Origin of the sequence: Ancylobacter crimeensis (assembly GCF_023016805.1) — a bacterium.
GTDB classification, from domain to species: Bacteria; Pseudomonadota; Alphaproteobacteria; order Rhizobiales; family Xanthobacteraceae; genus Ancylobacter; species Ancylobacter crimeensis.
Map to the genome: position 1 here is coordinate 220,365 of NZ_JALKCH010000007.1, position 56,542 is coordinate 276,906.

General features: G+C 66.3%; 52 protein-coding genes and 2 tRNA genes (2 of these 54 only partly in view). 29 read left to right on the forward strand and 25 right to left on the reverse strand.

The features are described from left to right. Both queA and tgt read left to right on the forward strand, forming a co-directional pair. Positions 1–257, forward strand: the end of a protein-coding gene (gene queA, locus MWN34_RS12720) for a tRNA preQ1(34) S-adenosylmethionine ribosyltransferase-isomerase QueA (protein ID WP_247029663.1). Its footprint begins 826 nt before the window's first position; only the last 257 of its 1,083 coding nucleotides appear in the window; its start codon lies off the left edge, out of view; its stop codon occupies positions 255–257. 44 nt (positions 258–301) lie between these two features. Then, positions 302–1,450 carry a tRNA guanosine(34) transglycosylase Tgt gene (gene tgt, locus MWN34_RS12725; RefSeq protein WP_247029664.1) on the forward strand — a complete coding sequence of 383 codons (1,149 nt, stop codon included), beginning with the start codon at positions 302–304 and terminating at the stop codon, positions 1,448–1,450. Between the two features lie 152 nt (positions 1,451–1,602). Here tgt and wrbA read toward each other — a convergent pair whose 3' ends face one another. Further along, positions 1,603–2,202 (reverse strand): NAD(P)H:quinone oxidoreductase, encoded by a 600-nt coding sequence (gene wrbA, locus MWN34_RS12730; protein WP_247029665.1) that lies wholly within the window; start codon positions 2,200–2,202, stop codon positions 1,603–1,605. A 325-nt stretch (positions 2,203–2,527) separates the two neighbouring features. Here wrbA and MWN34_RS12735 point away from each other — a divergent pair. From MWN34_RS12735 to MWN34_RS12745, 3 genes are all read left to right on the forward strand, one after another. Beyond that, positions 2,528–2,603, forward strand: a tRNA-Lys gene (locus MWN34_RS12735). 46 nt (positions 2,604–2,649) lie between these two features. Then, on the forward strand, positions 2,650–2,958 hold the full coding sequence (locus tag MWN34_RS12740; RefSeq protein WP_247029666.1) for a hypothetical protein: 309 nt from the start codon (positions 2,650–2,652) through the stop codon (positions 2,956–2,958). Between the two features lie 87 nt (positions 2,959–3,045). Beyond that, positions 3,046–3,300, forward strand: coding sequence for a hypothetical protein (locus MWN34_RS12745; RefSeq protein WP_247029667.1), 255 nt, complete (start codon positions 3,046–3,048; stop codon positions 3,298–3,300). On the opposite strand, the gene MWN34_RS12750 is transcribed toward MWN34_RS12745, so the two are convergent. Next, complete coding sequence (locus MWN34_RS12750) at positions 3,287–3,547, reverse strand: sulfurtransferase TusA family protein (protein WP_247029668.1); 261 nt, start codon at positions 3,545–3,547, stop codon at positions 3,287–3,289. The genes MWN34_RS12745 and MWN34_RS12750 overlap by 14 nt on opposite strands. Positions 3,548–3,645: 98 nt before the next feature. Here MWN34_RS12750 and mobB point away from each other — a divergent pair, with 98 nt between their 5' ends. Next, the gene (mobB, locus tag MWN34_RS12755; protein WP_247029669.1) at positions 3,646–4,197 is read left to right on the forward strand and encodes a molybdopterin-guanine dinucleotide biosynthesis protein B; all 552 of its coding nucleotides are present in this window, start codon (positions 3,646–3,648) and stop codon (positions 4,195–4,197) included. Here the strand turns inward: mobB and mobA are convergent. Genes mobA through recG form a run of 3 tightly spaced genes read right to left on the reverse strand, consistent with a single transcriptional unit; the run spans position 4,182 to position 7,354 of the window. After that, the gene (mobA, locus tag MWN34_RS12760; RefSeq protein ID WP_247029670.1) at positions 4,182–4,793 is read right to left on the reverse strand and encodes a molybdenum cofactor guanylyltransferase MobA; all 612 of its coding nucleotides are present in this window, start codon (positions 4,791–4,793) and stop codon (positions 4,182–4,184) included. The two genes, mobB and mobA, sit on opposite strands and share 16 nt — an antisense overlap. 3 nt (positions 4,794–4,796) lie before the next feature. Continuing rightward, a complete protein-coding gene (locus MWN34_RS12765; RefSeq protein WP_247029671.1) occupies positions 4,797–5,225 on the reverse strand; it encodes a YbaN family protein in 429 nt (142 codons plus the stop codon). Between the two features lie 35 nt (positions 5,226–5,260). Continuing rightward, positions 5,261–7,354, reverse strand: a complete 2,094-nt coding sequence (gene recG / locus MWN34_RS12770; protein ID WP_247029672.1) for an ATP-dependent DNA helicase RecG — start codon at positions 7,352–7,354, stop codon at positions 5,261–5,263. Between the two features lie 185 nt (positions 7,355–7,539). On the opposite strand from recG, the gene MWN34_RS12775 reads away from it, so the two are divergent. Next, complete coding sequence (locus MWN34_RS12775) at positions 7,540–7,836, forward strand: FAD assembly factor SdhE (protein ID WP_247029673.1); 297 nt, start codon at positions 7,540–7,542, stop codon at positions 7,834–7,836. Between the two features lie 71 nt (positions 7,837–7,907). Beyond that, positions 7,908–11,426, forward strand: a complete 3,519-nt coding sequence (gene mfd, locus MWN34_RS12780) for a transcription-repair coupling factor (RefSeq protein ID WP_247029674.1) — start codon at positions 7,908–7,910, stop codon at positions 11,424–11,426. 80 nt (positions 11,427–11,506) lie between these two features. Here mfd and MWN34_RS12785 read toward each other — a convergent pair whose 3' ends face one another. Both MWN34_RS12785 and MWN34_RS12790 read right to left on the reverse strand, forming a co-directional pair. Further along, positions 11,507–11,851, reverse strand: coding sequence for a hypothetical protein (locus MWN34_RS12785; RefSeq protein WP_247029675.1), 345 nt, complete (start codon positions 11,849–11,851; stop codon positions 11,507–11,509). Between the two features lie 155 nt (positions 11,852–12,006). Then, the gene (locus MWN34_RS12790) at positions 12,007–13,704 is read right to left on the reverse strand and encodes an extracellular solute-binding protein (protein ID WP_425532107.1); all 1,698 of its coding nucleotides are present in this window, start codon (positions 13,702–13,704) and stop codon (positions 12,007–12,009) included. 359 nt (positions 13,705–14,063) lie between these two features. Here MWN34_RS12790 and MWN34_RS12795 point away from each other — a divergent pair, with 359 nt between their 5' ends. The 3 genes from MWN34_RS12795 to MWN34_RS12805 all read left to right on the forward strand — a co-directional run bounded on the left by MWN34_RS12795 (position 14,064) and on the right by MWN34_RS12805 (position 16,533). Continuing rightward, positions 14,064–14,849, forward strand: coding sequence for an invasion associated locus B family protein (locus tag MWN34_RS12795; RefSeq protein WP_247029677.1), 786 nt, complete (start codon positions 14,064–14,066; stop codon positions 14,847–14,849). 183 nt (positions 14,850–15,032) lie between these two features. Further along, positions 15,033–16,043 (forward strand): lipoyl synthase, encoded by a 1,011-nt coding sequence (lipA, locus tag MWN34_RS12800; protein WP_247029678.1) that lies wholly within the window; start codon positions 15,033–15,035, stop codon positions 16,041–16,043. A 4-nt stretch (positions 16,044–16,047) separates the two neighbouring features. Then, positions 16,048–16,533, forward strand: a complete 486-nt coding sequence (locus MWN34_RS12805) for a type II toxin-antitoxin system RatA family toxin (RefSeq protein WP_247029679.1) — start codon at positions 16,048–16,050, stop codon at positions 16,531–16,533. A 2-nt stretch (positions 16,534–16,535) separates the two neighbouring features. On the opposite strand, the gene MWN34_RS12810 is transcribed toward MWN34_RS12805, so the two are convergent. Both MWN34_RS12810 and MWN34_RS12815 read right to left on the reverse strand, forming a co-directional pair. Next, a complete protein-coding gene (locus tag MWN34_RS12810; RefSeq protein WP_247029680.1) occupies positions 16,536–17,024 on the reverse strand; it encodes a CinA family protein in 489 nt (162 codons plus the stop codon). Positions 17,025–17,033: 9 nt separating this feature from the next. Then, positions 17,034–18,200, reverse strand: coding sequence for a bifunctional 2-C-methyl-D-erythritol 4-phosphate cytidylyltransferase/2-C-methyl-D-erythritol 2,4-cyclodiphosphate synthase (locus MWN34_RS12815; protein ID WP_425532108.1), 1,167 nt, complete (start codon positions 18,198–18,200; stop codon positions 17,034–17,036). Between the two features lie 318 nt (positions 18,201–18,518). Here MWN34_RS12815 and dusB point away from each other — a divergent pair, with 318 nt between their 5' ends. The 6 genes from dusB to ntrX all read left to right on the forward strand — a co-directional run bounded on the left by dusB (position 18,519) and on the right by ntrX (position 27,154). Then, entirely contained in the window at positions 18,519–19,547 is a 1,029-nt protein-coding gene (dusB, locus tag MWN34_RS12820) for a tRNA dihydrouridine synthase DusB (protein WP_281502993.1), read from the forward strand. After that, positions 19,544–20,677: a two-component system sensor histidine kinase NtrB gene (locus tag MWN34_RS12825; protein ID WP_247029682.1), complete on the forward strand. Its 1,134-nt coding sequence runs from the start codon at positions 19,544–19,546 to the stop codon at positions 20,675–20,677. The genes dusB and MWN34_RS12825 overlap by 4 nt, the downstream gene beginning before the upstream one ends. A gap of 8 nt (positions 20,678–20,685) precedes the next feature. Beyond that, positions 20,686–22,131: a nitrogen regulation protein NR(I) gene (ntrC, locus tag MWN34_RS12830; protein WP_247029683.1), complete on the forward strand. Its 1,446-nt coding sequence runs from the start codon at positions 20,686–20,688 to the stop codon at positions 22,129–22,131. A gap of 49 nt (positions 22,132–22,180) precedes the next feature. Continuing rightward, on the forward strand, positions 22,181–23,314 hold the full coding sequence (locus MWN34_RS12835; protein ID WP_247029684.1) for an acyltransferase family protein: 1,134 nt from the start codon (positions 22,181–22,183) through the stop codon (positions 23,312–23,314). 173 nt (positions 23,315–23,487) lie between these two features. Then, positions 23,488–25,773 carry a sensor histidine kinase NtrY-like gene (locus MWN34_RS12840; RefSeq protein ID WP_247029685.1) on the forward strand — a complete coding sequence of 762 codons (2,286 nt, stop codon included), beginning with the start codon at positions 23,488–23,490 and terminating at the stop codon, positions 25,771–25,773. 13 nt (positions 25,774–25,786) lie between these two features. Further along, positions 25,787–27,154: a nitrogen assimilation response regulator NtrX gene (gene ntrX, locus MWN34_RS12845; protein ID WP_247029686.1), complete on the forward strand. Its 1,368-nt coding sequence runs from the start codon at positions 25,787–25,789 to the stop codon at positions 27,152–27,154. 18 nt (positions 27,155–27,172) lie between these two features. Here the strand turns inward: ntrX and bla are convergent, their stop codons facing one another. Next, positions 27,173–28,069, reverse strand: coding sequence for a class A beta-lactamase (gene bla, locus MWN34_RS12850; protein ID WP_247029687.1), 897 nt, complete (start codon positions 28,067–28,069; stop codon positions 27,173–27,175). A gap of 399 nt (positions 28,070–28,468) precedes the next feature. On the opposite strand from bla, the gene MWN34_RS12855 reads away from it, so the two are divergent. From MWN34_RS12855 to hflX, 5 genes are all read left to right on the forward strand, one after another. Then, positions 28,469–29,899: a glycosyltransferase gene (locus MWN34_RS12855; RefSeq protein WP_247029688.1), complete on the forward strand. Its 1,431-nt coding sequence runs from the start codon at positions 28,469–28,471 to the stop codon at positions 29,897–29,899. Between the two features lie 92 nt (positions 29,900–29,991). Beyond that, entirely contained in the window at positions 29,992–31,368 is a 1,377-nt protein-coding gene (trkA, locus tag MWN34_RS12860) for a Trk system potassium transporter TrkA (RefSeq protein ID WP_247029689.1), read from the forward strand. A gap of 6 nt (positions 31,369–31,374) precedes the next feature. Further along, the gene (locus MWN34_RS12865; RefSeq protein WP_247029690.1) at positions 31,375–32,826 is read left to right on the forward strand and encodes a TrkH family potassium uptake protein; all 1,452 of its coding nucleotides are present in this window, start codon (positions 31,375–31,377) and stop codon (positions 32,824–32,826) included. A 281-nt stretch (positions 32,827–33,107) separates the two neighbouring features. Next, a complete protein-coding gene (gene hfq, locus MWN34_RS12870) occupies positions 33,108–33,362 on the forward strand; it encodes an RNA chaperone Hfq (protein ID WP_247029691.1) in 255 nt (84 codons plus the stop codon). A gap of 119 nt (positions 33,363–33,481) precedes the next feature. Then, positions 33,482–34,822 carry a GTPase HflX gene (hflX, locus tag MWN34_RS12875; RefSeq protein ID WP_247029692.1) on the forward strand — a complete coding sequence of 447 codons (1,341 nt, stop codon included), beginning with the start codon at positions 33,482–33,484 and terminating at the stop codon, positions 34,820–34,822. Positions 34,823–34,825: 3 nt separating this feature from the next. On the opposite strand, the gene mazG is transcribed toward hflX, so the two are convergent. From mazG to MWN34_RS19810, 8 genes are all read right to left on the reverse strand, one after another. Beyond that, complete coding sequence (gene mazG / locus MWN34_RS12880; protein WP_247029693.1) at positions 34,826–35,647, reverse strand: nucleoside triphosphate pyrophosphohydrolase; 822 nt, start codon at positions 35,645–35,647, stop codon at positions 34,826–34,828. Between the two features lie 147 nt (positions 35,648–35,794). Further along, on the reverse strand, positions 35,795–36,592 hold the full coding sequence (locus MWN34_RS12885; protein WP_247029694.1) for an MBL fold metallo-hydrolase: 798 nt from the start codon (positions 36,590–36,592) through the stop codon (positions 35,795–35,797). 16 nt (positions 36,593–36,608) lie between these two features. Next, positions 36,609–37,382, reverse strand: coding sequence for a TatD family hydrolase (locus MWN34_RS12890; RefSeq protein ID WP_247029738.1), 774 nt, complete (start codon positions 37,380–37,382; stop codon positions 36,609–36,611). A gap of 25 nt (positions 37,383–37,407) precedes the next feature. Then, on the reverse strand, positions 37,408–38,955 hold the full coding sequence (metG, locus tag MWN34_RS12895; protein ID WP_247029695.1) for a methionine--tRNA ligase: 1,548 nt from the start codon (positions 38,953–38,955) through the stop codon (positions 37,408–37,410). Between the two features lie 44 nt (positions 38,956–38,999). Beyond that, on the reverse strand, positions 39,000–40,037 hold the full coding sequence (locus MWN34_RS12900; protein WP_247029696.1) for a DNA polymerase III subunit delta': 1,038 nt from the start codon (positions 40,035–40,037) through the stop codon (positions 39,000–39,002). Then, positions 40,034–40,771: a dTMP kinase gene (gene tmk, locus MWN34_RS12905; RefSeq protein ID WP_247029697.1), complete on the reverse strand. Its 738-nt coding sequence runs from the start codon at positions 40,769–40,771 to the stop codon at positions 40,034–40,036. Before tmk ends, MWN34_RS12900 begins: the two co-directional genes overlap by 4 nt. A gap of 13 nt (positions 40,772–40,784) precedes the next feature. Next, on the reverse strand, positions 40,785–42,101 hold the full coding sequence (locus MWN34_RS12910; RefSeq protein ID WP_247029698.1) for a D-alanyl-D-alanine carboxypeptidase family protein: 1,317 nt from the start codon (positions 42,099–42,101) through the stop codon (positions 40,785–40,787). A gap of 104 nt (positions 42,102–42,205) precedes the next feature. Continuing rightward, positions 42,206–43,483: a septal ring lytic transglycosylase RlpA family protein gene (locus tag MWN34_RS19810; protein WP_425532109.1), complete on the reverse strand. Its 1,278-nt coding sequence runs from the start codon at positions 43,481–43,483 to the stop codon at positions 42,206–42,208. 443 nt (positions 43,484–43,926) lie between these two features. Here MWN34_RS19810 and MWN34_RS12920 point away from each other — a divergent pair. Further along, positions 43,927–44,016: transfer RNA gene (locus MWN34_RS12920), tRNA-Ser, on the forward strand. Positions 44,017–44,100: 84 nt separating this feature from the next. Here MWN34_RS12920 and MWN34_RS12925 read toward each other — a convergent pair. The 7 genes from MWN34_RS12925 to MWN34_RS12955 all read right to left on the reverse strand — a co-directional run bounded on the left by MWN34_RS12925 (position 44,101) and on the right by MWN34_RS12955 (position 51,505). Beyond that, complete coding sequence (locus MWN34_RS12925; RefSeq protein WP_247029699.1) at positions 44,101–45,438, reverse strand: aspartate aminotransferase family protein; 1,338 nt, start codon at positions 45,436–45,438, stop codon at positions 44,101–44,103. Continuing rightward, entirely contained in the window at positions 45,435–46,442 is a 1,008-nt protein-coding gene (locus MWN34_RS12930; RefSeq protein WP_247029700.1) for a phosphotransferase enzyme family protein, read from the reverse strand. Before MWN34_RS12930 ends, MWN34_RS12925 begins: the two co-directional genes overlap by 4 nt. Positions 46,443–46,494: 52 nt before the next feature. Beyond that, entirely contained in the window at positions 46,495–47,328 is an 834-nt protein-coding gene (locus tag MWN34_RS12935) for a DeoR/GlpR family DNA-binding transcription regulator (protein ID WP_247029701.1), read from the reverse strand. Further along, complete coding sequence (locus MWN34_RS12940) at positions 47,325–48,137, reverse strand: ABC transporter permease (protein ID WP_247029702.1); 813 nt, start codon at positions 48,135–48,137, stop codon at positions 47,325–47,327. The genes MWN34_RS12935 and MWN34_RS12940 overlap by 4 nt, the downstream gene beginning before the upstream one ends. A gap of 3 nt (positions 48,138–48,140) precedes the next feature. Next, a complete protein-coding gene (locus MWN34_RS12945) occupies positions 48,141–49,070 on the reverse strand; it encodes an ABC transporter permease (protein ID WP_247029703.1) in 930 nt (309 codons plus the stop codon). Between the two features lie 10 nt (positions 49,071–49,080). Then, the gene (locus MWN34_RS12950; RefSeq protein ID WP_247029704.1) at positions 49,081–50,181 is read right to left on the reverse strand and encodes an ABC transporter ATP-binding protein; all 1,101 of its coding nucleotides are present in this window, start codon (positions 50,179–50,181) and stop codon (positions 49,081–49,083) included. Between the two features lie 160 nt (positions 50,182–50,341). Continuing rightward, on the reverse strand, positions 50,342–51,505 hold the full coding sequence (locus tag MWN34_RS12955) for an ABC transporter substrate-binding protein (protein ID WP_247029705.1): 1,164 nt from the start codon (positions 51,503–51,505) through the stop codon (positions 50,342–50,344). Positions 51,506–51,778: 273 nt separating this feature from the next. Here MWN34_RS12955 and fabG point away from each other — a divergent pair, with 273 nt between their 5' ends. The 6 genes from fabG to kdpA form a co-directional block, all read left to right on the forward strand. Further along, positions 51,779–52,558: a 3-oxoacyl-ACP reductase FabG gene (gene fabG / locus MWN34_RS12960; protein WP_247029706.1), complete on the forward strand. Its 780-nt coding sequence runs from the start codon at positions 51,779–51,781 to the stop codon at positions 52,556–52,558. Between the two features lie 152 nt (positions 52,559–52,710). Then, positions 52,711–53,892 (forward strand): GGDEF domain-containing protein, encoded by a 1,182-nt coding sequence (locus tag MWN34_RS12965; RefSeq protein WP_247029707.1) that lies wholly within the window; start codon positions 52,711–52,713, stop codon positions 53,890–53,892. Between the two features lie 105 nt (positions 53,893–53,997). Then, positions 53,998–54,237 carry a 30S ribosomal protein S21 gene (gene rpsU / locus MWN34_RS12970; protein WP_247029708.1) on the forward strand — a complete coding sequence of 80 codons (240 nt, stop codon included), beginning with the start codon at positions 53,998–54,000 and terminating at the stop codon, positions 54,235–54,237. Between the two features lie 235 nt (positions 54,238–54,472). Beyond that, on the forward strand, positions 54,473–54,706 hold the full coding sequence (locus MWN34_RS12975; protein WP_247029709.1) for a hypothetical protein: 234 nt from the start codon (positions 54,473–54,475) through the stop codon (positions 54,704–54,706). A gap of 525 nt (positions 54,707–55,231) precedes the next feature. Continuing rightward, entirely contained in the window at positions 55,232–55,357 is a 126-nt protein-coding gene (kdpF, locus tag MWN34_RS12980) for a K(+)-transporting ATPase subunit F (protein WP_247029710.1), read from the forward strand. A 15-nt stretch (positions 55,358–55,372) separates the two neighbouring features. After that, positions 55,373–56,542 carry the 5' portion of a potassium-transporting ATPase subunit KdpA gene (kdpA, locus tag MWN34_RS12985; protein WP_247029711.1) on the forward strand. The gene runs 540 nt beyond the window's last position, so the window shows 1,170 of its 1,710 coding nt (coding positions 1–1,170); it begins with the start codon at positions 55,373–55,375; its stop codon lies off the right edge, out of view.

Sequence of the window (56,542 nt, forward strand, 5' to 3'; positions counted from 1 at the left end):
GGCTCATCGAGAGCGCCGCCGGCCCGGACGGCACGCTGAAGGCGTGGCGCGGGGAGACGGACATCTTCATCACGCCGGGCGTGCGGTTCCGCGCGGTCGGCGGCATGCTGACCAATTTCCATCTGCCGCGCTCGACGCTGGTGATGCTGGTGGCCGCCTTTATCGGCCATGAGAGCCAGAAGCGGGCCTATGCCCACGCCATCGCCGAGGGTTACCGCTTCTATTCCTATGGCGATGCGAGCCTGCTGCTGCCGTGAACGCCCGCCGCTGCCCTGAACGTCTTGCCTGAAAGCCTCTCCCCATGACCGAGCTGTCCCGCTCCGACCAGTTCCGCTTCGACCTGAAGGCCACCGACGGCGGCGCCCGCCTCGGCGAGATCTCGACGCCGCGCGGCGCCATCCGCACCCCGGCCTTCATGCCGGTCGGCACCGCCGGCACGGTGAAGGGCATGTATCCAAAACAGGTGCGCGAGCTGGGCGCCGACATCATCCTCGGCAACACCTATCATCTGATGCTGCGCCCCGGTGCGGAGCGGGTGGCGAAGCTCGGCGGGCTGCACGCCTTCGCCCGCTGGCCGCACCCCATCCTCACCGATTCCGGCGGCTTCCAGGTGATGTCGCTGGCGAGCCTGCGCAAGATGAGCGAGACGGGCGTCACCTTCCGCTCCCATGTCGACGGCGCCTATTTCGAGCTGACGCCGGAGCGTTCGGTCGAAATCCAGGGCCTGCTCGGTGCCGACATCCAGATGCAGCTCGACGAATGCGTGCGCCTGCCGGCGACCCGCGAGGAGATCGCCCGCGCGCTGCGGCTCTCGCTGCGCTGGGCGGAGCGTTCGAAGGTGGCCTTCGAGAGCCAGCCCAAGGGCCGGGCGCTGTTCGGCATCGTGCAGGGGGGCGATGATCCCGAATTGCGGGTGGAATCAGCGCGCGGGCTTGTCGATATCGGCTTCCCCGGCTATTCCATCGGCGGCCTTGCGGTCGGCGAGCCGCAAGAGGTCATGCTGCGCATGATCGAGACGGTGAACCCGATCCTGCCGGCCGACCGGCCGCGTTACCTCATGGGGGTGGGCACGCCGGACGACATCATCGAGAGCGTGGCGCGGGGCGTCGACATGTTCGACTGCGTGATGCCGACCCGCGCCGGCCGCCACGCGCTGGCCTTCACCCGTTTCGGCAAGATCAACCTGAAGAACGCCCGCCACGCCGAAGATCCGCGCCCCCTCGACGAGGAAAGCGACTGCCCGGCGGCGCGGGACTATTCGCGTGCTTATCTCCACCACCTCATCCGCTGCGACGAGATGCTGGGCTCGATGCTGCTGACCTGGGTGAACCTCGCCTATTACCAGACCCTGATGGCCGGCGCCCGCGCCGCGATCGGGCAGGGCCGGTTCGACGACTATCGCGCCGCGGTCAAGGAAGGCTGGGCGAGGGGCGATATTCCGGCGCGGTGAGGGGCCGGGGGCGAGCGGCCCTGCGGCTGTGCCGCTGGCCTGCGGCTCATCCCACATGGAAACGGCCGGGATCGCCCCGGCCGTCATCCTCATGAAAGGCCGACGGCGCGGCCCGGTGGTCCGGGCCGGGCTGCGCCGTCCTGCCTGTCCGCTCAGCCGTGCAGCTTGCCGGCGATGCCCGCGACGTGCTTGCCCTGGTAGCGGGCGGCGTCCAGCTCGACCTCGGACGGCATGCGGCTGCCATCGCCATCGGTGATGGTCGACGCGCCATAGGGTGAGCCGCCCTTCACCGCCTCGACCCCCATCTGCCCCTGGAAGGCATAGGGAAGGCCGACCACCACCATGCCGTGATGGAGCAGGGTGGGAATGAAGGAGAGGATGGTGGATTCCTGGCCGCCATGCTGGGTGGCCGACGACGTAAACACCGAGCCGACCTTGCCGACCAGAGCGCCGGAGAACCACAGGCCGCCCGTCTGGTCGACGAAGCTGCGCATCTGGGACGCCACCGTGCCGAAGCGGGTGCCGGCGCCGAAGATGATGGCGTCGTAATTCTTGAGGTCGTCCACCGTCGCGATCGGCGCCGCCTGGTCGAGCTTGAAGTGGTGCGCCTTCGCCACCTCCTCCGGCACCGTTTCCGGCACGCGCTTCACGTCCACCGTGGCGCCGGCCTCGCGCGCGCCCTCGGCGACTGCGTTCGCCATCGCCTCGATGTGCCCGTAGGCGGAATAATAGAGAACCAGAACCTTGGCCATGTGCGTCGCTCCGCTGGCAGCGGGCGCCGCCCATGCGGCCGCCCGGTTGATGTCGACGCAGAACCTAGCGGCGCCCGATGCGCGCCGAAAGCGGTGAGTTCAACAGAGGATGTTTGCAATTTTGCAAAATGGACGTCTCCACATGCGGGTGTGCGCCGTTCCCCGATGGCACGGCGACGCGGCCGGGCAGGCTGGAACCATTGGTCTCATCATCCACCTCACGCGACTGATCGGCCTGCCTCATGTGCACATGCACGCCTCGATCGCCTCGCCTCCTCTCACGGCCCTTGCCATGAGCGCCGGAAGCCTTTAACCCCCGCTGCGGGAGCCCGTAGCTCAGCCGGTAGAGCACGTGACTTTTAATCATGGGGTCTCGGGTTCGAATCCCGACGGGCTCACCACCTCATCATCCGCCGCAACGCCGTGAAACGGCAGGACAGGGATGCCATGACGCAGCGGCGCACCTCTCCTGCCACCATCGCCGGTGTCGTGTTCGCGCTGCTCCTTCCCAACCTGCCGGCACAAGCGGAAAGCCTTTGGCAGCAAGGGTCGGGGCGTGCGACGAGCCCATCCTACGGCGCCACGCTGCGCGGCCTCGGCCAGCGTGCCTTGCCCGGCGGGCCGCCTTCCGATTCGCTAGAGCGGCGGCTGAACCTGCCCGGTTCGCGCGCCAACCCGCCGGTGCGCGGCACCAATCTCGACGATCCGGCCTGTCCGCCCGCCCGCCCGAACTGTATTCCGACCATGCAGCGCTAGACGATCGGGAACCCGGACCCCTGCGATCCGGTTGACGGTGCGGCGCTACATCCGGCGCCGCGGCCTGATCGACGCGAGGAGGATTCCATGGACGGCAACCGCGACATGAAGCGCCTGAAGGCGGACGCCAGCGGCAATACCGGGCTGAGCGCCGTGCTCGCCGAGGCCGTTCGCACCTTCGCCTCGCCCGAGGATGCGGTGAACTTCCTCACGGCACGCGGCTTCGACGTAAGCGCGCGCGATCTGGTCGAGGCGGCAGCCGAGGAAGCGCGGGAAGAGGTGCCGGTCGGCGAAGGCGAGGGCGGCTACGGCATGCTCATGCGCTACATCATCGACCACTGACGGGATGTTCCGCCACACGAATGCGGAACAGCAGCAGCGGTCGCGATTCGACCGGCGTAAGCCGTTGCTGCGCCTCGATTTCGGCACCCATCTGGCGAACCAGATGGGGAATGTCGATGGCGGCTATCGGATCGGTACATACGACCTCGATGAGGTCGCCGGGAGCCGCGCGTTCCAGCGCCCGTCGTGTGCGCAGCGCCGGCAGCGGGCACTTCAAACCCTTGAGATCGAGGTGGATCACGTCCATCCGGCTGGCTTAGGCCAGTGATCGAATGGCGACAAGGCACTTGACGCCACGCGCCGCTGCGGGCACCTGCGGAACAGGTTCGGGCAGGAGTGCGCGGCATGAAGGTCATCGGTTTTGCCGGGTGGAGCGGGGCGGGTAAGACGACGCTGCTGTCCCGTCTCATTCCCGTGCTCATCGCCCGCGGGCTCACCGTCTCCACCATCAAGCACGCGCACCACGCCTTCGATGTCGATACGCCCGGCAAGGATTCGCACACGCACCGCATGGTCGGCGCCCAGGAGGTCCTGGTTGCCTCCGCGGTGCGCTGGGCCTTGATGCATGAGCTTCGCGATGCACCGGAGCCCGACCTGCCGGAATTGCTCGGGCATCTGGCACCGGTCGATCTGGTTCTGATCGAAGGCTACAAGCGCGACCATCACCCCAAGATCGAGATCCACCGCCCGAAAGTCGGCAAGCCGCTGCTGTTTCCCGAGGATCCGCATATCGTGGCGATTGCGTGCGATGAATCGGCCGACAGCGCAGCGCTTTCGGATGTCGACCTCCCGGTGATCGACCTCAACGACACGGAGGCCGTTGCCGACATGGTTCTGCGTCACGCGGTGCCGATCGAGAGCGTGAAATGGCGGGAGCCGGTTCAGGCGGAGGGATAGCGCGCGAGGATGGCCTCAGCCGCCGCGATATCGTCCGGCGTGTTCACGTTGAGGAACGGGTCATAGGGTTGAACTGCCCACGCAACACGCTCTGCACCTGCTTCTGCTGCAAAACGACCGGCACGACGCTCGTCATTTTCTTCAAGAAGCTCTCGCAACATGCTGCTGAGGCTGACATTCCACAGTCCTATCACGGGGTGAAAACGCTCTCCTGACATTGCGCACGCCGCTTGCCCTTCGCCTAGAGCGGCTTCCAGACGAGAGGCGAGATCGGCCGGCAGAAAGGGAGCGTCGCAGGGTACGCTCAACAGCCATTCGATGTCGGGCCGATACCGGGCGAGGTGATCGAGGCCCGCAAGCAGCCCCGCGAGCGGTCCCGGATGACCCGGCAGCGTATCCACCACGACCGCCATGCCGGCACCGAACCGGGCGGCATCGCCATTCGCGTTCAGCAGCAGCGTTTCAACCTGGCCCGCCAGCCGCCGCTGGATGCGTTCAAGGATGGTCACGCCGCCGAGGCTTAGCAGCCCCTTGTCGCCGCCACCCATGCGTCGGGAGAGGCCGCCGGCGAGAATGAGACCTGCGATCTTTGGCATGCTTCAGGCCGAAGGGCGGCTGATGAGATAGGCCGCGACGCCCACGAAGCAGGCCGCCGTTCCGGCCAGAACGAGCACGGGCAGCCCCATCACCACCAGCAGCCCGAAGCTGAAGGCCATGCTGACGACCGCGAAGATCTTCGCCCAACGCGGCACCGCGCCATTGCGCCGCCAGGCCACCACCGAAGGCCCGAGACGCCGATGAGTGACGAGCCAGGTCTCGAAACGCGGCGATGAGCGCGAGAACAGCCACGCCGCGATGATGAGGAACACCGTTCCCGGCATCATGGGCGTGAAAATGCCGATGATGCCCAGCGCAACGCAGAGCCAGCCGAGGCCGATCATCACCCAGCGCAACGGACCGCTGGCAAAGCGGGTGCGCAGGGCGGGTCGGGCAAGAGAAGCGGGCGGGGGAGGGATCATGTCGCTCATATAAGGCCGGTCCATCGCATGGCCAATACGCTGCGTCACCCTGCGCCGAGCAACGTGACCGCCACATCGCGCTCGAACACATAGAGCAGGGCGCGCAGCGCCTGCCCGCGGGCGGTGACGAGGTCTGGGTCCGCGGCCACGATGCGGGCGGCCTCCGCGCGGGCGGCTTCCAGCAGGTCGCCATGCAGTTCCGGCCGAGCGACGCGGAAGCCGGGAAAGCCGCTTTGCCGCGTGCCGAGCACGTCACCTTCGCCGCGCAGCTTCAGATCCTGCTCGGCGAGATAGAACCCGTCTTCCGAATCCCGCAACGCCTGAAGCCGCGCCTTCGCTACTTCGCCGAGCGGCGGGCGGTACATGAGCAGGCAGGTGGAGGCGACCGAGCCGCGCCCGACCCGACCGCGCAATTGGTGAAGCTGGGCAAGGCCGAAGCGTTCGGCATGCTCGATGACCATGATCGAAGCCTCGGGCACGTCGACACCTACCTCGACAACCGTGGTCGCGACCAGCAGGCGGGTTTGGCCGCTGGCGAAAGCTGCCATGGCGGCATCCTTCTCGGCGCCCTTCATCTTGCCGTGGACGAGCCCGACCCTGTCGCCGAAATGCTGCTTCAGCTCGTCGTGGCGCGCCTCGGCGGCGGCAAGGTCGGAGCTTTCCGATTCCTCGACCAGCGGGCAGATCCAGTAGGCGCGGCGCCCCTCGCGCAAGGCCGCGCCCAGCCGTTCCACGACCTCGCCGATCCGCTCGGAAGACACGGCCCGGGTCTCGATGGGCGTGCGGCCTGCTGGCTTCTCGCGCAGCTCGCTCACATCCATGTCGCCGAAGAAGGTGAGCACCAGCGTTCGCGGAATCGGGGTTGCAGTCATCACCAGAACGTCGACCGCCTCGCCCTTGGAAGCCAGCGCGAGACGCTGGTGGACGCCGAACCGGTGCTGCTCGTCGACGATGGCGAGCGCCAGATCATGAAAATCGACACTCTCCTGAAACAGGGCGTGGGTGCCGATGACGATGTCGATAGCGCCGCTCCGCAAGGCACCGAGCAGTTCCTCGCGGACGCGGCCTTTCTCGCGCCCGGTCAGCAGGGCCACACGCAAGCCGGCAGCGGCAGCGAGGGGGGCGATGGTCTTGAGATGCTGGCGGGCGAGGATTTCTGTCGGCGCCATCAGCGCCGCCTGCCGCCCGCCCTCGACGACGATGGCAGCGGAGAGCAGGGCCACCACCGTCTTGCCTGAACCGACATCGCCCTGCAGCAGGCGCAGCATCCGGTCGCCGGAGCCGATGTCGCGGGCGATCGCTGCCAGCGCCGTCTCCTGCGCGCCGGTGAGGCTGAAGGGCAGGGCAGCGCGCAGACGGGCCGTCAGGCGGCCATCGCCATGGCTCGGCCGGCCGACGCCGCGCACGTTCGACGCGCGAACAAGGGCAAGGGCGATCTGGCCGGCGAGCAGTTCGTCATAGGCAAGGCGTCGCCAGCCGGCGCCGCCCGGCGTCGCGTCGATCGGTTCCGCCGGCTGGTGGATGGAGGTCAGCGCAGCGGCGAACGGCATGGGGGCGGGGCCGTTGCGGCCGGGGCTCTGCCATTCGGGAAGCGGACCCGCGAGCGCCAGAGCGGCCCCCATGGCGCGCCGCACATGACCCTGGCCGAGCCCTTCCACCAGGGCATAGACCGGCTCGACCGAAGGCAGCCTGGCAAAGCCCGCGGCATCGACCACGCGCTCGGGATGGGCCATCTGCCGCATGCCGTCATAAAGCTCGATCCTGCCGGAAAGCCAGCGGGTTTCGCCCGGCGGCAGCAGCCGCTCGACATAACCGCGATCGGCCTTGAAGAAGACCAGCGTCAGGTCGCCGCTGTCGTCATGCACCTGCACGCGATAGGGCGCCCGGCTTCCCGCGGGCGGGGGACGGTGCTGGCCAACCTTAACCTCCAGCGTCACGGTCTCGCCGGGCGGGGCCTCGGCGATGAGCGGGCGTTTGCGGCGGTCCACGGTACCGGAGGGAAGGTGGAACAGCAGATCCAGCACGCGCGGGCCTTCCTGCCGGCCGAGCAGGCGGGTGAAGGGGCGCAGCATCTTGGGGCCGATGCCGGAAAGATCGGCCAGCGCACTAAAATAGGGATTGAGACATTCGGGCCGCATGCGAGAGGCAAGGTGGCCGAGCCGGAAGCCGAGCGCAACGGTGGCGGGGGCGCTTTCCCCGTTGGGCTCGCCACCATGCACCGGGCGCGGGGCTGTGCCACGCCCCTGCCTGCGGGCGGCGGCTGACAGGCGGGAAGGCCTGCGTTAAACAGCGCGTTCTCGCCAAAACGGGGCCGGAGGCCCATATGACCGGCACGACCATATCCAGCGCGGGGCTCGATCCGAGGCGGCGGCGCATCCTGTTTCGCGCCTGGCATCGCGGCACCCGCGAAATGGACCTCCTCATGGGCCGCTTCGCCGACGCCCATCTGCCGACGCTCCCCGAGGGCGACGTCGCCGATTTCGAGCGGCTGATCGAGGTGGAGGACCCCGATCTTTTCACCTGGATCGGCGGGCAGACGCCGCCTGCCGAGCATGATACGGCACTGTTCCGCCGCTTTCGGCAGTTTCACCTGTCGGGCGAGGGGCTGCCGGAAATCTGATCGCCACTACCCGACCCGATTGCTGCCCTGCCCCGGCGAAGTTCCGCAGATTCGCCGCTTCTGGATGTCCGATGGCCACTTCGCCGACCCAACTCGTCTCCCGCCTCGTTCCCGGTCGCGCCACCACGCTCGCCAATGTGCCCTCGGGCATGGAAGGGTTGGTCGTCGCCGATCTCGCCCGCGCGCTCGCCGCACGGGACGATGCGCCGTGGCCGACGCTGACGGTGATCTGCCGCGATGCCGACCGCATGGCCGAGATGGAACGTGCCATAGGCTTCTTCGCGCCAACCGTCGAAGTGCTGTCGCTGCCGGGCTGGGATTGCCTGCCCTATGACCGGGCCTCGCCCCATGCGGACATCATCGCGCGCCGCATGACGACGCTGGCGCGGCTCGCCCGCGTGCGTGGGCGCCAGGGCGGCAGCGTCCTGCTCACCAGCGTGCATGCCGCGCTCCAGCGCGTGCCGAAGCGTGCGTTGGTCGCGACGCAATCTTTCTCGGCCGCGCCCGGTAACGCGCTGGATATCGAGGAGATCGTCGCCTGGGCCGAGATCAACGGCTTCCAGCGCACCTCCACCGTGCGTGACACCGGCGAATATGCGGTGCGCGGCGGCATTGTGGACCTGTTCCCCCCGGGATTGCCGGCGCCGGTGCGGCTCGATTTCTTCGGCGATACGCTGGAATCCATTCGTTCCTTCGATCCGGACACTCAGCGGACCTCGCAGCAGATGCGCGCGCTGGAGCTGGTGCCGATGAGCGAACTCCAGCTTACCACCGAGACCATGCGCCGCTTCCGCATGGCCTATGTGGCGCAGTTCGGCGCAGCCCAGCGCGGCGACCTGCTCTATGAGGCGGTGAGCGAGGGTCGGCGCTATCCGGGCATGGAGCACTGGCTGCCGCTGTTCCATGACGGTCTCGACACCCTTTTCGACTACGCTGCGGGATCGCCGGTGGTGATGGAGGCGCAGGTCGAGGAAGCCGCGCGCGAGCGGCTGGCCCAGATCGCCGATTATTACGATGCACGCCGGGACGCGCTCGAGCAGCAGGGCGGCCACGGCACGCCCTATCGTCCCCTGCCGCCGACGCAGCTCTATCTGACCGCCGACGAATGGGAGACGCGGCGCGCCGATCGATCGCGCATCACGCTCACCGCCTTCGCGGTGCCGGAAGGCCGGGAAGTGGTGGACCTGCACGGCCGGGCCGCCCGCAGCTTCGCGCCGGAGCGCGCCGACCCTGAGGCTAACGTCTTCGAGACCGCGGCGAACTACCTGCGCGATCTCTCCAAGCAGAAGCGCACCATCCTCGCTGCATGGTCCGACGGTTCACGCGACCGCCTCGCGACGGTGCTGGCCGACCATGGGCTCAAGGGCGCGCAGACGGTCGGCACCCGCGATGCCGCCGATGCGCTGCCGAAAGGCGCCATCGCGCTCGCCGTGCTGGGCGTGGAAAGCGGCTTCGAAACGGACAGCCTCGCGGTCATCGGCGAGCAGGACATTCTCGGCGACCGCCTCGTGCGGCCCAAGCGCAAGCAGCGCCGTCCGCAGGACGTAATCGCCGAACTCGGTTCGCTGACCGCCGGCGACCTCGTGGTGCATGTCGACCACGGCATCGGGCGCTTCGTCGGACTGAAGGCAATCGAGGCGATGGGTGCCCCCCACGACTGCCTCGAAATCCACTATGCGGAAGGATCCAAGCTCTTCCTGCCGGTGGAGAATCTCGAACTGCTCTCCCGCTACGGCTCGGAGGACACCGAGGCGCAGCTCGACCGGCTCGGTGGTGGAGGCTGGCAGGCGCGCAAGGCGAAGATGCGCAGCCGCATCCGCGAGATGGCGGCCGAGCTCATCAAGGTCGCGGCCGCACGCCAGCTCCGCGAAGCGCCTCGTCTCGTGCCCGCCTCCGGCGTTTATGACGAGTTCCGCGCCCGCTTCCCCTATGAGGAAACCGAGGACCAGGAGGCCGCCATCGAGGCGGTGTTCGACGATCTCGGTTCCGGCCATCCGATGGACCGTCTCGTCTGCGGTGATGTCGGCTTCGGCAAGACCGAGGTGGCGCTGCGCGCTGCCTTCGCCGTCGCGCTTTCCGGCAAGCAGGTTGCTGTCGTGGTGCCGACAACGCTGCTGGCCCGCCAGCATTTCAAGACCTTCTCCGAACGCTTCAAGGGTCTGCCGGTGGAAGTGCGGCAGGCCTCGCGGCTCGTGACGGGCAAAGAACTGTCGGAGACAAAAAAGAAGCTTGCCGACGGCACGGTCGACATCGTGGTCGGCACCCATGCGGTGCTCGGCAAGGCGATCTCCTTCAAGGATCTCGGCCTCGTCATCATCGACGAGGAGCAGCATTTCGGCGTCGCCCACAAGGAGAAGCTCAAGCAGCTCCGCGCCGAGGTGCATGTGCTTACCCTCACCGCGACCCCGATTCCGCGCACGCTGCAGCTCGCCATGACCGGGGTGCGCGAGCTCTCCATCATCGCCTCACCGCCGGTGGACCGCCTTGCGGTGCGCACCTTCGTGACGCCCTTCGACCCGCTGATCGTGCGCGAAGCACTGCTGCGCGAGCGCTATCGCGGAGGACAGAGCTTCTATGTCTGCCCGCGCATCGAGGACCTCGCCGAGGTGAAGGACTTCCTCGACAAGAACGTGCCGGAGGTGAAGGTCGCCGTCGCTCATGGTCAGATGGCGGCGACGCAGCTCGAGGAGATCATGTCCGCCTTCTATGACGGGCAGTTCGATGTGCTGCTGTCCACCACGATCGTCGAATCGGGCCTCGACATCCCGACGGCCAATACGCTCGTCATCCACCGGGCCGACATGTTCGGGCTGGCCCAGCTCTACCAGCTGCGCGGGCGGGTGGGGCGCTCCAAGACGCGCGCCTATGCGATCTTCACCGTGCCGACCGAAAAGGCGATCACCGCGCAGGCTGATCGCCGGCTCAAGGTGCTGCAGTCACTCGACACGCTGGGCGCCGGCTTCCAGCTCGCGAGCCATGACCTCGACATTCGGGGCGCCGGCAATCTTCTGGGCGACGAGCAGTCCGGCCACATCAAGGAAGTCGGCTACGAACTCTATCAGGAGATGCTGCAGGAGGCGATCGCCAACCTGAAGGCCGGCATCGAGGCGCCGGTCGCGGAGAAGTGGTCGCCGCAGATCTCGATCGGCATGCCGGTGCTGATCCCTGAGGACTATGTCGCCGACCTGCATGTGCGGCTGACGCTGTATCGCCGGCTGGCCGACATCGAGACCGATCAGGAGATCGAGCAGATCGGCGCCGAGATGGTGGACCGCTTCGGAACCCTGCCCGAAGAGGTGGAGCACCTCATGAAGCTGGTCGCCATCAAGGCGCTGTGCCGCCGCGCCAATATCGAGAAGGTCGATGCCGGGCCGCGCGGCATGGTCATTACCTTCCGCGACAACAAGTTCCCGAACCCGGCCGGTTTCGTCGCCTATATCGGCAAGCCGCATGTGGTGGCGAAGATGCGCCCGGATTTGAAGGTCGTCTTCTCGGACGACTGGCCGACCGCCGGTGCCCGGCTGAAAGGCACGGTCGCCATCCTGCGCGAGCTGGCGAAGATCGCCGGGCAGGGAGCCCGGGCGGCCTGAAAACAGCCTTCAGGACGGATGCAAACGGAGGGAAGTCCGCTGGCGGGGGCGGTCCGGTCGGTATACCCAAGCCGCACGGCTCAGGGGGCGCTGTCGCTGTCGGGCAGAAGATCGGCGTCGAAATCGGACCCCATCCCGTCGCCGACGCTTTCCAGATCGTCGCCGCCGGCCTGGTTCATGTAGTCCTGGCTCTTGTCCGCGCCGGGATCGTCCGGCAATGGGCCGTAGTTCAGGTAGTTCGAGTCGTTCTTTGCCGGAAACTCGATCTTCATGCCGCCATTCGGCTGCACCGTGGTGGTGACGCCGTTCTCAGGATTGGGATGGACGGTGACGGATTCCTGCGCCCGCGCGGGCTGGGAGAGCCCCATGCCAAAGGCAGCACCCACCAGCACGGCGGCGGCGATGAAACGGGCGGTGAAGCGCATCGGGATCCCTCCTGCGGGAAAAGCGGGACGTCGCGGACTGTCTGGATATCGGTCCGGGCAGTCCACCTCTCTTAGGAGGCCAATCGAGCCGATCTGTCCAGCCGCCACGCGGCGGGGATAACTGCTTTTCACCGGGTGTAACCGCGGCACATGGCTCATTCCGCATCCCACCATGTCTCCGCGAGCGTGCCGGAGAGAGAAGGCGTCTGTGGCCGGGCAACCTTTGTCCAGCGTGCAAGCCATTGATCCGGCGTGTGGAACAGGGGAACCGAGAATTGCGCCGAGATGAGCACGCGGTCCAAAGCCCGGACGGCGGCAATAAAATCCTCTCTCTCGCGCGCCGCGAGCAGAGCGCGGATCATCGCGTCGGCAGCCGCGTTCCGAAGGCCCATGAAGTTCCGCGTGCCCGGTTGATCGGCCGCCTCCGAGCCGAAATAGAAGGCCTGCTCATTACCGGGCGACAGCGACTGATCCCAGATATAGGGCACGATGTCGTAGTCGTAGTTCTGCTTGCGCGTCTCGAACTGCACGTTGTCGACGAGCCGGATGACGAGATCGATGCCGGCGCGTTTCACCATGCGCTGATAGGCGAGAGCGAGCCGTTCCTGATCCTTGGTGCCGACGACAAGTTCCGGGCGAAGCAGTGCGCCATCCCTCTTGTCGATCATCACGCCGTCGACGAGATGCCAGCCCGCGGCATCGAGCAGGCCGAGCGCGGTGCGCAGCCTCTCCCGGTCCCGGCCCGATCCATCGGATACCGGCGGCTGCCAGGTGCCCTCCATCACAGGGGGCAGCACGGCGTCGGGGAACGGTGCAAGCAAGGCGCGCTCGGTTTCGCTGGCCGAACGGTTACGGGCGGAGAGTTCGGAATTCTCATAGAAGCTGGCCGTGCGGGTATAGACGCCGAAATAGAGCTGCTGATTGATCCATTCGAAGTCGAACAGCTCGACCATCGCCCGGCGCACGCGATTGTCCGCGAAAACCGGACGGCGCATGTTGAAGACGAGCGCGGAGTAGGGTGCCGGCGTCTGCGTGCCCACATCCTCCAGCACGATCCGCCCATCTCGCCGGGCGGGAATGTCGTAACCCGTCTTCCATCGACCCGGGTCCGTTTCGAACCGGATATCGTAGAGCCCGCGCTTGAAGGCTTCGAACAAGCCATTGACGTCGCGATAGAAATCGTAGCGCAGGGTGTCGAAGTTATAGAGCCCGCGATTCACCGCTAAATCGCGCCCCCAATAATCCGGGGCGCGCCTGAGCACGACGCTTTCCCCCGGCTTCACCTCGCCGCACACATAGGGGCCGCTGCCGAGGGGAGCCGTGAAGCTGGTGTTCTCGAAGCTGTTCCAATCGGTCGCATGCTTCGACAGAACCGGCATCAGCGCGAGGATCAGAGGCAGTTCGCGATCCTCCTGTGCCAGCGTGAAACGAATGCCATGCGGACCGATCTGCTCGGCGCGGGCAACCTTTCCGTAATAGGAGCGGTGATTAGGCCGCCCCCTGGCGCGCAGAAGCTCGTAGGAGAAGAGCACGTCCTCGGGGCTTACCGGCGTGCCGTCGGAAAAGCGCGCGGCGGGGTCGAGCTGGAAGGTCACATGGCTGCGGGCATCGTCGGTCTCGATCGAGCGTGCAAGCAGGCCGTAGACGGTGAAGGCCTCATCCGGCGAGCGCGCCATCAGGCTCTCGACGATGTTCCAGCGGATGAAGGGTGGCGGCGTTCCGCGCACGATGAAGGGATTGAGGCTGTCGAAGGTGCCGACCGCCCCCTGCACCAGCCGCCCGCGCCGCGGCGCATCCGGGTTGACGCTTCGATAATGGCTGAAACCGGCCTCGTAGAGGGGCATGCCGTGCATCGCCAGACCGTGCATCGGGCCGCCAGCGGACGCTGCGGCAGGAATCCCTTCATCGCTGTCCGGGGTGGCGGCCGAGGCCCTTGCGACGAGGGGTCTCATCCCGGATACCCCTGCCGCAGCGATCCCGGCGCACAGGATATGCCGCCGTGTGATATCCACCTTTGCGCATCTCCGTCTCGGATCCGGCCCGGTCACGCCTCATGACCGTCCGAATCAGAGATAGTATGTACGCCTCAAGGGAATTCTCCGACGGCCACGGTCTTGCCTCAATTGGTCGTGAGACACCCCTCAACCTGAGATGGCGCCTAGGCGTCCGCCTGACGTCGGCGTGCCGACGGTTTGCTCGACAGGACAACGAAATGATCCGACGTTCGTCTCTCGCGCCGCGTAGTGCGGCCAAGCTCGTCGCCGCGCTTGCGGTGGCCTCGTTCCTCGGCGGCGCCACCGGCGCATTCGCCCAGACGGCCCCGGCGAAACCTGCCGCCAAGCCTGCTGCGAAGCCCGCTGCGCAGAACGCCCAGCCCGCCGCTCCCGCGGCGCCGGCCCAGGCCGCGCAGACCCAGCAGATTCCCGCGGTGGCGATTCCGTGGATCAAGCGCTGTGCGGATGATCCCAATATCAAGAAGCAGGTCTGCAACATGGAGCAGACCATCATCGCCGATACCGGGCAGTTCCTCGTGCGCTTCGGCCTGTTCGAGGTGAAGGACGACCCGAAGAAGATGTTCACGGTCGCGTTCCCGACCGGCATCCTGCTACGCAATGGCTTCCGCGTCGCGCTCGCCGGCGAGCAGCCGCTGACCGGCACCTTCGTGATGTGCGACGACAAGGTCTGCCGCGGCGACCTCCAGGTCGATGCCGCCTTCATCGACCGCATGAAGAAGGCCCCCGGCCTGACCCTGCAGGTCGCCAATGCCGTTGGTCGCGTGATCTCCTACCCGATCGGCCTCGGCGATTTCGGCAAGACCTATGACGGTCCGCAGACCGACCAGAAGCAGTTCGAAGCCCAGGTTCAGAAGATCCAGGACCAGGTGCGTGCCCGCCAGCAGCAGGTGCAGGCCGAGCAGCAGCAGATGGAACAGAAAACCAAGGAAGGGCTGGAGAAGCTCGGCGCCGAGAAGCTGAAGCAGAACCCGCCGGCCCAGTGACGCCAAGGCGTCCGGCCTGAATAGCGATAAGGGCGTCCGCTGCCGCGGACGCCCTTTTTCATGCTTGCCATGCGGCAGCCGGGCAGCCGTCCCGCGCGGTGGAGGCTTTCCTCCACGGCCATTCGCGCCTAAGTGAAGACAGGTGGTACGTCGCCGCTCTTCTTTTCGTCCAGCGGGTCCTGCATGGTCGTCGTCGTCAACACGCTGAACCGCCCCCGTCACCCGGAAAAGGCCAATCGGCCCGAGACCCCGGTTCTGCGCAAGCCGGACTGGATTCGCGTGCGCGCGCCCGGCACGCCGGGCTGGGCCGAGACCGCAAAGATCGTCCGCGCGAACGGCCTCGTCACGGTGTGCGAGGAGGCGAGCTGCCCGAATATTGGCGAGTGCTGGCAGAAGAAGCACGCCACCTTCATGATCATGGGCGACACCTGCACGCGCGCCTGCTCGTTCTGCAATGTGCGCACCGGCCTGCCGAATGCGCTGGATCCGGACGAACCGCAGAAGGTGGCCGAAGCGGTGGCCAAGCTCGGCCTTGAACACGTCGTCGTGACGTCGGTGGACCGCGACGACCTCGCGGATGGCGGCGCCGAACATTTCGCCCGCACCATCCGGGCCATCCGTGCGCTCAACCCGACGACCACCATCGAGGTGCTCACCCCCGATTTCCTGCGCAAGGAGGGGGCTCTGGAGGTCGTGGTCGAGGCGCGGCCGGATGTGTTCAATCACAATCTGGAATGCGTGCCCTCGCTCTATCTCACCGTGCGGCCGGGCGCGCGCTATTTCCATTCGCTGCGCGTGCTGCAGCGGGTGAAGGAGCTGGACGACTCGATCTTCACCAAGTCCGGCATCATGGTCGGCCTCGGCGAGGTGCGGAACGAGGTGCTGCAGCTGATGGACGACCTGCGCTCGGCGGAGGTGGATTTCATGACCATCGGCCAGTACCTGCAACCCACCCGCAAGCACCACGAGGTGAAGGCCTTCGTCACCCCGGATGAGTTCAAGTCCTACGAGGCGATCGCCTATGCCAAGGGCTTCCTGATGGTGTCGTCGAGCCCGCTCACCCGTTCGTCGCACCATGCCGGCGAGGATTTCGCACGGCTGCGTGCGGCCCGCGAGGCGAAGCGCGGAACAGCAGGATCTACGGCGAGCCATCCGACGAAAACGGTGCCCGGCCCCGTGGGGCAGCCGGCCTGACGCCATGCCCTCATTCCGCAACAACAGGCGGGTGCGCCATACCGCCGCCGACATGTTCGACCTCGTCGCCGATGTCGAGCGCTACCCCGAATTCGTGCCGCTGTGCGAAAGCCTGACTGTCCGCCGGAAGGTGGCGAGCGGTGATGGCGTCGATATCCTCGTGGCCGACATGACCGTCGCCTACAAGGTTTTCCGCGAATCCTTCGCCAGTCGCGTCACGCTGGACCGGCCACGCCTCAGCATCGTGGTAGAATATCTCGACGGCCCCTTCAGCCGACTGGAAAACCGCTGGTCGTTCAGGGATCTGCCGGCAGAGGACGGAAGCCCGTCGCCGCTCTGCGAGGTGGGTTTCTTCATCTCCTACGAGTTCCGCTCGCGTACGCTCGGCCTGCTGATGGGCGCCATGTTCGATGCTGCCTTCCGGCGCTTCGCCGAGGCCTTCGAGAAGCGGGCGGATGTGGTCTACGGGGTCGGCACAAGCGCGGGCTGAGTTCAGCGCGCCAGTTCCTTCAGCATGGACAGGGCGGTCAGCACGGAGGAGCGGCGCACGCCCTCGCGGTCCTGACCGGCAAAGACCTCGCGCCGCTCGATCAGCCGTCCGTCGCGCCGCTGCGCGGCAAAATGCACGAGGCCCACCGGCTTTTCCGCGCTTCCCCCGCCAGGTCCTGCTATGCCTGTGACCGACACTCCGATCGAGGTGCCGGCCACGGCGAGCAGGCCGGCCACCATCTCGCGTGCGGTCTGGGGACTCACCGCACCATGGGCGTCGAGCGTCGCCTCGCTGACTCCGAGGACGGCGACCTTGGCGGCGTTCGAATAGGTGACGAAGGCGCGATCCACCACGTCGGACGAGCCGGCGATCGCGGTCAGCGCTCCGCAGACCAGACCCCCGGTGCAGGATTCAGCCGTCGCTGCGGTCCAGCCACGCGCCCGGCAGAGCGCCAGTACGCCCTTTGCCGCTGCTTCGATCTCGCGATCCATCCGCTTCTCCTATTCGTCACACCATGGCAGGCGTACGGTAGCGGTCGCCAGCGCGGCAATGCCCTCGCGCCGTCCGGTGAAGCCGAGGCGCTCGCTGGTGGTCGCCTTCACGCTGACGCGGCTGGGCGGGATACCGGCGATCTCGGCAATCCGGGCCCGCATGGCCTCGCGGTGGGGGCCGATCTTGGGCGCTTCGCACACCACGGTCGAATCGAGATGGGCGACGATTCCGCCCCGCGCGCGCAGCAGGGCGATGGCATGTGCCAGGAAGCGATCCGACGACGCACCCTTCCATTGCGGATCGGAGGGCGGGAAATGGCTGCCGATGTCGCCGTCGCCGAGCGTGCCGAGCACGGCGTCGGTCAGCGCATGAAGAACGACGTCCGCATCCGAATGACCGGCGAGGCCGGCGATGTGGGGAATGGCGATGCCTCCGAGCATGACGTGGTCGCCCGCGCCGAAGGCGTGCACGTCATAGCCCGTCGCCGAGCGCACGTCGGCGAGGGTCAGGGCGATCTGGCGCTCGGCGTCCACGAAATCCTCCGCTGTGGTGATCTTCACATTCGCCGCTTCCCCCGAAAAGGCGAACACCGGATGACCGGCCGCCTCGGCCACCGCGGCATCGTCGGTCAGATCGCTGCGGTGAAGCGCGCGGTGCGCGGCGAGGATAAGAGGAAAGCGGAAGGCCTGCGGCGTCTGCACGCGGCGCAGGCCCTCGCGATCGGGGCCTGCCGACAGCGTGCCGTTCCCGGCGTGGGCCTTGACGGTGTCAGTGAGGGTCAGCGCCGGTACCGCGGCGCCGTGAGAAGCCGCCGCCTCGATCGCCCGGCCGACGAGTTCGGCGGTGAGAAAAGGCCGTGCCGCGTCGTGGATCAGAACGAGATCCGGCGCATCGCCCGCAATGGCCTCGAGGCCCGCCTTGACGGAGGCCTGCCGCGTCTCTCCGCCCGTACAGAAGGCAATCTCTCCCGGCAGGCCGGCAAGCGCCTCGGTGCATGCCGCTTCGTCGTTCTGGTGGATGACCACACGGATACGACGGATGCGGGGATCGGCAGAAAAACATTCCACGGTCCGTCGCAGCAGCGGCTTGCCACCTACGGCACGAAGCTGCTTCGGCACGCCCGCTCCCGCCCGCAGCCCGCGTCCCGCCGCCACCACCACTACATCCGTCGTCATGCACATCGTCCGCGGATCATTCTTTTGACACGGGTGGACGGTCCTGCCGGGTGGCGGCGCGTCTTGCCCTTGGTCACCGTTTAGCGCAAAAGCAAAATGGCGCGATAGCTCCTCGTGTTGCCCGCAGGCCCTCCAGCCGTCGAATGTCGCATTTTGCCGCGGCATGCCTCATATCGCCCGCCTTTTGCGCGAAACGGCATGTCTCGCATGCAGCGGGATGACGTCTTCGCATAAGTGGGGGGTTGATGCGGGTGGCCGATGGCTATTATATGAGCACGCCCATCCGGGCTTATTTAATGTGCACCGAGTGATCACAGCTTGATCCGACCTGCCGCCGACACATCTTTTGGCATTGGAACCGTGAGGCTGCCGAACCCGGTGCTGCTTGCGCCGATGGCGGGCATTACGGACGCTCCGTTTCGGCGCATGGCGCAACGCTTCGGCGCCGGTCTCGTCGTCTCCGAAATGGTGGCAAGCGACGCGTTGACACGCGGCCATGCCGAGACGGTGGTGCGGGCGGAAGGCGAGGGGATCGCCGTCCATGCCGTCCAGCTCGCTGGCAACGAACCGATAGCGATGGCAGAGGCGGCGCGCCATGTGGAAGGCGCGGGTGCTGCCATCATCGACATCAACATGGGTTGCCCCGCCAAGCGTGTAACCACTGGCCTCGCCGGTTCGGCCCTGCTGCGCGACCTCGATCTGGCGACGCGAATCCTCGCCGCCGTCGTGGGCGCCGTCCGTGTGCCGGTGACGCTGAAGACGCGGCTCTCCTGGGACGACACCGCGCTCGTCGCGCCCGAGCTTGCCCGTCGTGCCGAGGCGCTCGGCATCGCCATGGTCACGATCCATGGCCGCACCCGTTGCCAGTTTTACACCGGCAGCGCCAACTGGTCGGCGATCCGGGCGGTGAAGGAAGCCGTGAGCATTCCCGTGATCGCCAATGGCGATCTGACGATGGCGGACGATGCACCGGCCATGCTCGAAGTCTCCGCCGCGGATGGCGTCATGATCGGACGCGGTGCGCAGGGTCGGCCCTGGTTTCCGGGGCAGGTGGCACGGCGACTGGCCGATGGCGTCACACCTGCGGACCCGGACCTCGACACCCAGCGCGACGTGCTGCTGGAACTCTATGATGGCTGGCTGTGCCACTATGGCCGTGACCTCGGCGTGCGCACGGCACGCAAGCATATCGGTTGGGCGCTGGAGGCGGCGGCGATCCGTGCGGGCCGCCCGGCACTCGACGGGCATGCCTGGCGCAGCCGCCTGCTGATGCTCGACGACCCTGCCCTCGTAACCGATGGCATACGTACCGCCTTCGACGATCTGTCCTGGAGATGTGCAGCATGAGATCGGCGAAGTCCGAGCGGTCCGCAGATGGAAGCAAGGCGATGCTGACCGACGCCATCGTCAACGCCCTGCCGCATCCGGTGATCACGGTGGCGGGTGACGACCGTATCGTCGATGCCAATGTCGCTGCCGAGGCCTTCTTCGAAGTCGGCCTCGCGGTACTGGCGCGCCACAAATTCCATGAGTTCGTGCCCTTCGGCAGCCCTCTGCTGGCGCTGATCGAGCAGGTGCGCGCCCGTGGTGCGGCGGTAAACGAGTATCGCGTGGACCTAGGCACGCCGCGGAATGGCGGCGAGCGTATCGTCGACATCCATGTCGCGCCGCTGCCGGAATGTCCCGGCCATGTCGTCATCATGCTTCAGGAGCGGACCATCGCCGACAAGATGGACCGCCAGCTTACCCATCGCGGCGCCGCACGTTCGGTCACGGCACTGGCCTCCATGCTGGCGCACGAGATCAAGAACCCGCTCTCCGGCATACGCGGGGCGGCGCAGCTCCTGGAGATCTCCGCCAGCGACGACGACCGCTCGCTGACTCGCCTCATCATGGATGAAGCCGACCGCATCGTGAAGCTGGTCGACCGCATGGAGGTGTTCTCCGACGAACGCCCGGTGGACCGGGAACCGGTGAATATCCACGCGGTGCTCGAGCATGTCCGCACGCTGGCTTCGTCCGGCTTTGCCCGCCATATCCGCTTCGTCGAGGAATACGACCCCTCGCTGCCGCCGGTGCTGGCCAATCGCGATCAGCTTATCCAGGTGTTCCTCAATCTGGTGAAGAACGCGGCCGAGTCGGTGGGTGACGCGGCGGATGGCGAGATCCATCTGACGACCGCGTTCCGCCCCGGCGTGCGCCTCACCGTGCCCGGCTCGACGGCGCGGGTGAGCCTGCCGCTGGAATTCTGCGTGAAGGACAATGGTCCCGGCGTGCCCGAAGACCTGATGCCCCATTTGTTCGACCCCTTCGTCACCACCAAGCCTACCGGCACCGGCCTCGGCCTCGCCCTCGTCGCCAAGATTGTCGGCGACCATGGCGGCATCATCGAGTGCGACAGCCAGCCACGCCGTACCACCTTCCGAGTCCTGATGCCCATGTATCGCGGCGCCCGCACGGACGCCGAGCAGAGCTGAGAGCCGCCATGCCGACGGGTTCCATTCTTGTTGCCGACGATGACGCGGCGATCCGCACGGTCCTCAACCAGGCGCTGTCCCGTGCCGGCTATGAGGTTCGTTCCTGCGGCAATGCAGCGACCCTGTGGCGCTGGGTGAGTCAGGGCGACGGCGATCTCGTCATCACCGATGTGGTGATGCCGGACGAGAACGCCTTCGATCTGCTGCCTCGCATCAAGAAGGTGCGCCCGGACCTGCCGGTCATCGTGATGAGCGCGCAGAACACCTTCATGACCGCGATCCGCGCGTCGGAAAAGGGCGCTTATGAGTATCTGCCGAAGCCTTTCGACCTGAAGGAGCTGATCGCCATCGTCGGGCGTGCGCTCTCCGAACCGAAGAAGCCGGAAGCCGCGCTGAAGGGCCATGGCGAGGATGCCGACGCCATTCCGCTGGTCGGCCGTTCGCCGGCGATGCAAGACATCTACCGGGTGCTCGCGCGCCTGATGCAGACGGACCTCACCGTGATGATCGCCGGCGAGTCCGGTACCGGGAAGGAGCTCGTCGCCCGCGCGCTGCACGACTATGGCAAGCGCCGGAACGGACCCTTCGTCGCCATCAACATGGCCGCAATCCCGCGCGACCTCATCGAAAGCGAGTTGTTCGGCCACGAGAAGGGCGCCTTCACCGGCGCCAATTCGCGCAGCGCCGGCCGCTTCGAGCAGGCCGAGGGCGGCACGCTTTTCCTCGACGAGATCGGCGACATGCCCATGGAGGCGCAAACCCGCCTGCTGCGTGTGCTGCAGCAGGGCGAGTACACCACGGTCGGCGGGCGTACGCCCATCAAGACCGACGTACGCATCGTCGCCGCGACCAACAAGGACCTGCGCATCCTGATCCAGCAGGGGCTGTTCCGCGAGGATCTGTTCTTCCGCCTCAATGTGGTGCCGCTGCGGCTGCCGCCGCTGCGGGAGCGCACCGAGGATGTGCCGGATCTCGTGCGCCATTTCTTCCTGCAGGCAGAGCGTGAAGGCCTGCCGCGCAAGCAGATCGACGCCGCCGCGCTCGACAGGCTCAAGCGCTATCGCTGGCCGGGCAATGTACGCGAGCTGGAAAACCTGATCCGCCGCCTCGCGGCGCTCTATCCTCAGGAGATCATCACCTCCTCGATCATCGAGGCAGAACTCGCGACTCCGGTCGCCACCTCGGCACCCGAGGAGGGTGGAGGTGATGAAACTTTGGCGTCATCCGTCGAGCGCCACCTTAATACTTATTTTGGTGGTTTTGGTGAGCAACTACCTCCTCCGGGCCTCTATCACCGTATCCTGAAAGACGTAGAATATCCCCTTCTGTCGGCTGCGCTGGCTGCCACCCGGGGCAACCAGATCAAGGCGGCGGAGTTGCTGGGGCTCAATAGAAATACGCTACGGAAGAAAATTCGGGATCTGGACATCCAGATAATCCGCACCAGCAGATAGTTGCGTCACGCGTACTCCGGGTCGGTTCCCATCAGCCGTAGGGTACGCAATGACGCATGCTTTCTTTGCCGGGACGGGCGCAGGTACGCCTTCGTCTCGTCCGCACCGCCTTGAATATATCGACGGCCTGCGCGGCCTCGCGATTGCGATGGTCGTGCTGTACCACGCCTTCGCACGCTGGCCAGACAGCTATCCCTACAAGTCCATCTTCGCGCAATACGCGATATTTGACACCCGGATAACCGGGGTCCAACTATTTTTCATCATATCCGGCTTTGTCATTGTCATGACTCTGGAGAAATCCGGAAGTTTCATGAGTTTTTTGTTCAAACGCTGGATCCGGTTATTCCCGGCGATGCTGGCCTGCTCGCTCATCATAATCGGAACAGCATTTCTTTTTCCCGAAAGACCTGCCGGAGCCCCGAATTTGACGCAAGTCATTCCGGGGCTCACCTTTCTGAGCCCGGCAACGCTCCGCGTGCTGACCGGGGGTCTCTTTGCGGGGGATACCATCGAGGGCGCGTTCTGGTCGCTCTTTCTCGAGGTCCGCTTCTATCTGATCTTCGGCACCCTCTTCTTCATTTTCGGCCGGCGCGTCGCTCTCGTCTCGCTGCTGGCCATCTATCTGCTCGCCCTCGCCGTCCTCATGCTGACGGATGCAGACGGGTTGTTCCATTTCGCTGCACTGGTGAGATATGAGGACAGCGTGGCCCGCGGCGTTGCCGCGCTCGGATTTGGCGAGTTCATCTGGTTTTTCGCCGGCGCGCTCTACTTCGAATATACCTGCACCGGGAAACGGGCCGTTCTGGCTGCGGCTTTCGGGTCCAGCCTGCTGGGTGCCCTTGCCAGCGGGCAGCCGATCGGCGCGTCCCTTTTCATCATTTTCGTGTTTCTGGGAGCCGTACTGATTCCTGCCATCGGGAAACTGCTCTGCCTTTCGCCGTTCCAGTTCATCGGCTTCATCAGTTACCCGCTCTACCTCGTCCACGAAAACATGATGGTGGCCATGATCACGAAGATTGGTCGCGCCTTTCCATTCACGCCTCATCTGCTCATCCCGCTGCTGCCGATCGCATCGGTAGTTGCTCTGGGCTACGTCGTGGCGCGCTGGGTCGAGCCACCGACCCGCACCGCGATCCATCAGTTGCTGACCCGCTTCGGGAACACCCCGCTCATGGTGTGAGGGAAAGCTGCTGCGCATCACCCGGTCTCACGTTGCGATCACGCGCAAGTCACGTGGATGAGCGCGGGAAAATGCGGCCCCCCACTGGCCTATGTCACATTTTTGCACCAGTGTCGTTCCACTGCATCAGGTCAGGCGGTTCGCAGCGAATCGCCGTCTCATGAAGGTGGTGCATGGCCGACACCCAAACACCGGACCGGACATCGCGCGACGCCCTCGACTTCGGGGCGGCGGGCTTCCGGTTTTCCGCGTGGGGCATGCTGGCGCCCATCATGGTGCTGTTGGCGCTGGTCATGGCGCTCGTCAGCTTCATCGTTCTGGTGGGCATCACCCCGCTGGTGCCCTCGCAGGAAGTCGTCATCACGGTCCTCACCATCAATGGCGTGATGTCATTGATGTTGGTCGTGATCATCGGGCGCGAGATCTGGCGCATCGTGAAGGCGCGGCGGCGCGGAAGAGCGGCCGCGCGCCTTCATGTGCGGGTCGTCGCACTGTTCGGGGTCGTCGCCGTGGTCCCGGCGATCCTGGTCGCGCTGCTCGCTAGCATCACCCTGGACCGAGGCCTCGATCGCTGGTTCTCGGTACGCACGCGCGCCATCGTCGACAATGCGGTGTCGGTCGCGCAGACCTATGTGCGGGAGCACGCCTATTCGATCCGCGGCGATATCCTCGCCATGTCCCGCGATCTCCAGCGCATCCGTTCGCTCTGGGATCAGGACCGCAGCCGCTTTCGCCAGGCGATGACGGCACAGGCCGCCTTGCGCGGACTGCCCGCCGCCATGGTGATCCAGAAGGATCTCACCGTCGTCGACCGCGCCACGATCCGGGTGGGACGCGAATTCGTGGTGCCATCCAATCTGGCCCTCAAGGACGCCACGGAGGAGCAACCGCTGGTCTATCTGCCCAACGAGGCGGACTTCGTTGGAGCGGTGATCCCGCTGAAGGATTTCGGCGACGGCAACCTCTATCTGTATGTCGCCCGTCCCATCGACCCGAAAGTCATCCGCTATCTGAACGAGACGCGGGCCGCGGTCGCGGATTACAGCAGCCTCGAACAGCAGCGCATCGGCGTGCAGGTGGCCTTCGCCGTGCTCTATGCGGTGATCTCGCTCACCGTGCTGCTGTCGGCGGTGTGGCTCGGCATTCACTTCGCCAATCGGCTCGTTTCGCCGATCCGTCGGCTGATCGGCGCGGCCGATCTCGTGGCGGCCGGCAATCTTTATGTCGAAGTGCCCGTGCGGCGTTCGGAGGGCGATCTCTCCAGCCTTGCCGAAACGTTCAACAAGATGACGCAGGAACTGCGAACCCAGCGCGACGACATCGTCAAGGCGCGCGACCAGATCGACAGCCGCCGGCGCTTCACGGAAGCCGTGCTGTCGGGCGTCGGCGCCGGCGTCATCGGCATGGACACGGCAGGTCGCATTTCAATCATCAACCGGCCTGCCGAACGCCTGCTGGGCATCGCGGAAGAAGATGCACTGGGGCAGGAGCTCGCGGTCGTGATTCCCGAAATCGGCACGCTCATCGCCGAGGCGCTGGAGCACAGCCAGCGTTCCCCGCAGGGCAATGTGACGGTCAACCGCAACGGTCGCGACCGAATGTTGGCCGTACGCTTCACGACGGAACAGTCGCGCGAAGGCGACAGCGGGTTCGTGGTGACGCTGGACGACATCACCGAGCTGGTGGTGGCACAGCGCTCCTCGGCCTGGGCCGACGTGGCGCGGCGCATCGCCCATGAGATCAAGAATCCGCTGACCCCTATCCAGCTCTCCGCGGAGCGGCTTCGCCGGCGCTACGGCAAGGTGATCGGGGAGGACCGTGAGGTCTTCGACCAGTGCACCGACACGATCATCCGCCAGGTCGGGGATATCGGGCGCATGGTGGACGAGTTCTCCTCCTTTGCCCGCATGCCCAAGCCCGTCGCCGAGCAGCAGGATCTCGCCGAGACGGTGCGGCAGGTCGTATTCCTCATGCGGGTCGGCAATCCCGATGTGAAGCTCGACTGCGAGCTGCCGGATGCGCCGGTCGAAGCAAGGTTCGACCGGCGGCTGATCTCTCAGGCCCTCACCAACATCATCAAGAACGCAACGGAAGCCATCGGCGCCGTCCCGCCGGAAGAGATGACGGCACCCGCGCAGATTCGCGTGCGGCTGCGCGCAGAAGGCAAGGCCGGGCAGGGTGGCACAGCGACCATCGATGTCATCGACAACGGCAAGGGTCTTCCCGTGGAAAACCGGGCGCGCCTGCTCGAACCCTATGTGACGACGCGCGAGAAGGGCACGGGGCTCGGCCTCGCCATCGTCGGCAAGATCATGGAAGAGCATGGCGGCGGTATCGAACTCGACGACGCGCCGGAGGGCAGGGGGGCCTGGGTTCGCCTGACCCTCGCCCTCGACGGTGGACCGTCGGGCGTTTCAACGACCAATGAACGTGGGCCCCAGGCGGCCCGGACCGAATAGGAGAGACGGACTCATGGCGACCGATATCCTCATCGTCGACGACGAGGCCGACATCCGCGGGCTGGTGGCCGGCATCCTGGAGGACGAGGGTTATGGCGCGCGTACCGCCAAGGACAGCGACGAAGCGCTCGCCGCGATCGAATCGCGGCGCCCGAACCTCATCTTCCTCGACATCTGGCTTGAGCGCTCGCGCCTCGACGGCCTCCAACTGCTCGAAGCGATCAAGCGCAACCACCCGGATGTGCCGGTGGTGATGATCTCGGGTCACGGCACGATCGAGACGGCCGTTGCGGCGATCAAGCAGGGTGCGTACGACTTCATCGAGAAGCCATTCAATTCCGATCGTCTGATCCTGGTCGCCAATCGCGCGCTGGAGACCCTGCGGCTGAAGCGCGAGGTTCGCGACCTGAAGCAGCGCGCGCCGATCGCGCAGAAGCTGGTCGGCCGTTCGACCGTGATGAACCAGCTTCGACAGACGCTGGACAAGGTCGCGCCGACCAACAGCCGCATCCTCATCGTCGGCCCCTCCGGCTCCGGCAAGGAACTCACGGCGCGCATCATCCACTCCGCCTCGAGCCGCGCCAACGGACCTTTCATCGTCATCAACGCTGCCGCCATCACGCCCGAACGCATGGAAGTCGAGCTCTTCGGCACCGAGGGCACGAATGGAGAGGGCCGGCATGTCGGCGCGCTGGAAGAGGCGCATGGCGGCACGCTCTTCATCGACGAAGTCGCCGACATGCCGCGCGAGACGCAGAACCGCATCCTTCGCGTTCTCGTCGACCAGAATTTCCTGCGGGTCGGCGGCACCACGCGGGTTTCTGTGGATGTGCGCATCATCTCTTCGACCGCGCGCAATCTAGAAAATGAGATCGCCGAAGGCCGCTTCCGTGAGGACCTTTACCATCGCCTCGGCGTGGTGCCGATCCGCGTGCCCCCTCTCGCCGAGCGGCGCGACGACGTGCCGGGACTTGTTGATTATTTCCTTGATCAGATCTCGCAGGGCACCGGCCTGCCGCGCCGGCGCATTGCGGACGATGCGCTTGCCGTCCTGCAGTCGCACGATTGGCCGGGCAATGTCCGCCAGTTGCGTAACAATATCGAGCGACTGCTGATCCTTGCGACCGGCGATCCCGATGCCGCTGTTACCGCCTCCATGCTGCCGCCGGATGTCGGCTCGCTGGTGCCGAGCCTGCCGACCGGCAGCGGCGGCGAGCATCTGATGGGACTGCCGCTGCGAGAGGCGCGCGAAGTGTTCGAGCGCGAATATCTCGTGGCGCAGATCAGCCGTTTCGGCGGCAATATCTCGCGCACGGCGGAGTTCGTCGGCATGGAGCGCTCGGCGCTCCATCGCAAGCTGAAGGCGTTGGGGATCGGCTGATTCCCGGCGCCTGCCGTCTCAGCCGAAATGGGCCGCGATCAACACGCCCACCTTCGCATGCAGCGCATCCTGCGCGCCGCGATCGGCGCGTGAGCCGGTGAGATAGGAGGCGACGAAAAGCGGCATACCCTGCGGAGGCCAGACGATACCGGTGTCGTTGCTGGTGCCATGGCTGCCCGCGCCGGTCTTCTCACCGATCCGCCAGCCGACCGGCAGCCCGGCCCGCAGCTTTGCGCCGCCGGTGGTGTTGTGCACTAGCCAATCTGTGAGGTGCTCGCGCGACGTGGTCGACAGCACATCTCCCAGCAGAAGCCGGCGGATGGTCTGCGTCATGGCCCGGGGCGTCGTGGTGTCGCGCTTGTCGCCCGGCGCGGCCGCGTTCAACGCCGGCTCGATCCGATCGAGCCGGGTCACGTTGTCGCCGATCGTTCGCAACCAGGCCGTCAATCCCGCCGGGCCACCGAGACGGGCGAGCAGGAGATTGGCGGCCGTATTGTCGCTCGCTGTCACCGCGGCCAGGCAAAGCGTTTCGATATCAAGGCCGACGCCCTGCTTCGATCCGGTAATCGGCGAATAGGGAACGAGGTCCGCCTCTCCAAAGGCGACGTGATTTTCCAGCTTCTCCTCGCCGCGATCCACCCGTGCCAGCGTTGCACCGGCGACCAGCAGCTTGAAGGTGCTGCACATCGGGAACCGCTCGTCCATCCGATGGCCTGTCGCCTTCACGCCCGCCGCGTCGAGCACACAGACGCCGAGCCGCGCGCCCCGCATGCCGGCCTCGAGCCCGGCGAGATCGGCAGCGAATGGCTCGCCGGCTTTCGCAAGAACGCGGGAATTCATCGCAGCGGGCACCATGATCGCCGCCAACGCAACATGCAGAAGGCCTCGCCGCCGGATCATCGGCTGCTCGTTCATGATAGGTCCCCCAGCGTTCCGGATGCGTCGCGACGATGTTGCGCGATGATAGACGGCGCAAATCGGGCGGAGTTCGGGCCGCTCCGCGCTCACATATGCCTGCGGAAATTGCTGCTGCCCCAGCTCTTCCTCTCCATTGCCGCGTCGGTATTCAAATCTGGGAGCGAGTGACGTTCACACCTTTGACGACGCACCTAATGGAAGGTACGATTATAATTAAAGATACATTTGAATTTATAAAATTTCAACAATACTACGCCGATCGAAAGTTACGTCAGGACAGTGCGCAAACAAAAATTCTACGCTAGAGAAACATGCCGAAACGCTGGGACTGAACGTGGAAACAGGTGCCGGATATATATGCGTACGGTTCAGCTCATCGTCTTTGGCTTCTGATCCATGACAGCGACTATCCCGTTCCACGTTCCGCCTGCAAACCCCGTTATTGTCGATGTGTCGGATGTATGCCTGCACCTCAATAATGGTCTGGCACTCGGCGGCATCGTGCGCGTCATCACTCAAATCATCCGACACACCGACTGGCGGGAGGGCAGGGGAGGGGTCACGCTCGTCTTCTTCCACCCCGCGCAGCATCGCTATGTTCGACTTGATCCCGCGCTTTTCGCCGATGATCGCTGTCTTGATCGGCACCACTTCAACCGTGCGACCGGGATGACCGGCATACGGATGAAGACAGCCTCGCGGCGCTATATGGATCGCCCCTTGCGTCGGGCATGGCATCTTTTCAGGCGCGGCCTCAAACGCCGGATTCGGGCCGTGGGCGAGTACCTTGTGCCACCGAGGGGGGTGCTCGGATGGGCCATCTCCCCCTGGACCATGCCGTCGGAAGGGAGGTGCGTCGTTGCTGTGCTCGGAATGGCATGGCTGTTGCCGGAACAGATCGCGCGACTTCGTGCTCTTGCGTCACGACCGGGCGTCGAGGTTGTGCCGCTCATCCACGACCTCATCCCGATTGTCGCGCCGGCCAGCGAACCCAAACCGAACCTGGCCTTTGTCCACTGGTTCGGCGAGATGGCATCGCTCGCAAACCGCTACGTCACCATCTCGCACCACTCCGCCGCCGATATCCGTGGCGTTCTGGGATCGAGGAGTGGCCAGCCTCCCAGGATCGACCGCGTTCCGCTCGCCCACAGTTTCGACTGGGACGGCCACGTCGATCCTTCGCTGGTTCCGGACGGCGAATATGTGCTCTCGGTCGGCTCGATCGCTCATGCCCGCAAGAACCTGCTCGCGCTCATCGATGTCTGGGGTCGCATCGGAGCGCGCATCGGGACGGAGCGCCTTCCGACGCTCGTCATCGCGGGCGACCATGACGGCAAGGCCCGGCAGATCGACGAGCTTCTGCAGCGCCATCCGATGCTCCGGGAGCGCCTGCGGCTCGTCCGCAAGCCGAGCGACCAGCAACTGGCCGCGCTCTATAGCGCGTGCCTTTTCTCGATATTCCCCAGCCTCTACGAAGGCTGGGGACTTCCGCTTGGCGAGAGCGCAAGCTTTGGCCGGCTCTGCCTCTCGTCCCGCGTCACATCGCTGTCGGAAGTGCTCGGCGAAGCCATCGACTATTTCGACCCGACGTCGCTGGACGACATGATCTCCTGCATCGAGCGTCCGATCCTCGACCGCGCTTATCTGAAGCGGCGCGAGGAGGGGCTCCGCACCCTGCCGTTGCGGAGTTGGCGCATGGTGGCCCGGGAGCTTTTCGCGACCCTTGCACAGCACGAAAACGCAATTGAACTGGTCGGCGCGGGGCCGGGGGCCGGCCCGTTCCATGCCGTTCCCGTTGCACAAACCGCCACATCGCTGGCAGGATGAACTGCGGTCTTCGTCGAACCTGCTATAGAGTGTGACTCGCTTGCCCGCGAGCCACCCGTGCCGCGGCGGGTGCGTGCAGGGGTGAGGGTCCGATGAAGGTCGTGATTTGCGGCGCCGGTCAGGTCGGTTTCGGCATTGCCGAGCGGCTCGCCGCCGAGCAGAACGACGTGTCGATCATCGATACGTCGCCGCGCCTCATCCAGGCGATCACTGACACCCTCGACGTACGTGGATTCGTCGGCCATGGCTCGCACCCGGACGTGCTGGCGCGCGCAGGGCTCGATGCCGCCGACATGCTGATCGCGGTCACGCTGCATGACGAGGTCAACATGGTCGCCTGCCAGGTCGGCCATGCGCTTTTCGACGTTCCGACCAAGATCGCCCGCGTGCGCGCCCAGACCTATCTTCAAGGCCAGTGGCGCGACCTGTTCTCGCGCGATCACCTGCCGATCGACGTCGTCATCTCGCCGGAGATCGAGGTGGGAGAGATGGTGCTGCGGCGGCTTTCGTTGCCCGGCGCCATCGACACGGTGAATTTCGCCGACGGGCAGGTCGTCGTCGCAGGCGTACGCTGCGAGGAAGATTGCCCGGTCATCGACACGCCCCTTCGCCAGCTCACCGACCTGTTCCCGGACCTGCGCGCGGTGGTGATCGCCGTCAACCGCAAGGGCCGCATGTTCGTGCCGCGGAGCGCGGACGCATTGATCGCCGGCGACATCGCCTATTTCGCCGCGCAGGCCGACCAGGTGGTGCGCACGCTTTCCATTTTTGGCCACGACGAGGTGCCGGCGCAACGTGTCGTGATCGGTGGCGGCGGCAATATCGGGCTGTACGTCGCGCGCGAGCTGGAACGGCGCAATCCGCGAGCGCGGGTGAAGATCATCGAGGATAACGCAGCCCGCGCCGAGCTCATTGCGCAGGAGCTTGACCGCATCGTCGTGCTTCAGGGCAGCGCGCTCGATCGCGTGGTGCTGGAGGAGGCGTCCGTCGGCGAGGCCGACACCATGATCGCGGTGACCAATGACGACCGCGTCAATATCCTGTCCTGCCTGCTGTCGAAGGAACTCGGCGCCCGGCGCATGCTCTCGCTGCTGAACGATCCGAACTACCCCGCCTTTGCCCGCGGGCTCGGCATCGACGCCTATGTGAATCCACGCCAGATCACCGTTTCCAAGGTGCTCCAGCACGTCCGCAAGGGCCGCATCCGCGGCGTGCACTCGCTGCTGAACGGAGCAGGGGAGGTGATCGAGGCGGAGGCGCTGGAAACCTCGCCGCTCGTCGGCCGTCCCCTCAAACAGATCGACCTGTTCGACGGCATGCGGATCGGCGCGGTCATCCGGGCCGGGAGGGTGCTGCTGCCGCGCGGCGAAACCGTAATCCAGCCGCGTGACCGTATCGTGCTGTTCGCACTGGCGGAAAAGGTGAAGCGCGTGGAGCAGCTCTTCCGCGTCAGCCTCGAATTCTTCTGAGGCGCCATGATCGCGGTCGCCCAGAAAGGCGCGCTCGGAGCCGGCGCGCTCGCGCTCTTCCTGCTCTTTTCCGGCGCCGTGGGGCTGATCCGGCATGAGGTGGCGTCGGTTGCATTCCTGTTGACCGCCCTGCTCACCGTGTTCGGTGCCGGTGCACTGCATCTGGCGACCCGCAATCGGTCCGCCCGGCTTGGGCGATTGTCGTCTTACGGCCTGCTCACGCTGTTCTGGTTCGGGGCCTCGGTGATTGCGGCGATACCGGTGGACGCAACAACCTCGCTCGGCTTCGTAGATGCCTGGTTCGAAGCGATCTGCGCACTGACGACCACCGGCGGCGGCGGGATTCACGCCGTTGCGGACGTACCGCGCGCGACGCTGGTCTGGCTGCTGTCTCTGCAATGGCTGGGTGGCCTGCTGACGCTTATCGGTGCCGTGGCCGTACTGGCGCCCGCTGGCGTCGGCGGTCTGCCGGACCGCATTTCCGGCCTGCCCGAACAGGGCATCAGCGAGGGCACAGCGTTCTTCGAAGACGCGATCGAAACGGTCGTTCCGGTCTATGCCGGCGTCACCATGCTCTGCATGATCGCCTTGTTCGCAGCCGGTCTCGACGGGTTCAACGCCTTCGGCATGGCGACCGCGGCGGTTTCGACCGGAGGTCTGCTGCCGGATGCCGACGGAATGGCGGCCTATGGCACGATGCCGGTAAAGCTGGTCATGTCGTTCTTCATGCTCGCGGGCGGAACCTCCATCCTGTGGCACCGCATGATCGCCACCCGCCGGTTCCGCCAGGCTTTCACGCAACGTGAGAACGTTTCCGTCGTTGTCCTTGTCATCATTCTCGGAATTCTTGTTTCCGCCATACGTTATCAGACCCCGGAAGGGCGCCTTTCCCTGCCTGTGGCACTGGAGGACGGACTCTTCACAGCCGTATCGCTGGTCACTACAACCGGTATCGAACTTCACGCCGGCGACTTCACCTCCCTGCCTCTCACCGTCGTGCTGCTTATCATCTTCATGGGCGGCGCGAGCTTTTCGACCAGCGGAGGCATCAAGCTGCATCGGGTGGGCGCCATGGTGCTCCAGAGCCTGATGGAGCTGAACCGGCTGGTCATGCCGCATGCAGTACGACCGCGGCAGCTCGGCCGGCAGACAGTTCCGCTGCAAGCTATGAAGGCGGTGTGGGTGTGCTTCGTCGTCGCGACGGTAACGCTCGGCTTTCTGGCGGCGGCTATCGCCCCGGCCATGCCCAGCTTCGATGCGGCCTATGTCGCTGCCATGAGCGCGATGACGAATGCCGGGCCGGTCTATGGCGCCGGATGGGAGGCGGGCACGGTCTGGCCGGAATGGGGCGCCTTGCCGGCCTATGCCAAGCTGCTGCTCGGCACCGGGATGGTGCTCGGAAGATTGGAGATCGTCGTCGTGCTGGGCCTGGTCCACGCTGCACTGTGGCGACGTTGATCGCATTGTCGCGCCCGGCGCGAATCGCGAAGCCCATCGGGTCGTGAACGGCAGTCCGAACATCGTCGATACACAATCGAGCACTTCCAGACCGTGTCGCAAAGGCGACGCTATGTTAGCAGTCTGAGGACACCTGCCACGCCGGACGCGAAAGAGTCTTGCGCGACACACATCGTGTGGCATGCTTGCAACGCACTCTGGCATGAGCTGGCGGTCCACGGACAGGATCGTCAGGCCACGTCAGTGCCGCGCCGGCGCAACATCACAACGGATCAAAAAAAATGGCCGCGGATCGTTCCCAGAACCTCCAGGACACCTTTCTCAACCACGTCCGCAAGAACAAGACACCCCTCACCATCTTTCTCGTCAATGGCGTGAAATTGCAGGGAGTCGTGACCTGGTTCGATAATTTCTGCGTGCTGCTTCGGCGTGACGGGCACTCCCAGCTCGTCTACAAGCACGCGATATCGACCATCATGCCGGGGCATCCCGTCCAGCTCTTCGAAGCTTCGGACGAAGCCGTCGACAAGAGCTGAACGGCGACAATCGCTGAACCGGCCAGCCGAGGAAACGGGCTGATTTGGATCCCAAGAGCGTAACAGGCCCCGCCGGCCGCAAGCTTGTGCGAGCTGCGGCTCCGGCCAGCCCTGAAAATATGCAGGGCGATGCCACGCGGGTCGTGGTCGTCGAACCGCATCTGTCCCGCGTCCGGGGCGGGGAGGGCGAAGGGCCACGCCGCACGCCGGAAGCCCGGCTCGACGAGGCCGTCGGGCTGGCACTCGCCATCGACCTCGATGTCGTAGGCCAGCTCATCGTCAGCCTCTCGCAAGTGAAGCCCGCGACCTATCTCGGAACCGGCAAAGTCGAGGACATCGCCGCGCTGGTCGAGGAGACCGGCGCGGGCCTCGTATTCGTGGACGCGCCGCTCACGCCCGTTCAGCAGCGCAATCTCGAAAAGGCGTGGTCCGCCAAGGTCATCGACCGTACCGCGCTCATTCTTGAGATTTTCGGCCAGCGCGCCCGCACCAAGGAGGGCGTGCTTCAGGTCGAGCTCGCCCATCTGAGCTACCAGAAGAGCCGCCTCGTTCGCTCCTGGACGCATCTCGAGCGCCAGCGAGGCGGCTTCGGCTTCCTCGGCGGCCCGGGCGAGACGCAGATCGAGGCGGATCGGCGCATCATCGGCGAGCGCATCCTCAAGATCGAGCGCGAGCTGGAACAGGTGAAGCGTACGCGCGCCCTGCATCGCGCCAGCCGCAAGAAGGTGCCCTATCCGGTGGTCGCGCTGGTTGGGTACACCAATGCCGGCAAATCCACCCTGTTCAACCGCATGACCCGGGCGGATGTCCGCGCGCAGGATCTGCTCTTCGCGACGCTGGACCCGACCCTGCGTGCGGTCGAGCTCAAGGGGGGCGAGCGCATCATCCTGTCCGACACGGTGGGCTTCATCTCCGACCTGCCGACCCAGCTCGTCGCTGCCTTCCGCGCCACGCTGGAAGAGGTAATCGAGGCCGACATCATCCTTCATGTCCGCGACCTGTCGCATGAGGATGCCGAGGCGCAGGCCGATGATGTCGGTGACGTGCTCTCCGACCTCGGCATCGACCCCGAAGATCATGTCCGCCTGATCGAGGTGTGGAACAAGATCGACAAGCTCGACGTCGAAGGCCGGGCCCGCGTGTTCAACATCGCCGAACGCCGCCAGGGCGACGAGCATCCCATCCCGGTTTCCGCGCTGACCGGGGAGGGGATCGACACCCTGCTGTCGGCAATCCAGCAGCGGCTCGCGCGCGAGCGTGTGACCTTGGCGCTCGACCTCGATCCGGTCGATGGCGAGGGGCTGAGCTGGCTCTACCGGCATGCCGAGGTGCTGGATCGCCGTGTCGGCGAGAACGGCCGGCTGCATCTCGTGGTGCGGGTCGATCCCGACCGGGCGGAGAATCTCGAACACCGGTTCGGCGCCCGTCGTACCGGAAGTTCACGCCACCGCACGGCCTGAGAGCTATTCCCGCGTCTTCGCCTGCTGCCAGAGCGCCTCCATCTCTTCGAGACTGGCTTCCGCCGGCATGCGGCCTCCGGCGGCCAGCGCATCCTCGATATGGCCGAAGCGGCGGGTGAACTTGGCATTGGTTCCCTGCAGCGCCGCCTCCGGATCCACCTCCAGGTGGCGTGCGAGATTGGCGAGCGCGAAGAGCAGGTCGCCCACCTCGCCGGCGGCTGCCTCGCGGTTGCCCGAGACGATCTCGGCCTCGACCTCGTCGATCTCCTCGCGGATCTTGTCGAGCACGAGCCTGGCATCCGGCCAGTCGAAGCCGACGCGCGCGGCCTTGCTCTGCAGCTTGATCGCCCGGGTGAGGGCAGGGGCGGCGCGGGGCACGTCGTCCAGCAGCCGGCGGGCGCCCTCCTCCGGCAGCCCGCGGGCAGCGCGCCGGTTCCGTCTGGCCTGTTTTTCCTCAGCCTTGATGGCGTCCCACGCCGCATTCACCGCCGCGACGTCGCGCCCGCCTGCATCGCCGAACACATGCGGATGCCGGCGGATCATCTTCGCAGTGATCGCCTCCACGACATCACCGAAGGCGAAGGCGCCAATCTCCTCGGCCATTCGGGCATGGAAAACGACCTGCAGCAGCAGATCGCCGAGTTCGTCGCAGAGATCGTCGAGATCGTCCCGCTCGATGGCATCGGCGACCTCATAGGCTTCCTCGACGGTGTATCTGGCGATAGAGCGGAAGTCCTGCTCCAGATCCCACGGGCAACCGGTCCCGGGCGTGCGCAGCGCCGTCATGATAGCGAGCAGGCGTTCGATGTCGCGGGAGGGGGTCACGCAGGCTCTCCGGAAGATGGCATGGGCTTAGCTAGGGGGAATGATCCGGCAGCCGCGCGGGTCGTTCAGATCAGCTATGAATCGCAGAAGACATATTATGGAAAATAATAGCATCCCAATTCCGGCAAGAACGTCGGTTCCCAGGCCTCACAGTGTTATCGTCATGCCGTCATAGGCGGGCTCGATGCCCGGCGGTAGCTCGCGGCGCAGCGTGCCGTAATCGAGGTCGACATGCATGTTGGTGAGGATCGCCCGCTTCGGCTTCAGCCGCTCGATCCAGCCGAGCGCGTCGCCCAGCGAGAAATGGCTGGGATGCGGCGTGGGACGCAGCGCGTCGACGATCCAGACATCCAGACCTTCGAGGTAAGACAGGCTCTCCGCGGGAATGTCGTGCAGATCCGGCGTATAGGCCAGCCCGCCGAAGCGGAAGCCGAACGCGGTGATCTGGCCGTGATAGAGCCGGAACGGCACCATGGAAAGCGAACCGCCCGGCCCGTTCACCTTGAGCGTCTCGCCATGGCGGAAACGATGTTCCTGAAGGATCGGCGGATAGTCGCTTCCGGGCGGCGTCTCGAAGCAGTAGCCGAAACGCTGGCGCAGCAACGCGGAGGTCTCCGCGTCGAGCCAGGTGTCGAGCCGCTTGCGATGCAGGATCGTCAGGGGGCGGACATCGTCCAGCCCGTGGGTATGGTCGGCATGCTCGTGGCTGATCACGACGCCGTCCAGCCGGCGGACATCCGCGCCCAGCAATTGCTCGCGCAGGTCGGGCGAGGTGTCGATCAGCACCGTGGTGCGCGCACCATCTTCGCCGATGCGTTCCGCAAGCAGCGAACAGCGACGGCGGCGGTTGCGTGGCTCGCCGGGATCGCAGGCGCCCCAACCCTGCCCGACCCGCGGCACTCCGCCCGAGGAGCCGCAGCCGAGAATGGTGAAGCTCTGCGTCATGGTCGATCCTTTTGCGTCAGGTCGCGCGCGCGAACAGCCGGAAGAAATTCGCCGTCGTCAGGTCGGCGAGAGCCTCGCGCGAAAGGCCGAGCGTGTCGGCCAGAACTCCGGCTGTCTCGACCACATAAGACGGCTCGTTCCGCTTGCCCCGCTTCGAATTGGGCGCAAGATAAGGTGCGTCCGTCTCCACCAGCAGCCGATCCCGCGGAAGAGCCGCCGCGATCTCGCGCAGCGGCGCGCCGGACTTGAAGGTGAAAATGCCGGAGAACGAGACATAGCCACCCAGCGCAACGGCTCGCCGCGCCAGATCCTCGCCGGCGGTGAAGCAGTGGAGCACGAAGCCGAAGGCGCCCTTCGCGCTCTCGTCCTCGAGAATCGCTGCCACATCGTCATCGGCCTGCCGGGCATGGATAACCAGTGGCAGGCCCATGCGCCGCGCCGCCTCGATATGCATGCGGAAGCCTGCCGCCTGCGCGTCGCGGGGGGCGTTGTCATAATGATAGTCGAGCCCCGCCTCCCCAATCGCGACCACCTTGGGATGGTCGGCGGCGGCGAGAAGATCGGCAAGCGGCACATCGGCCTCCTCGCCCGCATTGTGCGGATGGGTGCCGACCGAGCAGAACACGTCGTCGAAACGCTCCGCCAGCGCGTACTGCTCGGCGGCACGACGGATGCGTGTGCCGATGGTCACCATGCGCCCGACACCGGCAGCGCGGGCCCGCTCCACCACGGCGTCGATCTCGCTGGCAAAATCGGGGAAGTCGAGATGGCAGTGGCTGTCCACCACCATGCCGGAAGCCAGCTTTCCGCTCATCTCAGACCGCTTCCGGCTCGACATAGCGGGGAAAGACACCGACCGGGGCGGGCAGGGCCGTGCCCGGGGTAAGCCGCCCTGCCCCGCCGAGCGCGGCAAAGCTGCGGGCGTCAGCCGGCACGGCCAGCAGGTCGAGCAGCTTGCCGGCACTCACCGGAATGATGGGTTGAGCCAGGATGCCGACCTGCCGGATCACCTCGGCCGTGATCCACAGCACGGTGCCGAACCGTTCAGGATCCGTCTTGCGCAGTTCCCACGGCGCCGAGGCGGCGAAATAGCGGTTGGCATCCGCGACCACCGACCAGATGACGGCGATCGCCTGATGCAACTGCCATCCTTGCATCGCCTCGCGCACCTTATCGTGCATGGCGTCGGCACTGGCGAGGATTTCGGCATCGGCCTCCGACAGCGGGCCGGGCGCGGGCAACGCGCCGCCGAGGTTCTTCGCGATCATCGACAGCGAGCGCTGGGCGAGGTTGCCGAGGTCGTTGGCGAGGTCGGCATTGGTGCGTGCGACGATCGCCTCGTGGCTGTAGGAACCGTCCTGCCCGAATGGCACCTCGCGGAGCAGGAAATAGCGCAGCGCATCGACACCATAGGCCCTGATGAGGTCGAACGGGTCGACGACATTGCCGACCGACTTCGACATCTTCTCCCCGCGATTATGGATGAAGCCATGCGCGAAGATGGCGTGCGGCAGTTCCAGCCCGGCGGAGAGCAGGAAAGCCGGCCAATAAACCGCGTGAAAGCGGATGATGTCCTTGCCGATCACATGTAGGGCGGCGGGCCACCACTTTCGGAAAGAGTCGCTGCTTTCATCAGGATAGCCGCATCCGGTGATGTAGTTCGTGAGGGCATCCACCCACACATACATCACATGCTCCTCGTCCTCCGGCACCGGCACACCCCAGGAGAAGGTGGTGCGGCTGATGGAGAGGTCCTGCAGGCCGCCGCGCACGAAGCTCAACACCTCGTTGCGACGGCTCTCGGGCTGGATGAAATCGGGATGCGCCTCGTACCAGTCGAGCAGCTCCTGCTGATAGGCGGAGAGGCGGAAGAAATAGCTCTTCTCCTCCGTCCACTCTACCGGCGTGCCCTGCGGACCGAGCCGAACGCCGTCCGGGTTCACCGTGGTCTCGTCCTCGGCGTAATAGGCCTCGTCGCGAACCGAATACCAGCCGGAATAAGCGGAGAGGTAGATATCCCCCGCCTCCTTCATCTTGCGCCAGATCGCCTGACAGGCGGCGATATGGTCGGCATCGGTGGTGCGGATGAAGCGGTCATAGGACACGCCCAGAAGCGCATCCATCTCCTTGAAACGATCCGCGTTCTTCGTCGCCCAGTCGAACGGGGTCAGCCCCTGCTTCTGCGCCGTCTGCATCATCTTCAGGCCATGCTCGTCGGTTCCGGTGAGGAACCGCACCTCATCGCCCTCGAGACGGCGGAAGCGAGCGATGGCGTCGGCCGCGATCTTCTCATAGGCGTGGCCCACATGGGGGGCGCCGTTGGGATAATCGATGGCGGTGGTGATATAGAAGGTCGAGGTCACGCGGGCATGTCCCGTTGGCGAACGGCCGGCCGGACCGGCCTCGCTCAAGGGGCCAAAGCGTCCTCGATCGAGGCGAAGATCCGAAAGACGAGCGTCTTGCGGTCGAGATTGAAGGTATCCGCGTCAATGGCGGCGCGGCGAACCTTCTCCCACACCTCCGGCAGGCGTGCAAGGCGAAGCCCGGCCCTCTGCCGGCGGCCGGTGGCGTGATCGCTGATCCATGCCTCGACGGTGGCGGTGAAGCTATCCAGCCCGCCGGCGCGATCGCCCTGCAGCCGCTCGCCCAGCGTGTGCAGCGCCTTGGGATCGGGGGCGGGAAGGGCGTCGAGCAAGGCTTGCGTCGCGCTGCGGATGGCGAGCCCCTCCCCCGACATCAGGCGCAACGCCTCGCGCACGCTGCCCTCGCTGGCCGCCGCGGCTTCTGCGAAGCGCGCGGAATCGAGCCCCTGCATCTCCGCGGCGAGGCCCGTCAAGGCCATCGCGGTTTCGCGTTCGTCGAGCCCGCGCATGTGGACGACCCGGCACCGCGAACGGATAGTCGGCAGCAGCCGGCCGGGCGCGTGGCTCACCAGCAGGAACAACGCACGCGACGGCGGTTCCTCCAGAGTCTTCAGCAACGCATTGGCGCCCTGCGCGTTCATCTCGTCCAGCGTGTCGACGATGCACACCCGCCAGCCGCCGAGCGCGGCTGTGGAGCCGAAGAACGCCTTGAGTTTGCGCACCTGCTCGGCCGGAATCATCGAAGGCAGCTTGCCGCCGTCGCCGGGAACGCGGCGCAACACGAGAAGGTCGGGGTGCGAAAGCGCCCTCACCTGCCGGCTCGCCGGATGGTCGGGCGCGACATCGAGCGTGCCGGCCGGAGCCGCTCCGCCGGACAGCGCGAAACGGGCGATGCGATAGGCGAGCGTCGCCTTGCCGATGCCTTCCGGACCGCCAAGCAGCAGAGCGTGAGGCATGCGGCCGGCATCCCATGCCTCGCGGATCAGCGCCTGCGCCTCGGCATGACCTACGATCGCGCTGCGCTCGCGCGGATGCGGAGCGGCTTCGAAACGGTCGGCTTCGACGACGGCATCGGCACTCATGGGGCGGCGGCTTCCGAGAGCGACAGGCGAACCCGCAGCTTTTCCTCGACCGCCTGCCAGATTCGTGCGGCAACGGTGTCGACATCCGCGCGCGCGTCGATCAGCACGCAGCGAGTCGGTTCTTCCTGCGCCAGCATGCGGAACGCCTCGCGCAGTCGCTGGTGAAAGGTGATGGCCTCGCTCTCGAACCGGTCCGCGGCGCCAGGCGCGCGGGCCTCGGCACGGGCCAGCCCGTCTTCCGGCGGCAGGTCGAGGACGAGGGTAAGATCCGGCCGCGTCTCGCCTACCGTGACCTCCTCCAGCGCCCGGATAAAGCGATGATCCACCGAACCGGCGGCCCCCTGATAGGCCCGCGTGGAATCGGCGAACCGGTCGCAAATCACGACCGCCCCCTGCGCGAGGGCCGGCCGGATGGTGACATCGAGATGATCGGCGCGGGCGGCGGAGAAGAGGACGGCTTCCGCTTCCGGCCCCAACGGCTTGGCGGCGCCGGAGAGCAGGACATGGCGGATGATCTCCGCCCCCGGTGATCCACCCGGCTCGCGCGTGGTGACGACCTCGTGGCCGAGCCCGCGCAGCCGTTCCGCGAGGCGGCGGCTCTGCGTGGACTTGCCGGCGCCCTCCCCGCCTTCAAGCGTGATGAAGACCCCGCGCCCGCCGCGCGCCGCCGCTCGCCCCTCGCCTTCCGGCGACAGCGGCGTCGCCGGAAGGGCGATGCGTGGCTGCGGGTTCATCCCCAGAGGCCCTTCATCCGGTCGTGTCCTTCATGCCGATGCGTTCCTTCACCTTCGCGTAGCCCTGCCGCAACAGGCTCACCGAAAGCTCATAACCCGCATCGAGGGCGCGGCGCCAGAGCGGGCCCTGAGCCACGTCGGCGGCGGCGAAGAGCGGCACTTCAAGCGCGACCTGCTCTCCGCGATAGACCTGAAGCGTGGCGAGTTGCTGGCCCTTGGCGACGGGTGCGGGAACCGGCCCGGTGTAATGGATCTTCGCCGTCAGCTTCTCGCTGCCGTCGCGCGCCACCAGAAGGCTGATCGCGGAAGCGCCCACCAGCGGCACCGAGCCTTTCTCGCCGCCGAACAGCACGGCCTCGCCGACCGGCTCGTCCCTGGCGAAGAGCGGCTTCTGCTCGAAGGTTCGGAATCCCCATTCCAAAAGCTTGCGGGCATCTTCCGCCCGCTCCTTGTCCGACTTGGCGCCGAGCAGAACAAGCACCAGCCGCTGGCCGTTCTGCAATGCTGAGCCGACCAGATTGAAGCCGCTGTCCTTGAGATAGCCCGTCGTCAGCCCGTCCGCGCCCAGGCTCATGCCGAGCAACGGGTTGCGGTTGAGCTGGCGGATCTTGTTCCAGGTGAATTCCTTCTCGGAATAGATCTCGTACTTGTCCGGATAGGTGCGGATGATGAAGGCGGCGAGCCTGGCCATGTCGCGAGCGGTCGTGAGTTGGCCGGGGTCCGAGAGGCCGCTCGCATTGCGGAAGGTGGAGCCGGTGAGGCCGATGCGCTTGGCCTCCTCGTTCATCTTGCCGGCGAAGGCGAGTTCGTTTCCGGCAATCCCTTCCGCCAGCACCATGGCGGCATCGTTGCCGGACTGGATGATCATGCCGCGCAGCAGGTCCGAGACGGCGATCCGGCTGTTCAGCGCGGCGAACATCGCGGTGCTGCCGGACGGTGCACCGCCCTTGCGCCACGCATATTCGCTCACGCTCAGCGTGTCGTCTGCCTTGAGCTTACCCTCCGCCAGCGCCCGGAACACCGCGGCGGCGGTCATGATCTTGGTCAGATTTGCCGGCTGGACCTGGGTGTCGGCGGCGCGCTCGAACAGGATGGTGCCGCTGTCGAAATCCATCAGCAGGGCGGCAGGGGTCGCGACCACCGGCGGCGTCGCCTGTGCCGCCGCATCCCGCGGCACCGAGAAGGCCGCCAGCACCAGCGCGGCGATGGCGAGGACAGCCCGCAGGACGGCGCCCTGCCCCGCACCCGGGCGCGCGATGGAACGCGCTGTAGCCGCGACGCCGGACATGGGAGAGGCGGCACGAGAAAGAAGCTGCACGATCGCCGGCATCGTCAGGTCCCGCTGGAAATGACAAAGGTGGACCGAGTCCGGCCCACCTCGCAAGAACCTGTTCAGCCGACCTGTTCAGCCGGCCCGTCAGCCGATCGGGCGCGTCAGTAGCCCGAGCCGATATAGCCCGACGACGGCGCGAAGCCGACGGCAACCGGCTGCGGACCAACCACCCAACCGGAAGCCGCCGGGCTGGGCGCATAGGCCGCGCTCTGCGACGGCGCGGGCAGCGTCACCGGCTTTGCAGGACGCGGCGCGGCCGAGGCAACGACCGCTGCGGGCGCTGCCGTCACCGGCTTCGCCACGGGCGCGGGAGCGCGCTGCACGGGCTTGGGCGGTGTCACCGAGCCGAGGCTCGCATAGGTTGCGCCATTACCCGGCCGGATGACCGGCTTGGCGGCGGCAACCGCCGTGCGCACCTGCGGAACCGGAGGCAGCGGCGCGGGAGCCGGAGCCGCGACATAGCTGGGCGCCGGAGCGGCGACGCGGGCCGGCGCGGGCGGCGGTTCGGGCACATCCGCGGCGATCTGATCGATGCGATCGGATTCCTGCGCCATCGCGACCTGCGAGGGAGCGACCGCGGGACGCGGCGCCTGCCGCGGCGTGCCGATCGGCGTCTGCACCGGGCTCGGACGCGCGGAGGCGAGAAGCGCGTCCCCGAGATCGAACGGACGATCCGGCGGCGGAGGAGCCATAGAGGGCACCCGCATCGAGGACGGACGGACCGGCATCGGGGAATCGTTCGAGGCGACCATCACCCCGGTGTCGGACGGCAGGATGGCAGGACGCTCATTGCTGAGCGTGGCAATCAGCTTGCGGTCGTCCGAACCGTCGAGCGGCGCGAGGCCGACATATTCGACGCGCACCCGCGCCGTGCCGACCTGCTTGAAGCCGAGCAGTTCCGCCGTGCGGCGGGACACATCCATAACGCGGTTGGCATGATAGGGGCCGCGATCATTCACACGCGCGATGATCGAGCGGCGATTGGCGAGATTGGTGACGCGCACATAGCAGGGCATCGGCAGCGTGGGATGCGCCGCGGCGATGGAGTCCATGTCGAACACCTCGCCATTGGCGGTCAGGCGGCCATGGAAATCATCACCATACCAGGAGGCGAGGCCTTCGGTCTTGTAGTTCTTCGGGTTTTCCTGAGGAACGTAGGTTTTGCCGGCGATCTGGTAGGGCTTGCCGACACGGTAGGCGCCGCCGCCCTTGGGCACCGGCTGGCCGGCCTGCACCACGCGCGGGCTGGCCGAGACGCCGTATTTCGGATCGATCTTGCTGAAAAGCTTGCTGGCCGTGTTCGAGGTGCAGTTGGCGACGAGCAAGCCCGCACCGACCACCAACACGACCCGCGACCATGTGGATACCTGAAAGGACACCGCAAGGCGTCGACGGGATCCGTCCTTCGAGCTCACCGCTTCGGCATGTGCCTCAGCCGCGCGCCCGCTTACCAGAGCCGTGTGCTGCCCCATGCTCCCCGACCATATCTGTCACGTTCCATCTCCGCACCATAGTCCCCTGGTGCTTTCGAAGACGTTACGCGTGCCCAAATTGATCGCCCCGCAAAAACGCGCGGCATCTCTTTATGACACACAAGGCTGGCAGAGTAAGGCGGAAATGCGGCGGAGTATGACTTTGGTTAACGCGCTCGTGAACGCGGTGACGGGAACCGCGCCATCAGAATACCTCTATCGACCAATCATCCGCGACGACCTCGACCTGTCTTCTCCTTAGCACCAGTCGGGCTTTTCGACAGGAGCAGCGTGACGTCATCCACAACCACTCTTGCAACGCGCCGCGGGTTGGGAAAAAAGGAGGCACCGGAGGGGTGGCCGAGTGGTTTAAGGCAGCGGTCTTGAAAACCGCCGTGGGTGCAAGCCCACCGTGGGTTCGAATCCCACCCCCTCCGCCAAGCCCTCGCGCGTCGTTGCCGCATGCGCCGCAGGAATTGCGATCGCAGGAACCGCGTTCGCCACATCCCGGCGCATACGCCCTCCTACCTCCCCACCAGTAACCGCTCCATCGCATCCACCAGCCGGTCCGCGTGCTCTGCCGTCACGCACAGCGGCGGGCGGATTTTCAAGACGTTGCCGTATTGCCCCGCCGCGCCGATCAGGATGCCCTCCTCGCGCAGGCCGTTGATCAGGGCGCTGGCGATGTCGGCGCGGGGGCCGGTTTCGTCGGCGAAGGCGACGCCGAGATAGAGGCCGGCCCCGCGCACCGCGGAGATGGGCGTCCGGCCGGCGAGATGGGTGAGGCGCGCCTTGAGGTGGCCGCCGACACGGGCCGCATTGGCGATCAGCCCGTCTTCCTCGATCGCCTCCAGCACCGCCCGGGCCGCCGCGGCCGCAACGGGGCTGGCGGCGAAGGTGTTGAAATAGCCGAAGGCGGCGCAGAAGCCGTCCAGCAGCTCCGGCCGCGTCACCAGCCCGGCGACCGGATAGCCATTGCCCATCGGCTTGCCCATGGTGACGATGTCGGGCACCACGCCGTGCCGGGAAAAGCCCCACAGCCCCGCGCCGGTGCGGCCGAAGCCGGGCTGCACCTCGTCGGCGATGAACAGTCCGCCGGCGCGCCGGGCCGCTTCCACGGCCGGGGCAAGAAAGCCCGGCGGGTCGGCGAAGACGCCGTCGGAGGAGAAGATGGTGTCGACCAGCAGCCCGGCGAAGGCTATGCCGTCCGCCTGCATCTGCGCGATCGCCCCGGCCACCGCATCGGCGAAGCCCTGAGCGAGGTTATTGCCGTAGATCGCCGGATCGGGCGGGTCCACCACGCGCACATGGGCCGGCGGCGCGCCGCGTTTGTAGGAGGAGGGCGACACCTCGGTCACCGCGGCGGTGTTGCCGTGATAGGCGGTGCGGGTCACAACGAAGCCGATGCCGCCGGAGGCCGAGCGGGCGATGCGCAGCGCGAGGTCGTTGCTCTCGCTGCCGGTGCAGGTCATCACGAGGTTGGACAGCGGCGCGGGAAACGTCGCGAGCAGCTTCTCGGCATAATCCTGCGTAATGTCGCACAGATAGCGGGAATGGGTGTTGAAGCGGCCCACCTGCTCGCGCACCGCGGCCACCACCTTGGGGTGGCAGTGCCCGACGCTCGGCACGTTGTTGTAGAAATCGAGATAGGCGCGCCCATCCGAGGCGTGGATCACGGCGCCCTCGGCCCGCTCGATCTTCAGTGGCACGTCGTAGAACAGTACGGACCCCGCGCCGAAGCTGCGCCGGCGACGCGCCACAAGCGCCGCGATGTCTGGGGGCAACCCCTCCCCCGCGCCGGAAAAGGCGTTGAGCGCGAGGATTTCCAGGGCGGGCGGGTCGATCTCGTGGCTCATCGTCATGCCGCGTCTCCCGCGCTGGCGAGGAAGGCCTGGCCGAGGGCGACGGTGCCCTGCGTATAGGCCGTGCCCATGGCCTGCGCCGTCGGGGTTTCGGCATGCGAGGCGACCCAGGCGGTCAGCAGCATGCGCCGCAGCATGATGAAGGTCGGCAGGATGGCGCAGTCCTCGTCCGGTAGCGGTGCCACAGTTCGATAGCCGGCTACCCATGCTTGCTGAAGCTGGGGAATATACGGCTCCTGCTCGGTGAAGCTGATGGCGGCGGCGAAATCGTAGAGGTACCAGGAGAAGCCGCAATCATCGAAATCGATCACGCTCAGCGTGTCGCCCTCCACCAACAGATTGGCGACCCGCATGTCGGCATGGACGAGGCCGAAGCGGTCCGGCGCGGTGCCATAGGCCTCCACCTTCCGCTTCAGCAGGGCGGCGACCTCTTCGAGCACGGCGCGCCCTTCAGCATTGAGCCCGAGCCCGGCGCGCCAGTCGCCCCAGAGCAGCACCGAGCCGAGCATGGCGTCATAGTCCCAGCGCTTGCGCACGAAGCCCTCCGGGCGCCTCCAGGCTTTCGCATGGGCGTGGAGCCGGGCATTGATGGCGCCGAGCCGCTCGAACCAGCGCGGCAGGTCCTGCCCCTCCGCCGGCTCGCGGCCCGGCACATGTTCAAAGGCCACTGCATGACGGACCGTGCCCTCATCCTCGATGTCGGCGATGAGATTGCCGTCGAGCTGCGGCACCGGAGTCAGCGTCGCCACCACTCGCTCGGCGTTGAGCGCGTTCAGCCAGGCGAGTTCCGAGGCGATCTCGGCGCGGGTGTGGTAGCCGGGCCGGTGCACGCGCAGCACCAGATCGCGCCCACTCTCGGGATCGATCGCGCGGAAGGTGGCGTTCTCGGAAATGGTCAGCAGCCGCACCACGCTCGCCGAGGGCAGGCCCCAGCGCGGCAGCGTCCGGCGCAGGCCGGCTTCGAGCCGGGCGAGAAAGTCTGGGCTGTACATCAACTGCGTCATGATCGGTGCTTCGTCGGGACCGGGCGGCGGGACGCCCCTTCAGGAAACAGGCTCATCGCGCGCCCTCCCCGGCCTGGCGGGAGGTTGCCGTCACCTCGACCTGCGCGCGCTGCAACGCGCGCGCGAGCGCGCCGCCGGGCGGGGTGTCGGTGACGAGGCGATGGATGTCGGGCACGCGCGCCCAGATGGCGAGCGAGGGTATGTCGAACTTGCTGTGGTCGGTGACGATGATGGTCTCCGCCGCCCGGTTCATCATTGCCTTATAGACCCAGGCCGCCGGCGCCTCGGCATCGGCGAGCCCTTCCGCCGTGATGCCGGAGACGCCAAGGATCGCCCGGTTGACGTTGTAGTTCTGCAGGAACTCGATGGTTTCCACCCCCACCATCATGCCCTCGCGCGCATTGTAGCGGCCCGGGCACATGATGATCTCGATGGTCGGGTTCGGCGCCAGCACCGTCGCCACGGAGAAGGAATGGGTGATGACGGTGATGTTCCGGCACTCCGCCGCCATTCGCCGGGCGACATGGGTGGTGGTGGCGCCGGCACCGATGGCGATGACCTCCTGCGGCTCGATGAACCGGACCGTGCGTGCGGCGATCGCCTCGCGCTCGGCCACCATCATGCGGTGGCGCTCGGTCACGGCCGGTTCGGAGGCGAGCGGGCGCACCGCACCGCCATAGGTGCGGTTGATGAGCCCGCGCTCCTGAAGCTCGAACAGGTCGCGCCGGATGGTCTCGGTCGAGACCGACAGGTCGGCGGCCAGATCACCGACGCGCAGCGTCGCGCTGGCGCGCATCTCGGCAAGGATGCGCTCCTGCCGCGCGGGCTTGTCCAGCCTCGCGCGCCGGCCCTTGGGCGCCGCGATGGTGGCGGAATGATCGCTCATGCCGGACGACGCCTCCGGGCGAGCAGGCCGACGAGGCCGCCGCCGAGCAGCAACACCGCCGCGCCCAGCGTCGCCATGGTCCCGAGCGCAGGCACCATGGGGGTATAGCCGGCCACCATCTTGGCATAGAGCCATTTCGGGATCGTTGAGTCAGCACCCGCCGTGTAGAGTGAGAGCGGGAAGTTGCTCCACGACAGCAAGAAGGCGAAGAGCATGCCCGACCAGATGCCCGGCCACAGCAGCGGCAGCGTCACCTCGCGGAACACCTGGATGCGCGAGCAGCCGAGGTCATAGGCCGCCTCTTCCAGTGCGGGGTCGAAGCCATAGACCTGGATGGCGATCACCAGCGTCACCACGGGCACGATCCACACGAGATGGGCGAAGGCTGCCGTCATCCACGAGGTCTGGATGCCCACCGCGTTGAAGCCGAGCAGCAGCGCGAGGCCGAGCACCGGCTGGGGGAAGAAGATCGGCAGGATGATGAGCTTCTGGTAGAGCCGCCTCCCCGTCCAGTCGTAGCGGGCGAAGGCGAGCGCGCCGAAGGTGGCGATCACCACCGAAAGCACGGTGACGACCAGCGCGATCAGGATCGAGGTCTTCACGATCATGCCGATCTCGAACGAGGCCAGCGTCTTGTCCCACCAGTCGGTCGAGAAGGTCTTGATGGGGAAGCCGAAATAGCGGCTCTTGTTGAAGCTCGCCAGCGCCCCGCACAGGATCGGCAGGTAGACGATAACGAGCACGAACGCCGTCCAGCCCCAGATCAGGGCGTTGGTCCGCTTCTGCTTCCGGATGAGCGACGTCGCCATGGCTCAGCGTCTCCCCAGCATGCGGTCGAGGTCGAGGCGGGAGAGCACGTAGAGGATCAGCACGCCGATGAAGGCCGTCACCACCACCGCCAGCGCCGAGCCGAGCGGCCAGTTCTGCGAATAGGTGAAGGCGATCTCGATGTCGTGGGAAATCACGATCACCGACTGCCCGCCGAGGATCTTCGCCTCCGCCGTCGCGCCGATGGCGAGCACGAAGGTCAGCAGCATGCCGATGAGAATGCCCGGCATGGCGAGCGGCAACTCGATCTCGCGCCAGATGAAGAGCCGCCCGGCGCCCAGGTCGCGTGCCGCATCCACCAGATCGCGCGGCACCAGGGCGAGGCCGAGGGTCATGGGAAACAGCATGAAGGGCAGATAGGTGTAGAGCATGCCGAACAGGGTGATGCCGGGCGTGTAGAGCACCTCCGGTCCGCCGGGCAGGCCGAGCCATTTCAGCGTCCCGTCGAGCACGCCGTTCTTGATGAAGAACAGCACCCAGCCATAGAGCCGGACGTTCTCCGATACGAAGAGCGGGAACACGAACAGCACGCTGACGAAACCGGCATAGCGGCCGAACACCATGTTCAGCCCGTAGGCGATCGGATAGGCGATCACCGCCAGCAGCGCGACGGTGAACAGCGCGAAGCCGCAGGACCAGACGAAGGACACCCACACCGTATTCGACGGATCGAACAGCGTGGCGAAATTGGCGAGCGTGAAGGAGCGGAACACATCGAAGCTGCGCGGCGTGGCGAAGGAATAGGCGAGGATCGCCACCAGCGGCGCGAGGAAGCCGAGCCCGAGCAGTACCGCCACCGGCAGTGCGCAGCGGGCGCCGACCGAGAGGCGGCGCGCATGACGCACGCCGTCCATGCCTTCCGGCGCGTGGGCGAGCGCGCGGGGTTGCGTCTCAGTGTGGGCGAGGTCGGCCATCCTCTTCCCCTCAGCCGGCAAGGGTGAAGGCATCGGCGGCATCCCAGCCGATCGTCACCACCGGGTCGCTGCCGGGCGGAAGCGCACGGGCGCGCGACAGCTCCACCAGCATCACCTTCTCGCCGACCCTTATCTGGTACTGGATGCGCGAGCCGAGCGAATATTCATTGTAGACCGTGCCGGTGAGGCGGTTGTCGGCGGTGTCGCCCTCCTTGAGGAAGCGCATATATTCCGGCCGTACCACGACGAAGGCCTCGCCGAGCGCCGCACCATCGGCCGGCGGACGAAGGGTGAAGCGGCCGTCCACGTCCACGCCCCGCCATTCTTCGCCGTCGCGCTTCACCTTGATGGTGTTCACCTCGCCGACAAACTCCGACACGAAGCGGTCGACCGGGGCGCCGTAGATCTCCTCCGGCGTGCCCACCTGCACCAGCCGGCCGGCGCGCATCACGCCGATGCGGTCGCTCATCACCATCGCTTCCTCCAGCGAATGGGTGATGTAGATGAAGGTCTTGCCCGTTTCGCGGTGCAGGTCCTTCAGCTCCTTCTCCAGCGCCTTCTTCAGCTTGTAGTCGAGCGCGGAGAGCGGCTCGTCGAAGAACAGCACCTGCGGGTCATAGGCGAAGGCGCGGGCCAGGGCGACACGCTGGCGCTCGCCGCCGGAGCACTTCATCACGTTCTTGTCGAAATAGTCGGGCGGCAGCCGCACCACCTTCATCAGTTCCAGCGCGCGGGCCTTGCGGGCGGCGGCGGAGACGCCCTTCACCTTGAGCGGGAAGGTGATGTTCTCGCCCACGCTCTTGTGGGGAAACAGCGCCAGCGACTGGAAGACGAGGCAGGTCGGCCGCCTGTTGGCGGGCATGTCGTTGATGAGCTCGCCGCGCAGGGTGATGTAGCCCTCGCTCGGCGTGTCCATGCCGGCGAGCATGCGCAGCAGCGTCGTCTTGCCGGAGCCAGACGGCCCGACGATGGTCAGGAACTCGCCTTCGCGCACATCGAGGTCGATGCTCTCCACCGCGGCGAAGCGGCCGAAGGTCTTGCGCACCCCGACCAGTTGCAGGATCGGCCGGGGCTGCGCCTCGGCGGCGGGAGCGGTCATGGTCTGGAGCATGCGGGCCTTCCTGTCGGCATCAGGCAAGAGCGTTCAACGGCAGGACACGAAAGGCGGAGAGACGAAAGGCAAGAGACGCGGTGTCCCCCGAGCCGGCCGCTGAGAAGGAGCGCGGGCTGCCGGGCGGGGAGCGTTCCGCCCCCCTGCCCGCGCCGGCGCCTCATCCGCGCAACCGCTTGGCCGCGTTCATGATGTCCAGCGCCTTGTCGTAGTCCGGCACGATGTCGTACTCGACCGAGCGGGCCATCTCCTCTTCGAGGCTGTCCCACTGGATGGCGTCCAGCTCTTCCTTGGTGAACAGCTTGAAACAGTCGGGATTGCCCATCTGCGCCACCGGATTGAAGGTGCCTTCTGCGAAGGCGACGGTGTGCGCCACTTCGGGCGCCTGCACATATTTCAGGAAGTCCAGCGCCAGCGGGGAAAGCTGCGGGTTGTTGACCGTGGACGTCACCTCGATCCACGAGATGCCGCCCTTTCCGCCGGTGAGCGGGCCCTTCAGCGGGGTGATGGCGCGCAAATTGGGATGGCCGTCGGCCCGCGCCGGCGAAACCGAATAGGTGCCGCCGGTGAGGTGCAGGTCGATCTCGCCGGAAATCAGCGCCTGGTTCATCGAGGCGATGTCGCCGATCAGCTTCGCCCCCTTGAAGACCCGCTTGGCGGTCTCGTCGAATGTCGCCATTTCCTCCGGCGTGTGGACCTTGAACGGGTCGATGCCCGCCACGATGAAGATGCCGAACACGTTCCAGTCGTCGGATTCGAGGATGCCGTATTTGCCGGCCAGCGCCGGATCGTTGAACAGGTTCCAGCCGGTGTCCTCGGCGGTCTTGCGGCTGATCTTGTCGGTATTCACCACGAAGCTGTACGGCCCGAAGCGCTGCACCATGCCGATCAGCTCGCTGCCGTCGTCGCTCATCGCCCATTTGTAGGGCCATTTGAACGAGGGCAGCATCTTGGCGAAGAACGGCTCGAACTGTTCCTTCGGCAGCGGCTTGATCAGCTTCTCGGGCAGCATCACCTTGCGTGCCCAGGGATTGTTGACGTTGATCAGATCCCACGTGTTGATCTCGCCGGCGCGCAGCCGGTTGATCATGGTCGGGTCGTTGGTCAGGCTCTCGGCCTTCACCGTGGCGCCGGTTTTGGCGCGGAACGGGTCCAGCACCTGCGCGGAGTTGTAGCCCTCCCAGCACAGGATGTTCAGCTCCTTCTCGCGCGCCGCGAAGGCGCTGCCGGAAAAGAGCGGACCGGCGGCCATCGCCCCCGCCCCCGCGGCCATGCCCTTGAGCAGCGAGCGCCGCGAAAGCCCCGGTCCGTACACGCCCGTCATCCCCCTGCCCGCCATAGCCCGATCCCCTGTGGTTCCCGCGCTCCTGCCTGTCGCGACGACACGCGGGTGCCATGCGTCGAAGGCTGCGCTGTGGTTCAGATGTGGAATTATGTTGGAACCTAAACATGCGGTTTTTGGCTTTACAACATCAAATTGGCATCGCACCCTGCTGAAAAGTCAGGCAGCCCAACATTTCGTCATATCAGCGGGGCGCGGGCCACGACCTGCCTCATCACCACGGATCCAGAACGCTTTTCAGGGAAGCCGCTTTCCATGTTCACGCCGCTCACGGGCAAGACCGTCATCGTCACGGGCGCCAGCAAGGGAATAGGGCGCGGCATCGCGCTGCGTTTCGGGCAGGCCGGGCTCAACGTGCTCGTTGTCAGCCGCACCCTCGCCGAGGCCGAGAAGGTGGCGGGCGAGATCGGCGCCAACGCCTCGGCCTTCGCCGCCGACGTCACCAAGACGGACGACACCTTCGCCATGGCCGCCGCGGCGCTGGAGCGCTACGGCGCGATCGACGTGCTCTGCGCCAATGCCGGCATCTTCCCCGCGGCGAAGCTCGGCGAGATGACCGAGGCCGATTTCGACCATGTCATCGACACCAATCTGAAGGGCACGTTCCTGTCCGTTTCCGCGGTGCTGCCGGCCATGAAGGCGCAGAAGAAGGGGCGCATCGTGCTCACCTCATCCATCACCGGCCCGATCACCGGCTTCCCGGGCTGGTCGCATTACGGCGCCTCCAAGGCCGGCCAGCTCGGCTTCATGCGCACCGCGGCGATCGAGCTGGCGCCGTGGAACATCACGGTCAACGCCGTGATGCCCGGCAACATCCACACCGAAGGCATGGACGGCATGGGGGAGGCCTATATCGCCTCGACCGCCGCCTGCGTTCCGATGAAGAAGCTCGGCAGCGTGTTCGACATCGCCAATGCGGCGCTGTTCTTCGCCTCGGACGAGGCCGGCTACATCACCGGCCAGGGGCTTTCGATCGACGGCGGCCAGATCCTGCCGGAATCGCCCATGGCGCTGGACGAGATGGGCGGGCCCTGACGGAAATCCACGCTCTCCCTGCGCTGCACCATTTTTATGATCCGCACCCGCATATAGGTCTTGAGAAACCGGCCGATCACGCTAGTCCAGAAGGGCTCGCCCATTTCCTGAAGCCGGGAGATGGGTTCCCGGCTTCGGCTTCCAGGATCCTGATGGGTGACGCGACCTTCCTGCTGCTGATCAACCTGGCGATCGGCGTCGTGTTCGCCGGGACCTTCCTCGGCATAACCGCGCGTTCCGGCCTCGGGCTCGGGCGCTGGTGCGCGGCCGGATTCGTTGCGGCGGCGGGGGCGGTGAGCGTGGAGGCTCTGGCGCAGGGCATCGCCTCGGTGCGGGTGGTGTCGACGCTCTCCTTCGGCCTGCTGCTCGCCTCGCTCCTGCTGATCGCGGCGGGGCTGCTGCGTCACTACCAGCCGGATGCGCGGGTCGGCTGGATTGCGGGCATCGGCCTTGCCTATGCCGCCGTCAACGGCCTCTTCATCGTCGATCTGCCGCGCGGCGGCTGGGCGCAAGCCCTCGCCTACCAGCTTCCCTTCGCCGTCGTGCTGGCTGGTGCGGCGGTCGTCGTCCTGCGCCATTCGCCGCGGCGGGCGATCGACCTCATCCTCGCCTTCGTGCTGGCGCTGTGCGCCCTGCAATTCGCGACGAAGGCGGTGCTCATCCCCGCCTTGGACTCCGCCGTCAGCGTGCGGGCCTATCTCACCAGCTCCTATATTCGCTATTCGCAGACGGCCGGCGGCATCCTCTCCCTTATGCTGGGTGCAAGCCTCGTCGGCCTTCTGGTGACGGAGGTGCTGGCCGAGAATGCCCGCAGGCTGGAGCGGGACGAGCTATCCGGCGTGCTGACCCGTGCCGCCTTTCTGGAACGGGCGCGCCGCGTCCTCGGCGCGGGCGGCGACCGTTGCGCGCTGGTGATGTGCGATCTCGACCATTTCAAGTCGATCAACGACACCTATGGCCACGCCGCGGGCGACGACGTGATCCGCCATTTCGGCGCCGTGCTGCTGCTGCGCACCGGCGCCCGAGGCCTGTGCGGCCGGATCGGCGGCGAAGAGTTCTGCATTCTGCTGAAGGATGTGCGTCTCGACGACGTAACGCTCTATGTCGAGGAGATCCGGCAGGTCGCGGCGACCACGCGGCACGATTGGCAGGAGGACGAATTCCGGCTGACCGCGAGTTTCGGGATCGCTCTGGTGGAAGCCGGCGAAACGATGGCGGACGCCATGCGGCGTGCCGACCGTGCGCTGTACGATGCCAAGGCGGCGGGGCGCGACCGCTATCGGGTGGCATGGCCGAATATGCCGCTGCATCAAGGTGTTGCGTCAGAAACGTGACAGTCCCGCCCTAGCGGGGGTGGAAATATCTGCGCAAACGCCTATGTAATGAGACCGGTCTACCCAAAACCAATTGCCGCTGAAGCGGTCAGGATAGGATAGAAATTGCAGGTCATCGTACGCGAGAACAATGTCGATCAGGCGCTCCGGGCGCTGAAGCGGAAACTGCAGCGTGAAGGCGTCTTCCGCGAGATGAAGGCGCGCCGCTCCTATGAGAAGCCCTCCGAGCGCCGGGTTCGCGAAAAGGCGGAGGCTGTGCGCCGCGCCCGCAAGCAGGCCCGCAAGCAGGCGCAGCGCGAAGGGCTGATCCCGGCTGCCAAGAAGAAGCCGGCCGGCACCCGCTGATCGACTGTCCTGCCATCCCGATGGCGACATGACCCTCTTGAGGACATTTCGCATTGCCCGGGAAGTTAATCAGGATTTCAATGACCTGCTGCCGTTCTCTCATGCCTGGTGGAAGGTTCCTTCACGAACCGGTCTCCGGCTGTCCCGCTAAGCGGCAGGCAGGTTTCACGCCTCGACACATCGTCGAACATGAAAGGCCGGGCGTGCCCGGCCTTTTTCTTTGAAGGAGAAGCTCATGCCCAACGCACCCGCCCGTGACACGCCCTTCACGCCGCGGCTCAGCGCCAGCGATGCCAAGCGCGAGGCGATCTACAACGCCGCGCAGGAGATCATCGACAAGGAAGCGGCCGCGCGCGATGCCAAGATCGCGCGTCTGCGGGAAGCCCGGATGAAGCAGGAAGCCGAACAGAGCAGCGCGCCCCGCAAGGCCGCCTCCCACCGTGCCACCGCCGCCGGCGCTGCGGCCTGACGCACGCGACGCCAGCCGGCGGGCCCTCATGCCCGCCGGTGGCTTCTCCCCGACGAAAAACGCTCCCGAGCACTTGCCAGCGCCGCCCGGAACGGCGCCCGCGGGCGGATGCCGCCGACGCACATACGATCGGCCTCGACCGCCTGGCCTCGCCACGTCATCCGATTCATCCCGCGGTCGCATCGCCTGCGCCGCCTTGCGCTTCCCCCAAGCAAATTCTGGAATCGACCCTTTCCCGCCGCCGACGGTCCCCCGTCCTGATCCGGCCTACCGTTCCCAATGCGGTTTCCTCTCCGCCGCCCCTGGCGCGGGGTGAAGGCATGGTGCTCACCTGTGCAGGGCATCGCCGCGCAGGCCTCCCGTGGGCCTTTATGCTTTCCTTACCCCCGCGCCGCTCCTTCGGCATCGACCCTTGACGCGCTTCGGGCCCATTCCGGTCCGTACCAACAGCGTCAGGAGAACCGCCCATGGCGGACATCGTCTTTCTGTTCACCGGCATCGCCTCGCTCCTCGTCCTCGCCGTCTATGCGCGGGCGCTGGCGCGGCTCGGCTGAGGGCCGCGTCATGATCGAGCCGCTTCTCGGCCTCGTCGTCGCGGTGTGCCTCGCCGCCTATCTCGTCGTCACGCTTCTCAAGCCCGAGCGGTTCTGAGGGAGCCCTTTTCACATGACCTTCATCGGATGGCTGCAGATCGCAGCCCTGTTCCTCGCCGTGCTCGCGGCGGTGAAGCCGCTCGGCCTCCACATGGTCCGCGTCTTCACCGGCGAACGCACCTTCCTGTCCCCCCTGCTCCGGCCGGTCGAGGCCGGCTTCTACCGGCTCGCGGGCGTCGATGAACGCAAGGAGCAGGGTTGGCTCGCCTATACCCTCTCCATGCTGGCCGTCTCCATCGCCGGCTTCGTGCTGCTTTACGCGATCCTGAGGTTGCAGGCCTTCCTGCCGCTCAACCCGCAGGGCTTCGGCAATGTGGCGCCGGACCTCGCCTTCAACACGGCGGTGAGCTTCGTCACCAATACCAACTGGCAGAACTATGCCGGCGAAGCGACGATGAGCCATTTCAGCCAGATGGCCGGGCTCACCGTGCAGAACTTCCTTTCCGCCGCCACCGGCATCGCGCTGGCGGTGGCGCTGACACGGGCCTTCGCCCGCTCGAAAGCAGCGACGCTCGGCAATTTCTGGGTCGATTTCACCCGCGCCAATCTCTATGTGCTGCTGCCGCTCGCCATCGTCGTGGCGCTGGCCTTCGTCGCGCTCGGCCTGCCGCAGACGCTGGACGCTTCCGCCACCGCGACCACGCTGGAAGGCGGCAGGCAGGTGCTCTCGCTCGGCCCGGTCGCGAGCCAGGAGGCGATCAAGCAGCTCGGCACCAATGGCGGCGGCTTCTTCAACGCCAATGCCGCCCATCCCTTCGAGAACCCCACCGCGCTCTCAAGCCTCCTCAACATCTTCGCCATGCTGGTGATTTCGGCCGCGCTCACCTACAGCTTCGGCCAGATGACGGGCGAGCGCCGGCAGGGCTGGGCCTTCCTCGCGACCATCGCCATCCTGCTCATCGCCGGTGTCGGCGCGGTCTACTGGGCGGAGAGCGCCGGCAACCCGATCCTCGACGAGCTCGGCCTCGATGCCGCCGCCGGCAACATGGAGGGCAAGGAGATCCGCTTCGGCATGGCCGGCAGCGCGCTTTACGCCGCTGTCACCACCGGCGTCTCCGATGGCGGCGTCAATGCCATGCACGGCTCCCTCACCCCGCTCGGCGGGCTGGTGCCGATGTTCCTCATCCAGCTCGGCGAAATCCTGCCGGGCGGCACCGGCTCGGGGCTTTACGGTCTCGTGGTC

Coding starts and splice junctions, on each gene's coding strand:
- MWN34_RS12925 (WP_247029699.1), bottom strand. CDS start 45,438: ATGACGATGAGCCACGAGATCGACCCGCCCGCCCTGGAAATCCTCGCG.
- MWN34_RS12940 (WP_247029702.1), bottom strand. CDS start 48,137: ATGGCGACGTCGCTCATCCGGAAGCAGAAGCGGACCAACGCCCTGATC.
- ntrX (WP_247029686.1), top strand. CDS start 25,787: ATGGCGACCGATATCCTCATCGTCGACGACGAGGCCGACATCCGCGGG.
- hfq (WP_247029691.1), top strand. CDS start 33,108: ATGGCCGCGGATCGTTCCCAGAACCTCCAGGACACCTTTCTCAACCAC.
- MWN34_RS12975 (WP_247029709.1), top strand. CDS start 54,473: ATGCCCAACGCACCCGCCCGTGACACGCCCTTCACGCCGCGGCTCAGC.
- mobB (WP_247029669.1), top strand. CDS start 3,646: ATGAAGGTCATCGGTTTTGCCGGGTGGAGCGGGGCGGGTAAGACGACG.
- MWN34_RS12750 (WP_247029668.1), bottom strand. CDS start 3,547: ATGGACGTGATCCACCTCGATCTCAAGGGTTTGAAGTGCCCGCTGCCG.
- MWN34_RS12840 (WP_247029685.1), top strand. CDS start 23,488: ATGGCCGACACCCAAACACCGGACCGGACATCGCGCGACGCCCTCGAC.
- MWN34_RS12890 (WP_247029738.1), bottom strand. CDS start 37,382: ATGGTGGTGGACAGCCACTGCCATCTCGACTTCCCCGATTTTGCCAGC.
- MWN34_RS12885 (WP_247029694.1), bottom strand. CDS start 36,592: ATGACGCAGAGCTTCACCATTCTCGGCTGCGGCTCCTCGGGCGGAGTG.
- tmk (WP_247029697.1), bottom strand. CDS start 40,771: ATGAACCCGCAGCCACGCATCGCCCTTCCGGCGACGCCGCTGTCGCCG.
- MWN34_RS12775 (WP_247029673.1), top strand. CDS start 7,540: ATGACCGGCACGACCATATCCAGCGCGGGGCTCGATCCGAGGCGGCGG.
- mfd (WP_247029674.1), top strand. CDS start 7,908: ATGGCCACTTCGCCGACCCAACTCGTCTCCCGCCTCGTTCCCGGTCGC.
- recG (WP_247029672.1), bottom strand. CDS start 7,354: ATGCGGCCCGAATGTCTCAATCCCTATTTTAGTGCGCTGGCCGATCTT.
- MWN34_RS12900 (WP_247029696.1), bottom strand. CDS start 40,037: ATGAGTGCCGATGCCGTCGTCGAAGCCGACCGTTTCGAAGCCGCTCCG.
- MWN34_RS12785 (WP_247029675.1), bottom strand. CDS start 11,851: ATGCGCTTCACCGCCCGTTTCATCGCCGCCGCCGTGCTGGTGGGTGCT.
- lipA (WP_247029678.1), top strand. CDS start 15,033: ATGGTCGTCGTCGTCAACACGCTGAACCGCCCCCGTCACCCGGAAAAG.
- MWN34_RS12865 (WP_247029690.1), top strand. CDS start 31,375: ATGATCGCGGTCGCCCAGAAAGGCGCGCTCGGAGCCGGCGCGCTCGCG.
- MWN34_RS12825 (WP_247029682.1), top strand. CDS start 19,544: ATGAGATCGGCGAAGTCCGAGCGGTCCGCAGATGGAAGCAAGGCGATG.
- bla (WP_247029687.1), bottom strand. CDS start 28,069: ATGAACGAGCAGCCGATGATCCGGCGGCGAGGCCTTCTGCATGTTGCG.
- MWN34_RS12950 (WP_247029704.1), bottom strand. CDS start 50,181: ATGCTCCAGACCATGACCGCTCCCGCCGCCGAGGCGCAGCCCCGGCCG.
- kdpF (WP_247029710.1), top strand. CDS start 55,232: ATGCGCGGGCGCTGGCGCGGCTCGGCTGAGGGCCGCGTCATGATCGAG.
- MWN34_RS12910 (WP_247029698.1), bottom strand. CDS start 42,101: ATGCCGGCGATCGTGCAGCTTCTTTCTCGTGCCGCCTCTCCCATGTCC.
- MWN34_RS12795 (WP_247029677.1), top strand. CDS start 14,064: ATGATCCGACGTTCGTCTCTCGCGCCGCGTAGTGCGGCCAAGCTCGTC.
- ntrC (WP_247029683.1), top strand. CDS start 20,686: ATGCCGACGGGTTCCATTCTTGTTGCCGACGATGACGCGGCGATCCGC.
- MWN34_RS12935 (WP_247029701.1), bottom strand. CDS start 47,328: ATGAGCGATCATTCCGCCACCATCGCGGCGCCCAAGGGCCGGCGCGCG.
- trkA (WP_247029689.1), top strand. CDS start 29,992: ATGAAGGTCGTGATTTGCGGCGCCGGTCAGGTCGGTTTCGGCATTGCC.
- MWN34_RS12945 (WP_247029703.1), bottom strand. CDS start 49,070: ATGGCCGACCTCGCCCACACTGAGACGCAACCCCGCGCGCTCGCCCAC.
- MWN34_RS12745 (WP_247029667.1), top strand. CDS start 3,046: ATGGACGGCAACCGCGACATGAAGCGCCTGAAGGCGGACGCCAGCGGC.
- wrbA (WP_247029665.1), bottom strand. CDS start 2,202: ATGGCCAAGGTTCTGGTTCTCTATTATTCCGCCTACGGGCACATCGAG.
- MWN34_RS12765 (WP_247029671.1), bottom strand. CDS start 5,225: ATGAGCGACATGATCCCTCCCCCGCCCGCTTCTCTTGCCCGACCCGCC.
- MWN34_RS12810 (WP_247029680.1), bottom strand. CDS start 17,024: ATGGATCGCGAGATCGAAGCAGCGGCAAAGGGCGTACTGGCGCTCTGC.
- MWN34_RS12815 (WP_425532108.1), bottom strand. CDS start 18,200: ATGACGACGGATGTAGTGGTGGTGGCGGCGGGACGCGGGCTGCGGGCG.
- MWN34_RS12790 (WP_425532107.1), bottom strand. CDS start 13,704: ATGCACGGCATGCCCCTCTACGAGGCCGGTTTCAGCCATTATCGAAGC.
- MWN34_RS12740 (WP_247029666.1), top strand. CDS start 2,650: ATGACGCAGCGGCGCACCTCTCCTGCCACCATCGCCGGTGTCGTGTTC.
- MWN34_RS12835 (WP_247029684.1), top strand. CDS start 22,181: ATGACGCATGCTTTCTTTGCCGGGACGGGCGCAGGTACGCCTTCGTCT.
- mobA (WP_247029670.1), bottom strand. CDS start 4,793: ATGCCAAAGATCGCAGGTCTCATTCTCGCCGGCGGCCTCTCCCGACGC.
- MWN34_RS12930 (WP_247029700.1), bottom strand. CDS start 46,442: ATGACGCAGTTGATGTACAGCCCAGACTTTCTCGCCCGGCTCGAAGCC.
- MWN34_RS12855 (WP_247029688.1), top strand. CDS start 28,469: ATGACAGCGACTATCCCGTTCCACGTTCCGCCTGCAAACCCCGTTATT.
- fabG (WP_247029706.1), top strand. CDS start 51,779: ATGTTCACGCCGCTCACGGGCAAGACCGTCATCGTCACGGGCGCCAGC.
- MWN34_RS12955 (WP_247029705.1), bottom strand. CDS start 51,505: ATGACGGGCGTGTACGGACCGGGGCTTTCGCGGCGCTCGCTGCTCAAG.
- MWN34_RS12805 (WP_247029679.1), top strand. CDS start 16,048: ATGCCCTCATTCCGCAACAACAGGCGGGTGCGCCATACCGCCGCCGAC.
- hflX (WP_247029692.1), top strand. CDS start 33,482: ATGCAGGGCGATGCCACGCGGGTCGTGGTCGTCGAACCGCATCTGTCC.
- tgt (WP_247029664.1), top strand. CDS start 302: ATGACCGAGCTGTCCCGCTCCGACCAGTTCCGCTTCGACCTGAAGGCC.
- MWN34_RS12965 (WP_247029707.1), top strand. CDS start 52,711: ATGGGTGACGCGACCTTCCTGCTGCTGATCAACCTGGCGATCGGCGTC.